Here is a 56,511-nt window from a genome sequence, read left to right on the forward strand (position 1 = left end):
GGCGAGCACGGTCCGCGCGACCGCGTCGCCGGAGAGGGCGGCCTGGGCGAGCACCGCGTACGCGTCCGCGACCTCCTCGGCCGACACCTCGACGGAGCCGAACCTGGACGGGTCGCCGTTCGGCACCGACCAGCTCACCCCGGTGCGCTCGCGGAGGTCGTCGAGGATGACGCGCGGGCCGACGGCCAGCCACAGGTTGAGCGTGTCGGCGTTGGAGGAGATGACGACGGCGGGCTCGGCGTGGCGCCGCCACCGGTCGGAGTCGGGGATGCGGGCGGCGCTGACCCAGGCGTAGAGAGGCTTGAGAAGGGAGGCGCAGCGCAGCCGGGTCAGGCCCGCGCGCACGCTCACCGTGCGGGCGGGCGGCCCGCCGTAACCGCGCCTGATGCCCGCGGCCTGGACGCTGGCACCGGGGTCGAGATCGTCGATCAGCTCATAGAAGCCCACGTCACCACCGTAGACCTACGGCGGAGTGCCCCAGCGTCCTTGGTACCACTCCATGGTCGGCGGCTCGCCGGGCAGCGCCGTGGCGCCCGGGGCGCGCAGCCCGTCGAGCGCGATGACCAGCAGGCGCTGTTTGACGTGCTCGTGCTGCGGGGCGGGCGGCCCGGGGGCCGGGCGGCTGAACTGCTCGATGAGCAGGGAGACGTCGAGCGTGGTGACGTCGCTCCTGAGCACGCCGGCCTCGTGCGCCCTGGCCACGAGCCGCTCGGCCGCCTCGTCGGCCCGCCGCGCGGTGCCCCACATCTCGGCGGTCACCTCGATGGTGCCCGCGACCGGCGCCAGCGCGCCCGACCGGTTGCCCACGCAGGTGCGGATGTAGAGGGCCAGGCCCTCCCACGGGTCAGGCTCGGCGAGCCCGGCCTCGGCCGCCTCCACCCCCCGCTCCATGGCGATCAGGCACAGCCGCTGAAGCAGCTCCTCCTTGGTGCGGTAGCGGCGGTAGAGGCTGCCCATGCCCACGCCCGCCTGCTTGGCGATGGCCGACACCGGCGCGTCGAAGCCCTGCGTGGTGAACACCTCGTGCGCCGCCCGCAGCAGGCGCAGGTCGTTGCGTGCCGCTTCGGCCTGCCGGCCGCGTGTGGTCATGGCGTACAGGATACTGTCGGAGCGAATTGCTCCGATAAAGATGAGGTGTGGCATGCGCGCGGTGGTCCTGAGGCGGTACGGCGGGCCGGAAGAGCTGGTCGTGGAGGAGGTGCCGGACCCGGTTCCCGGGCCCGGCCAGGTGGTCGTCGAGGTCGAGGTGGCCGGCATCACGTTCGTGGAGACGCAGGTCCGGGCGGACCGGGGGCCATGGCGGCCCGAGCTGCCCCTGGTGCTCGGCAACGGCGTGGCCGGGAGGGTGACGTCCGTGGGCGAGGGCGTGGCCGCCGCGCTCGAGGGCACGCGCGTGGTCAGCGCGCTGGGCGGGCGCGGCGGGTACGCCGAGCTGGCCGTGGCCTCCGCCGGCGACCTCATCCCGATCCCCGCCGGCCTGCCGGACGAGGTCGCGGTGGCGCTGCTGGCCGACGGGCGCACCGCCGTGGCGCTGACGCGCGCCGCCGCGCCGCGCCCCGGAGAGTGGGTGCTGGTCGAGGCCGCGGGCGGCGGCGTGGGCAGCCTGCTCGTGCAGCTCGCCCGTGAGGCGGGGGCCCGCGTGGTCGGCGCGGCCGGCAGCGCCGCCAAACGGGACCTGGCCGCGAGCCTCGGCGCCGAGCTGACCGTCGACTACACCGACCCCGGCTGGACCGACGTCGTACGCGCGGAGACCGGCGGCCTCGACGTGGTCTTCGACGGAGTGGGCGGCGAGATCGGCGCGGCGGCCCAGGGGTTGCTGAAGGACGGCGGGCGGCTGAGCGCGCACGGCATGGCGGGCGGCCCCATGACCACCCCCGATCCGCGGGTGACGGCGGTCGCCTGGCAGCCGCCGGACCTGCGCGAGGCGTCGGTGCGGGCGCTGGAGCTGGCCGTCGCCGGGCGCCTGCGCCCCACGATCGGCGCCAGGTTCCCGCTGGAGTCGGCCGCCGCGGCGCACGCCGCCATCGACGCGCGCGCGGTCACCGGCAAGACCCTGCTCACGCCAGTGCGGCGGCGAAGCGGTCCCGCAGCTCCGACAGGCGCTTGACGGGCTCGTTGCTGAAGACCAGGCGGACGTAGCGGCGCGCGACCGCCTCCCCCCACGCCGTCATCGGGGTGGCGGCGACGCGCCCGCGTTCGAGCAGACGGGCGGACAGGTCGGCGGCCGTCAGGCCCATGGCCTCGGCGTCCACCAGGCAGGACCAGCCGCCGCCCGCCCGCACCACCGGCAGGTCGCCGAGCTGCGTCACCACCGTGTCGTGCCGGGCCTGGTACTCCGCCACCGCCTCGGCCACGCCCGACGGCTCCCTGAGCGCGGCGGCGGCGCCCATCTGCTGGAAGCCGCCGGCCACCGTGGTGTTGTAGACGGTCGCCACCATGATCCGGCTCATGATGTCCGCCGGGCCCGCGACCCAGCCGATGCGCCAGCCGATCATGCGGTACTCCTTGGACATCGACCCGATGATGATCGTCCGCTCGGCGAGGCCGGGCACGCGGCACGGGTTGATCCGGGGGTGACCGTCGAAGACGATGCGCTCCATGGCCGCGTCATAGACCAGATACGCGTCCGCGCGCTCGCACACCCGGGCGACCTGCGCCCAGTCCTCCTCGTCCAGCACCACGCCGGAGGGCATCGACGGGCTCATCAGCAGCAGTGCCGCCGCCGAGCGCACCTGGGCGAGGGCCTCGCGGTCGAGCCGCCAGTGGCCGTCGCGCACGCGCAGCGGCACGAAATGGGGCCGGGCTCCGGACAGCCGTACGCGCTGGAGCAGGCCCGCGTACGTGGGGTCGGTGAGCACCACCCGATCGCCGGGCTCGGTGGTGGACAGCAGCACGGGCATGACGGCCGAGGTGCCGCCGGAGGTGATGACCACCTGCCGCAGCGGGTCGTAGTCGAGCCCCGTACGCGTGCGCAGGTCGGCCGCGACCGCCTCGCTCAGCGCCGGCAGCCCGGTGAACGGCAGCCAGCTGTTGCCCGTCCCTTCGGCCAGGGACCGCCGCGACGCGGCGACGGCGGCGGGCGGGGGCGGGACGTCGGTGTCGAGGTTCTCCAGGCGCAGCACGTCGGGGTCCTGGCCGGCGGCGGCCGCCACCTTGTCGATGTCGAACGGCCGCACCTGCGCGAACCGGGAGTTGGGCCGCATGACAGCACCTCCGCCGAGGGTTCCGTATACGGAACAGTCCCTTGTCGGGCCTCCCCCTGTCAAGGCCCTCGCACGGAACTCGTGACCTCACAACCCGAAGCGCACGTAGGAGACCACCAGCGCCACCGGCACGAGCGCGACCACCCCGACCCCGGTCAGCACCCGCCACCGCCGCGCCACCCGCCCCTCCGTCACGAACGCCGCCAGCGCCCCCGCCCCGGCGAACGCCAGCCCGGCCGTCACCGCGTGCGCCACCGGCGACGTCCACGACGGCAGCGCCTCCCCGACGGCCCTGAACACCACCAGCGCCCCGGCCGCCACCAGCGCCACCCGCCGCCCGGGCCGCACGTCCACCCGCTCCAGCACGAACACGGCCCCGACCAGCACGCCCACGCTCACCACGACCACCAGCCCGACGGCCGGCACCAGGCACCCCCAGTCCTCACACCCGACCCCGGCCCAGGCCAGCCGCACGGTCGCCCACCACAACACTCCCAGCACGGCCCCCACCAGCGCGGCCCGCCCGATTCGCCCCCTCATAACCCCAATGCTCCCACCGCCCCGGCGCCTACCCGGCCGAACGAACCAGCCCCCGGCCAGGGGAGGCGGTCAGGGGAGGTGGTCAGCGCGGTGTTCGTCGGCGGTGGCCTCGGTGTCGCGGCCCAGGGCCCGGAGGGCGACGGCGCGGTTGAGGTACAGGTCGGCCTGCGGTTGGAGGTCGATGGCGCGGGTCAGGTCCGCGATCGAGCCCTCCAGGTCGCCGATCGTGTAGCGGAGCACACCCCGGTTGCCCCAGGCGGCCGCGAGGCCGGGGGCCTGCTCGACGGCCGCGTTCAGGGCCGCCTCCGCCTCGGCGAGCCGGCCCGCCGTCGTCTCCAGTTGCCCCAGGATCGTCAGCAGGTGCGGGTTGCCGGCCGCCAGCGCGAGCCCGGCCGTCACCTCGGCCCTGGCCTCCTCGTCCCGCCCCAAGGCCGCCAGCAGCCCGGCCCGGTTGATGTAGGCGTCCAGGTAGGCGGGATCCAGCTCGATCACCAGTGCCAGATCGGCCAGCGCCTCCTCGACGTCCCCCCGCACGGTACGCAGCTCCGCCCTGTTGTAGTACCCCTCCGGCAGCGGTGGCCCGGCCCGGATGGCCCGCTCGAAGTCGGCCAGCGCCTCCTCGTGCCGTCCCAGCTTGAACAGCAGGTTCCCCCGCTCCAGGTGGTAGTCGGGGAAGCCGGGATCGATCGCGATGGCCGCCCCGTAGTCCTCCAGCGCCTCCTTGGTGTGCCCGAGCGCGGCCAGGAGCTGGGCCCGGTTGGCCAGCAGCACCATCCGGTGCAGAGGGTGGCGCTCCCCCAGCTCGCGCGCCAGCCCGATGGCCGACTCCACCAGGGCCAGCGCGACGTCGGGCCGGCCGTGCCGCAGCTCGATCAGGGCCAGCCCGTTGCGGTCGAAGCCGAGCTTGAACGCCCGCTCCCCGGGGTCGGGCAGCAGGGTGGAGATGGCGATCGCCTCGTTGATCCAGCCTCTGGCCCTGGTCAGGTCGCGGCGCGCGGGGTCGGGGTGGCGGGCGTCCAGCATGGCCGTCCCGTACGCGGCCGCCGCGTGCATCGCCGGATCCTGGCTGGCCAGGCGCACCTGGTCCCAGATCGCGCGGGCCTCGTCCGTACGTCCGAGCCCGCCGAGCGCGGTCGCCGTGCGCTGGGCGAAGCGCCACCAGCGCGTGCCGCCCGGCCCGGTCCGCGCCATGCCGCGCTCTCCCAGCTCGGCGACGGCGTGCAGGAACCCCTCCCGCATGCAGCGGTCCACGAGCCGCCACAGCTCGTCCGCGTCGCGGGTGTCCTGCGCGGGCTCGGGGCCGCCGGAGTAGATCCGGATCGTGAGGGTGCCGGGCGGGATCCGCCGCATCATGACGTCGAGCAGCTCGATGTCGGTCGGGTCGGCCTCCGCGCCGTTGCACACCGCGATGCTCCGCCCCGGTGGCACGGCGTCGCGGAAGAACTCCGCGAGCCCGTTGGCCAGCCGCAGCGTACGGCGGGGCGCGGGCACGAGGATGCGCTCCTCGTCGGACAGTCCCGCCTCGAGAGTGGCCCGCTCGCCCGGCACGAGCCCGGCCAGTTCGGGCGCCGCCGCCCTGATCTCGATGTCGTGTGCCGCCACCAGGCGGGGGGACCGCTCGAGAGCGGCCGGCACCAGGTGACGTAGCAGGGCGGCGGCAACGGTATAGGGGCCGTGCGGCCGACGATGCGCGTCGATCAACGGCGTCAGCAGCCGCACGGCCCCCCATCGGGCGGGTGGTTCACCCTGAACTCGGAGGTGGGACCCTTCCTCGGTCACCCCTTGTGAATGACGCTGGAGGTCCCGGCCAGCCTCGCGGTTCCAGGCTTGCGGACAATGATGCGCTTCATGACGTGCCTCTCCACTTGGGGTTAATCACCCATTATTGGGTCACCCCACCGAATATCAAGGTTCACAGTGAATAAGTGGGAGGCCAATGGATAAAAAGCACTTGCCTTTTGAATGGTAGGTCTAACCTATTCGGATCGAAACCAGCGGTGCAATGCCGTGGTATGCACCTCCCCGGATTGCTCCATCAGGTCGCACAGGCAGCGGCCGAGCAGCGTGACCGAGCGGCAGCAGCCGAGGCCGGGCAGGCTTTTCGCCTGCACGATGATGGTCGCGCGGGCGATCAGGCGCTCGAGGCTGGGCTCGCCGCCGCCCTTCAGCGAACGGGTGTGCCAGGGGCAGACGGCGGTGTTCGCACAGGCGCTCTTGGCGATGTACGGCGCGGGGCCGCCCTCGAGTCGCAGTGGATCCTCACGCTTGATCTTCAGGTCGGCCAGCACCATGCCGGCCCGGCCCCTGATCGCGAGAAGATCGCGGCGCCTGTGCTCTTTTCCCTGGGCGGCGTTCCCCGTCTGCAGGGCGAGCAGTGTCGCCCCGGCCATCATCGCGCCGCCCACGACCATGCTCCCGGTCAGCTCCTCGTGGAACCAGATCACCGCGATGGCGGCCACCCAGAGGGGCTGGGTGGACATGAGGATCTGGCTCGGCACGGCGGGGACGTGGGCCTGGCCGTACGCACGGGCCAGGAACCCCAGCGCGCACGACACGACCGACAGATGCGCCATGATCAGCCAGTCCGGGCCGCTCGCCGGCACCGAGATCCCGTCGCGCACCGCGACGGTCCCGGTGAGCAGCCCGATGGTGAGGAGTTGGAGCACGGTCAGCGGATACCACGGAAAGCCGCCGGCCTTCTTGGTCAGGTGCGCGAGCAGCAGCGTGTGCCCGGAGTAGAGGGCGGCGGCGGAGAGCGTGAGGCCGAGCGCGAGCAGCGAGACCTCGTGCTGCTCGACCCCGCGCAGCAGGGTGAGCACGGTCATGCCCGCCAGCGCGAGCACGACCCCCGCCCAGATCTGGCGCTGCACCTTCGTCCGGTGCAGGATGAGCGCCAGGATCGGCGTGATCACCACGCTGCAGCCCACGGCAAAACCGGAGACCGAAGACGGCAGGCTGTGCAGCGCGACCGCCTGGGCGGCCTGCCCGACCCCGAACATCACCCCGAGAATCGCCCCGTTGCGCCACGTGTGCCGCGCCAGCCCCCGCAGACACCCCGGCTTCAGGACGAGCAGCGTCACCCCCGCGAGAAGGTAGCGTTCGGCGAGCAGGTCTTCGACCGGTAAGCGGTGGATGAGATCTTTCATCAACGGGAACGCCGACCCCCAAGCGGCGCTGACGAACAACAGAAGCACGGCTCCCGTGAGGGGGCGGGGAGCGGCCACGACTGCCATGAGAAAAGCATGGCACTACTATTCGCAGCCGTAGATGTACAGGGAGCAGCCGGTGATGCTCCTCTACACCTCAGTGGTAAGAGCCTCACCCGCGGGGTTCGTACATCCTTATCCGTGGAAGCCGATAACGGCCAAAGTCCCACATATCCCACTTGCGTATTTCGCTATTGATTACCCGAATAGCGAGATCGGCGGCAGAGTCACGCCGGGGGCCCGGGAACGGTCACCGGGGAAGATCGAGATGCCGGCCCCAGGAGGGGGTGTGGGGCCGTACGGGGCGCGCGGGGGCCTAGAGTTCGAGGAGCGCGGGCGGGATCAGGTCCTTCTCGATGAAGACGACGACGTGGCCGCCCACCTGCTGCCTGGACAGCACCCGCCAGCCCTGGCGCTCGTACAACGCCAGCGCGGCCTCCTGGTTGACCGTGGTGTCACCTCTCACGCGGTTGAAGCCGAGCTCCACCGCCCGCTGCTCCAGAGCGTGGAGCATGGTGGCGCCGAAGCCGCGGCGCTGGAACTCCGGATGGACCCTGAGCCGGCAGATCTCCGCCGTGCTCGTGTCGACGGGCTTGATGCCGCCCATCGCGACGACCCGCGAGTCCACCTCGCCGACCAGGAAGTCGCCCCCGCAGGCCAGGTAGATCTCCTGGATACGGGGGAAGTCGTCGTCGTAGTAGACGCCGTCACCGGGCACCAGACCGACCTGCGCCAGGCCGATCCGGTGGAGCGCGAGGATGGTGTCGAGATCCGACCAGCGATAGCGCCTGATCGTCAGCTTCATGCACCGCCCCCCTTCGTTTGTGTCTGCTTGGGCCGCCGCAACACCGCCCGATAGCCCTCCAGGCCGGGAGCGTTCGGGTCTTTGGCCGTGATCGCCTGTTCGAGCGCGAGTGCGGGACGCACAATGAAGTCGGTGCGGTATTCGTCGCCGAGCAGGCTCAGCGCCTTGGTGCCGATGCTCACGGCCTCCTTGACATCGCCGTCGAGCAGCCGGCACTGGGCCTGGTCGAGCCTGATCAGCGTCTGGTCGAGGATGTGGTCCTCGTATTTGTCCAGCGCCTGGTCGAGCACCATCTCGGCCTCGAGCGTCTGGCCGAGCTTGGTGAGCACGTCGCCCTGGTAGAAGTAGAGCTGCTTCTCCGTGTAGCCGAAGGCGACGTCTTCCTGGTCTTCGGACTTCATGTGGGAGAAGGCGTTCCTGGCCCGTGCCAGCGCGCGCTTGGCCTGGTCGACGACCTCCTTCTTGCTCTCTCCCCCCGACAGCATGGCCAGCGCCCTGGCCTCGACGACCGGGGCCATCGCCTGCGCCGGGCACGGCGTGGAGCCGGCCAGGTCGCGGCTCTTCTTGGCCAGGTTGAGCGCCTCGCGGGCGTCGCCGAAGTAGAGGGGGACGAGCGACTCGCGGGCCGTGATCCACGCGCGCAGCGCGCGGTCGCCGGTCTCGTCGGCCGCGGTGCGCCCGGTGCGGAAGAACGAGCGGGCCAGCCGGTGGTCGCCCAGGTTGATCATGATCATGCCGCTCAGCCCGGCGAGCTGGGCGGCCATCCTGCACAGGCGTTCTTGCAGGTCGATGGGCTGGCGGCGGGACATGGCCGTGCGGACCGCGCTCAACTCGAGCAGCACGTCGCACAGCAGCCGCAGCGGGGCCGTCGTCGTGTATTGACGGCCGAAGCTGATCGTCGCCTCCTCCCACTGGTCGAGCATCGCGGCGGAGACGGTGGAGGAGACCAGGGTCTCGTCCATCCTGCGCCGGATGCCCTCACACGCCCCGAGCACCGGCCCGTCGAGCTGCTCCGACAGGTTGGAGTCGTTGTTGAGTAGATTTAACATCGTCCGGCGGAGGATGTTCTCGTCCTCCTCGGCGTCGGGCTCGGTCTCCATGGGCTGGATCAGCAGTTCGCGCTCGGTCGGCAGCAACGCCCGCTCTTTGGCCGACGTCTCCCCCGCGAGCACCCCCGGCATCCGGTGGCCGTGGCCGCAGATGCACGGGCCGTCGTAGCCGAGCGCCGCCGGTTCGACCCGGTAGACGGTGCACAGGTAGTGCAGGTATTCGGGCCCCGGGCGCTTGAGCCCGCTCTCGTAGGCGGAGAGCAGGGTCTCGCCGATGCCGGGCATCGGTTTCGAGTCGCGCTCGAACAGGGCGCGCACCTGCTCGATGACGTCGGCCAGCGCGATCCCGTAGGACAGGCGATGGGCCTTGATACGGGTCGTGCTGAACAGAGACGTGCACGCCTCGTGGATCTCATCGGCTATCTGAGCCGAGGTCCGACCGGCGGCCAGACCCTTGGCCCTGATCCGCCGGGCGATCTCCGTCTCCCTGTGCTGCCTGCCGGACATCCCGGCCCCTCTCACCCACATGTCTCGACCAGTCCGCAACTGGTGACTCAGCGTAGTGCTCAGATCGCTGTGCGCCTACCCTCGACTATGAAGCAATGACGACAGGTTGGAAACGCCCCCCACAAGCGTACGGTTGAGGATCGTCCTCCGTAGGTTTGTTTCTTACAACCCATGAGGGACAAGCAACTCCCTGTGAGCACGACCCCCTCGTTGCGCCCGGTCTTGACTTGAGACATCTTTGGCCCACCAGCAACGATTCCTGAGGGAGGAACGAACGGTGGGGGACGACACCTTCGAGCACCTGGAGCGCCTCGTAGCCGAACTCGGCGCTCGCGGGTTGCTCGCACGAGTGGTCCAGACCCAGAGCGGGCGCAGGTTCGTACGGGTCATCAACCCGAACGCGACCAGCCTGTCCGAGAACGTCACCTGTCGGCCGGCGACCGTCTCGGAACTGCCGGACTGGTGGTACTGCTGGTCCTGGGGTGAGCGGATGCACACGGCCGACGACCCGGCCGGTGCGGCGACGAAGGTCGCCCGCGTGCTTGCCGCCGTGGGGGAGTGACGACGTGGTGAACCGGGTGGAGCGCAGCCACCACGGCTCACCGCAACCCGCGGCGGCTTCCAGGAGCCGGCGGAGTGGCCGGTGCGGAGGGTCCCCTCTTCTGCCGGGACCCTGGTCACTCCGCCGGTTCCGGCCCGCATCCCGCCCCGGCCGTACGGCGCCGCGTGCCCCGTACCCGTCAAGCCACCCGCCCGGTCCGCCGGGCGGGTGTTCGGGGGATCCCTCCCGGAACCGGCACAGGACATGCTTCCGGGTGTGTGTCCTGTTCCGAGCCGTCCGTCATCGGAGCGCCCGCTCTCTCCCTCCGCGGCCCAGAGAGCAGGCGACCCCGTCTTCCCCGGCGTGATGTGACGGCGGGCGGTTTGGTCGGCGGTATTTTTGGATCGAATCGGTCCAAATCGTCGACCGAGCCGCTTCCGGAGGGGGATTCACTCAGTGCTACTGCCGGTGACACCGTCGCCATCGCCATCGCCATCCCCGTCTTCCAGTCTCTTGGACTTGACCAAGATGACCAATGACGTGACCAAGATGTGTCAGGGCGACACCGTCATTTGCTCTACGCTCGCGGGCATGTGGGACAACCCATGGGCGCCCTTGGTGGCCAGCGCCATCACCGTCGTCCTGATCCTTGTGCTGGCCTTCGTGATCCGCAACCTGGCGCACCGGGTGATCACGAGAGTGGTCACCCGCGCCGCGACCGGTGGATCGATCACCAGCCGGTTCCGCAAGGGCGCCGTGACGGACGGCATCGACGCCCTGCTGCACGAGCGTCGCAAGCAGCGCGCCGAGACCATGGGGTCGGTGCTCAAGCACGTCGCCTCGATCGTCATCCTGGGCACCGCGGTGCTGACCGTGCTCGAACGGCTGACGATCCCCATCGCGCCGCTGCTGACCAGCGTCGGCATCCTGGGCGTGGCCATCGGCTTCGGCGCCCAGGAACTCGTCAAGGACTTCATCGCGGGCATGTTCATGCTGCTCGAAGACCAGTACGGCGTGGGCGACGTGATCGACGCGGGCGCCGCCATCGGCACGGTCGAGGCGGTCACCCTGCGCGTCACCAGGCTGCGTGACACGGACGGCCGCGTCTGGTACGTCCGCAACGGCACCATCACCAGGATCGGCAACGAGTCGCAGGGCTGGTCGCGGTCCTACATGGACGTCCCCGTGGCCTACGACTCCGACATCGTCAGCGTGAAGGTCCTGCTCGAGCACGTGGCCGAGGAGATGTGGGCCGACTCCGAGCTGCGCGAGAGCAGGATCGTCGAGCAGCCTCAGGTGTTCGGCGTGGAGCAGCTCTCCGACAGCTCGCTGGTGTTCCGCATCTCGGCCAAGACGGTGCCGGGCACGCAGGCGGAGGTGTCGAGGGAGCTCAGGCTCCGGGTCAAGCAGGCGCTCGACTCCGCGGGCATCCCCATGGTGGCCGGAGCATAGGCTAGAGACGTGACAGAGACCTCCTTTTACGACGCCGTCGGAGGCGAGGAGACCTTCCGGCGCCTCGTGCACCGCTTCTACGAGGGGGTCGCGGAAGACCCGCTGCTGCGGCCGCTCTACCCGGAGCCCGATCTCGTGGGCGCCGAGGAGCGGCTGCGGGGCTTCCTGATCCAATACTGGGGCGGCCCCAAGACCTACAGCGAGCAGCGTGGCCATCCACGGCTGCGGATGCGCCACATGCCGTTCGTGATCGGCGAACCGGAGCGGGAGGCCTGGCTCAAGCACATGCGCGACGCGGTCGACTCGCTCGACCTGCCAGAGGAGCTGAAAACCCGTCTCTGGGACTATCTGGTCTACGCGGCGCACAGTCTGGTGAACTCACCCACATAAGCGGGCATGAGACGCCACATGGATATCCCCTGGTGGCGTGATGCCGTCGTATACGAGATCTACGTGCGCAGTTTCGCCGACGCCTCCGGAGACGGCGTCGGCGATCTGGCCGGGGTGCGCGAGCGCCTGCCCTACCTGCGGCGCCTTGGCGTGGACGCCATCTGGCTGACCCCGTTCTATCCCTCCCCCATGGCCGACGGCGGCTACGACGTGGCCGACTACCGCGGCGTCGACCCGCTGTTCGGCACGCTCGGCGACTTCGAGGCGCTGGTCGCCGACGCGCACGGGCACGGGCTGCGGGTGATCGTGGACATCGTGCCCAACCACAGCTCCTCCGAGCACCCCTGGTTCCAGGCGGCGCTGCGGGGCGAGGGGCGCGACCGCTATCTCTTCCGTGACACCACCAACAACTGGCAGTCCACGTTCAGCGGGCCGGCCTGGACGCAGGTCGAGGACGGCCAGTACTACCTGCACCTGTTCGCCCCCGGGCAGCCCGACTTCAACTGGCGCAACCCGGAGGTGCACGAGGAGTTCCTCGACGTCCTGCGGTTCTGGCTGGACCGCGGGGTCGACGGGTTCCGCATCGACGTGGCGATGGGCCTGTACAAGGCGGAGGGGCTGCCCGACGTGGGCGACCAGTCGTTCAAGGCGGTCTCGCCGGTGTGGGGGCAGCCGGAGGTGCACGACGTCTATCGCGCGTGGCGGCGGGTGCTGAACGACTATCCGGGCGATCGGATGGCCGTGGGCGAGGTGTGGACCGACAGCCCGGAGGACCTGGCGCTCTACGTACGGCCCGACGAGTTGCACCAGAGCTTCAACTTCGCCTGGCTGCAGGCGCCGTGGTCGCCGACGGCGTTCAAGAAGGTGATCGACGACACGCTGTCGACGGTGCCGTTCGCGACGTGGGTGCTGTCCAACCACGACGTCATACGCCACCGCACCCGCTACGGCACGGCCGACCCCGGCACGGGCGTGGCGCGGGCCAGGGCGGCGCTGCTGACGATGCTGGCCCTGCCCGGCTCGGCCTACCTCTATCAGGGCGAGGAGTTGGGGCTGCCCGAGGTGACCGACCTGCCCGACGAGGCCAGGCAGGATCCGGTCTTCTTCCAGTCGGAGGGCAAGCTGCCCGGCCGCGACGGGTGCCGGGTGCCGATCCCGTGGACGGTCGACCCGCCCTCCCACGGCTTCTCCCCCGGCGGCGCCGAGCCGTGGCTGCCGCAGCCGGATTCGTTCGCGGAGCTGAGCGTCGAGAAGCAGGAGGGCGACGACGACTCGACGCTGGAGTTCTACCGCCGGGCCCTGGCCTGCCGCCGTGACCTGGCCAGAGAGATTCCTTATACCTTGGAGTGGCTGAAGTCTCCCGAGGGTGCGCTTTTCTTCACCCGCGGCCCGCTGATCTGCGCCGTCAACTGCGGCACCCGGTCCGTACGCCTGCCGAAGCACGACGAGGTGCTGCTGTCGAGCGGATCCCTCAAGCGCGGCCTGCTGCCGCCCGACACGGCGGTGTGGCTGCGCCGCGCCTCATGACCGTTCCGGGCGCTCGCCGCGGAAGGGGATGACCGGCAGCGAGAGCAGCGCGCAGCCCAGCCCCGCGGCGAAGCCCGCCCAGTATCCGACCTGCTCGATCAGCACGCCGGCCAGCGGCGTGATGACCAGGGAGACGGAGTTCTGCAGGGTGTTGTGGGTGCCCAGCACCCTGCCCGCCCAGACGGGCCCGGCGAGCTCGCCCGCCGCGAGGTAGGCGAGCCCGTTGCCGGCCACGGTCATGACCGCGGCCAGGGCGAGCATCGCCGGGCCCAGGCCGGTGCGGGTGAAGGTGGCGACCGCCAGCAGCGCCATCACGGCCAGGTTGGCGAGGGTGAGCAGCATCAGGGGCCGCATGCGCAGCCCGGTCCTGTCGGACCAGCGGCCGGCCGCGATGCGGACCGCGGCCCCGCCGATGGCGGCCACCCCGAAGAGCTGACCGGCCTCGACCAGGTTCCAGCCGTAGAGCCGGACCAGGCAGTAGACCCCGTACGTGCTGACCACGACCTGGGGCACCACGTGCAGCGCGCTGGTGGCGTGCACCCGCCAGAGCGCGAGCTGCCGGTACGGCGAGCCCGCCGGCGCGCCGGCCGAGCCGGACAGGTCGTGCGGCGGCTCGGCCAGGAAGAGCGCGGCCAGCGCGGCGGCCAGCAGGCTCGCGGCGGCGCAGACGAGGAGCACCCCCGGCAGCCCGTACGCCCGCGCGACGGGCGGGAGCGCGAACGCCCCCACGGCCATCCCCAGCGTGAAGGAGACCTGGCGCAGGCCCATGGCGACGCCGCGCTCGGGCGGCCGGAACCAGCGCAGCACGATGCGCCCGCCGCCCACCATGGCGGCCGATCCCGCCGCACCCGCCAGAGCCAGCAGGACGACCACCGCCCAGGTCGCCTCGACGAAGGCCACGGCGGCGAACGACAAGGCCGCCAGGCCGACGCCCAGGCCCAGCACGAGCCGTTCGCCGCGCCGGTCGGCCAGCATGCCCCAGGGGACCAGAGCCACCAGAATCCCAAAAGCCGGGGCGTTAGCCACCATCCCGCCCACAGCCAGCGAGACGTTGAAATGTCGCAAAATTTCGGGCATGACGAGAGGCAGCCCGAACAGCCCCAGCGTGACACTGGCATGGGCGTTGACGCCCAGCGCGAGCATCAGCCAGCGCCTCATACGGAGAAGCGCTTGAGGTAGGCCAGCTCCCCCTCGTTGAGCCTGCGCGGGGCGGCCCGCTCGACATCGTAGGCCGCGAGGACCGAGGTGGCGGTGGCGTAGACCGCCTCGTCGTCGAGGATCTCGTAGCGCAGCGTGAACCGCACCGGGCGGATCTCGGTCACCCAGCTCTCGACCCGTACGGGTTCGGCGCGGAAGCCGAGGGGACGGCGGTAGTCGATCTCGTGGCGGGTCACGACCAGGCCCTTGAACGGCTCGTCGCCCGCGTTGTACGGATCGATGTGGAACATGCCGAAGCGGGCGTCTTCGAGGTAGTCGAGGAAGCGCACGTTGTTGACGTGCCCTTGGGAGTCGATGTCCGCGAACCTCACCGTGCGCGGATAGATGTGCCGTTCGGCCGGGGTGCTTTCAACCACGTCCGCCACCGTACCCGGCCCGGTCAGGTGCCCTTGCGCCGGGCCAGGCAGGCCAGCACGGTGAGGACCGAGATCGTGGCCATGGCGCCGAGCGCCCACTGGTAGCCGGTGACGAGCCGCTCGACCGCGCCGCCCTGGAGCTGGGCCAGCGTGCCGGCGAAGACCCGCTGGTGCAGCTCGGCCGGGAGCGGCGCGGTGATGAGCGACAGGACCAGGCCCGTTCCCACGACGTTGCCGGTGTTCTGCAGCATCAGCCGCATGGCGTTGACGATGCCGAGCCGGTTGGAGGGCAGGCCGTCGAGGATGGCGGTGGTGTTGGAGGGCAGGAAGACGCCCGAGCCGAGACCGATGAGCACGAGCCCGGCCGCCACGGCACCGTACGAGGTGGACGCGGACATCACGGCGAGCAGCACCACCAGGCCGCACGTGGTGGTCGCGGCCCCGGCCAGCGCCAGCGTGCGCGCGCTCGTCAGGCGCTGCAGGAATCCCGAGGAAACCGAGGCGATCATCGCCGCCACGGCCAGCGGCAGCACCTTCAGCCCGGCCTCCACGGGATCGTCGCCGCGCACGGCCTGGAAGTAGAGCGCGACGAGGAAGACCATGCCCATGCGGGCGACGGCGTTGAGGAACGACGCGAGCGTGCCGAAGGCGAAGGCCCGGTCGCGGAACAGGTCCAGGTCCACCACCGGATGGGCGGCTCGCGACTCCCTGACCAGGAACAACGGCAGGCCCACGGCGAACGCGGCCAGCCCCGCCAGCACCACCGGGTGCCCCCAGCCGAGCCGGGTGAACTCCGACAGCGCCAGCAGCAGCCCGCCCAGCGTGACCAGGACGAGCACGTTCCCCGGCGCGTCCAGGCCGCTGTCGCGCCCCTCCGGAGGCGTCCTGCGCAGCACGATCGCCCCCCATAAGAGGCAGATCAGGCCGAGTGGCACGTTGAACCAGAACACCCAGCGCCAGCCGAGGCTCTCGGCCAGCACCCCGCCCAGCGTCGGCCCGATCAGCCCGGCGATCGAGAACGAGGCCACGTACACGCCCATGCCCTCGCCCAGCCGCTCGCGCGGGAAGGCGTCGCTGACCAGGGCGGCGCTGTTGGTCAGCAGCATGGCGGCCCCGGCCGCCTGGACCACGCGCATGGCCACGATCACCCACGCGTTCGGCGCCAGCCCCGCCAGCAGGGCGGCCACCGTGTACGTGGCCAGCCCGACCAGGTACATCCGGCGCCTGCCGAACAAGTCGGCCAGCCGGCCGAATACCACCATGAGGACGGTCGTGGTCAACTGGAAGCCCAGGAGGATCCAGCCCGCGGCCGTGGCGTCGGCCCCGGTGCGCCTGGCGATCTCCGGCAGCGCGACGTTGATCGCACTGCCGCCGAGCCCGGTCAGCACGCTGGCCAGGCTCACGACCGACAGCGTGCGCCAGGCGTAACCGATCGGAGTGGACGTCACCGGCAAGGGCCTATCCTTTCTAGATTTTAATACTAGAATCTAGTTCGCATCGTCAGCCGGTCAAGGATCGAGGTGTCGGATGAGCGGGATAGTCGAGGGCCGTGTGGTCATCGTCACGGGGGCGGCCAGGGGCATCGGGCGGGGGCACGCGCTCGAGTTCGCCAGGCAGGGCGCGAAGGTGGTGGTCAACGACCTGGGCGCCGAGGTCGACGGCACCGGCTCGTCCGGGGCCGCGGCCGAGGTGGTGGCGGAGATCGAGGCCATGGGCGGCCAGGCCGTGGTCAACGGCGAGGACGTCTCCGACTTCGACGGCGCCGAGCGGCTGATCCAGGCCGCCGTCGACCGCTTCGGCGGCCTGGACGTGCTGGTCAACAACGCGGGCATCCTGCGTGACCGCATGCTCGTCAACATGACCGCCGACGAATGGGACGCCGTGATCAAGGTGCACCTGCGTGGCACGTTCGCGCCGCTGCGCCATGCCGCCGCCTACTGGCGGGCCAGGGCCAAGGCGGGCGAATCCGTGGACGCCCGGATCATCAACACGACCTCGTCCTCCGGCATCTACGGTAACCCGGGGCAGGGCAACTACGGCGCCGCCAAGGCGGGCATCGCGGGGCTGACGATCATCGCGGCCAAGGAGCTCGAGCGCTACGGCGTGACCGTCAACGCCATCGCCCCCGCCGCACTCACCCGGATGACCGAGGGCCTCCTGCCCGAGGGCGCGACCGGCGCCGACCCCGACGACATCGCGCCGCTGGTCGTCTGGCTGGCCGGCGCCGAGGCCCGCGCCGTCACCGGCCGGGTGTTCAACGTGCGGGCGGGCGTGATCAGCGTGGCCGAGGGCTGGCACGCGGGCCCCGGCGTCGACAAGGGCGGCCGCTGGGACCCGGCCGAGCTGGGCGCCGTCATCCCCGCCCTGGTCGACAAGGCCGCCCCCAACGCGATGACCAACGGCCGCATCCCCGGACGGGAGGACTGACATGTCACTCGACCACAGCCTGGTGGGCGTCGAGAGCCCGCCGTACGAACGCACGTGGACCTCGAAGGACACCATGCTGTACGCGCTCGGCGTCGGCGCCGGCCTGTCCGAGCTGGAGTTCGCGACGGAGAAGGGCCAGCGGGTGCTGCCCACGTTCGCCGTGCTGGCGGCGCAGGCTCCCGGGCGGCGGCTGGGCGACTTCGACCCGGCCCTGCTGGTCCACGCCGAGCAGGGCTTCGAGCTGCACCGGGAGCTGCCGGCCGCGGGCGGCGTGCGGACGACCTCGAAGGTGACCGGGATCTACGACAAGGGCTCGGGCGCGCTGGTGACCGTCGAGGCCACGGCGGTGGACCTGAGCACGGGCGAGCCGGTGATCGCCTCGCGCAGCTCGGTGTTCATCAGGGGCGAGGGCGGGTTCGGCGGCGATCGGGGGCCGCGCGAGGAGTGGACGCCGCCCGACCGCGCGCCCGACCACAAGGTGACCTACTCGACACGTCCGGAGCAGGCGCTGGTCTACCGGCTGTCCGGCGACTACAACCCGCTGCACAGCGATCCGGAGTTCGCCGCCAGGGCGGGGTTCGACCGGCCGATCCTGCACGGGCTGTGCACGTACGGGGTGACCGGGCGGGCGCTGCTGCACACGGTGGCGGGGTCGGACCCGGCGCGGTTCAGGGCGATGTCGGGGCGCTTCAGCAGCCCGGTGTTCCCCGGCGAGCCGCTCACGGTGTCGATCTGGGCGGACGGGACGGACGTGCTCTTCAGGACCGCCAAGGACGACGGGACCGTGGTCATCGACCGGGGCCGGGCGACCGTCGCCTGATCGGGCCTCGCCCGCCGGTCAGCCCTCTTCGAGGACCTTCAGCGGATCGAGGCGGTGGATGATCGTCATCGCCGCCTCGATGACCTCCCTGGCCTCCTCCTCGCTGTCGGAGGTGGCGACCTCGCGGGCGGCCTCGCCGATGATGCTGGTCAGCACGGCCACGGTGAAGCGGTCGAGCGGGTCGCCACCGGCGCCGAGGAGCACGGCGTTCTGGCGGACCCACTCCCTGCCGCGCGTGCGGCGGATCAGCTCGAAGCCGGGCGGCCCGTCGCCGTCCATGAACAGCCTGACCAGGTCGCGGCGCTCCCACGCGCCGTCGAGGTAGGCGCGGGCGCCGGCGATCAGCAGCTCGACCGGGTCGGCCACGCCCTCCTTCCTGGCCTTGGCCACGCTGGAGGCCGACGCCTGCTCGTGGGCGGCCTGGTGGTCTTCGTAGAGGGCGAGGAACAGCTCGGTCTTGCCGCCGAAGTGGTGGTAGAGGCTGCCGACGCTGGAGCCGGCGCGGGCGACCACCTCGGAGACGTTGGCCTCGGCGAAGCCGTGCTCACCGAAGACCTCGCGGGCCGCCTGCAGCATGCTTTTCCGGGTCTGGGCCGTACGGCTCCACTCCCACGAGGACTTGCGCGCCATGCGCCCATCGTAGCGCGATCAATTCTAGAATCAGATTCTTGACAGGAGCGAAGAACGCTTAGAGTGTCTTCCTAGAGAGAGATTCTAGAAATTTCCAGGAGGCGGCTGTGGACTTCTCGCTCACCCCCGAGGAACGGCAGATCCGCGACACCGTCCGGTCCTTCATCGAGAAGGAGGTCATGCCGCTGGAGCCCGAGGTGCTGCGCAACGAGCGCGCAGGCCGTCCCGGCCTGGCCCCGGACGTCCTGCGCGATCTGCGCGCCAAGGCCAGGAAGTCGGGCTTCTGGGGCATCAACACCCCCGAGCAGTACGGCGGCGCGGCCCTCGGCCCCATCATGTCCGCGATCATCGCCATGGAGATCGGCCGGACCTTCGTGCCGTTCTCGTTCGGCGGCAGCGCCGACAACATCCTCTACGCGGGCACCGAGGAGCAGAAGCGACGCTACCTGCTGCCCACGATCGAGGGCGAGCGCCGCTCCTGCTTCGCGATCACCGAGCCGGGCGCGGGCTCCGACGCCCGCAACATCCGCACCCGCGCCACCCGCGACGGCGCCGAATGGGTGATCAACGGCGAGAAGACGTTCATCACGGGCGGCAGCGAGGCGGACTTCGTCATGGTCTTCGCCGTGACCGAGCCGTACGGGGTGACCTGCTTCCTGGTGGACCGGGACATGGGGTGGACGTCCGAGCCGATCCCGACCATGGGCGAGTGGGGCCCGGCCTCGCTGGTGTTCCAGGACGTACGCGTGCCCGAGGAGAACATCCTGGGCGAACTGGGCAAGGGCTTCGAGCTGGCCATGCAGTGGATCGGGCAGGGCCGCTACATGATCCCCGCGCGGGCCATCGGATCGGCCGAGCGCATGCTGGGCATGGCCATCGACTACGCCAAGATCCGCAAGTCCATGGGCCAGACGATCTCCGAGTACCAGGCCATCCAGTGGATGATCGCCGACTCCCAGGTGGAGATCGAGGCGGCGAAGTGGCTGACGCTGTACGCGGCGTGGCGGGTGGGCCAGGGCATGGACGCCCGGCACGCCTCCTCCATCGCCAAGCTCAACGGGGCCGTGATGGCGAACCAGGTGGTGGACCGGGTGCTGCAGATCCACGGGGGCATGGGCTACACGAAGGAGCTGCCGATCGAGCGGTGGTATCGCGAGCTGCGCCTGTTGCGGATCTTCGAGGGGACCGACGAGATCCAGCGGCGCACGATCGCCCGCAACCTCATCAAGGGCCACGCCCGCCTCGGGCTCATCGGGGAGTGAACCGCATGCCGGTCGGGGACCTGTTCAATCCGCGCTCGATCGCCCTCGTCGGGGCCACGGACAAGTCGGGGTGGTCGCTCAGCACGCTGGCCAACCTGCGTACGCACGGCTTCGCCGGATCCGTGCACCTGGTCAACCCCCGGGGCGGGGTCGTGCACGGCTCGCCCGCCCACCGGAGCCTGACGGAGATCCCGGAGCCGGTGGACCTGGCGTACGTGATGGTGCCGACCGGGGCCGTGCTCGGCGTGCTGAAGGAAGGGGCCAAGCTGGGGATCCGGAGCTACGTGGTCCTCACCGCCGGGTTCGGGGAGTCCGGGGAGGAAGGGGCGCGGCTGGAGGCGGAGGTCACGGCCTTCGCCGCCGAGCACGGGCTGACGATTCTCGGGCCGAACGGCAACGGGTACATCAACGCCGCCGCCGGCGTGACCCCGTACGGGCTGCCCATCCCCCAGCCGCTGCTGCGCGGCTCGGTCGGCGTGGTGCTGCAGAGCGGCGCGCTGGCCAGCTCGGTCCTGGCCTTCGCGCAGGCCCGCAACGTCGGCGTCAGCCTGCTCACCTCGATGGGCAACGAGTCGGTCGTCACCGTCACCGACGTGATCGACTATCTGGTCGACGACCCGGCCACCAAGGTCGTCGCGCTCTTTCTGGAGAGCATCAGGAACCCGGCCGAGTTCTCCCGTGTCGCGCGGCGGGCGCTGGCGGCGGGCAAGCCGATCGTGGCGCTCAAGATCGGGCGCAGCCGGCTCGCCTCGCACACCGCGCAGGCTCACACGGGGGCGCTGGTGGGCGACGACGACGTCATCGACGCCGCGCTGCGCGGGCTCGGCGTGATCAGGGTGCGCTCGCTGGAGGACCTCATCATCACGGCGGGGCTGCTGGCGTCGTCGGGGCCGCTGCCCGGGCGGCGCGTCGGGGTGGTGACCCCGTCCGGCGGGGCCTCGGAGATCATCGCGGACCGGGCCGAGGACGAGGGGCTGGAGCTGCCGGCGTTCGCACCCGGGACGGTGGCGCGGCTGGCGGAGATCGTCCCGTCCTTCGGCACCGTGCAGAACCCGCTCGACGTCACCGGCTACGTGCTCATCGACCGCACGCTGCTCGGGCGCGCGCTGGAGGTGGTGACCGCCGACCCCGGGATCGACCTGGTCCTGCTGCTGTCGGAGCCGCCCAGGGTCGCGCCGCCCGACCCCGCGCCGGCCTTCGCGCTCTACTCGGCCAGCGCCCAGCGGATCGCCGCCTCGCCGGTGCCGGTCGTGGTGGTGAGCAACGTGCTGACCGACGTGACGGAGTTCGGGCGGCGGGTGCAGCAGGAGACCGGCTTTCCGCACGTGGTGGGCGGGATCGAGCACGGGCTGCAGGCCATCGGCGCGGCGGTGCGCTGGTCGGAGGCGCGCGCCCGGCCGCCCGTCCCGCCCCGCGAGGTCCGGGCCGCTCCGCCGCCGGGGGCGTCCGGCGTGTGGGCCGAGCACCGCGCCGCCGCGCTGCTGGCCTCGGCGGGGCTGCCGGTGGTGCCGTCGGACCTGGCGGACGACGAGGAGGCGGCCGTGGCGGCGGCCGAGCGGTTCGGGTATCCGGTGGTGCTCAAGGTGGCCGCCGAGGGGCTCGGGCACAAGAGCGACATCGGCGGCGTGCGGCTCGGGCTGGGCTCGGCGGAGGCGGTGCGGCAGGCGTACCGGGGGTTGGCCGGGGTGGTGCCGTCGCTCGCGGGCGTGCTGGTCCAGCCGCAGCGGAGCGGCGGGATCGAGCTGCTGGTGGGCATCGTGCGGGATCCCGGCTGGGGGCTCACGCTGGCCGTGGGTCTGGGCGGGGTCTGGGTGGAGGCGCTGCGCGACACGGCGCTGCGGGTGCTGCCGGTGGACGCCGCCGAGGTGCGTACGGCGCTCTCGGAGCTGCGGGGCGCGGCCCTGCTGAACGGGGCCAGGGGCGCCGAGCCCGCCGACCTGGACGCGGTGGCCGGCGTCGTGGCGCGCATCGCGGCCTTCGCCGAGACGCTGGGCGACGGCCTGGAGTCCCTGGAGATCAACCCGCTGCTCGTCACCGGGTCCCGCGTCGAGGCCCTGGACGCGCTGGTGACCTGGCGATAGCGGGTCCCGTACCGAGATGTGAGAGCCTTCCCCCGCGCAGGTATGCCGGTAAGGGTGAGTATGGGCATGCAGGCATGACACGTCCCATGAGCACTACAGCGGATTGCGGGGTAAGGGTGACGGACGGACACGGTACACGCGCGAGGGGGCTGCGTCCCTACGGGTGGATGCTCGTGCTGGGCGCGGTGATCTTGCTCGCCGACCAGGCCTCCAAGTTCTGGGCGCTCTCGGCACTCTCCGACGGGGAGCGCATCACGGTGATCCCGGGGCTGATCCAGTTGCGGCTGCTGTTCAACGCCGGCGCGGCGTTCTCGATCGGCGCGGGGGCGACGTGGGTGTTCACGCTGGCGGCCGCCGCCGCGGTGGCCGGCATCCTGTACGCGGGGCGGCGGCTGCGCTCGTCCGCCTGGACCGTCGTGCTGGGCGCCCTGCTCGGCGGCGCCACCTCTCACCTGCTCGACCGGCTCTTCCGGCCGCCGGCGTTCGCCCAGGGGCACGTGGTCGACTTCATCGACTACGGCGGCCTGTTCGTCGGGAACATCGCCGACATCGCCCTCACCGGGAGCTGCGCCCTGCTCGTGCTGCTCAGCCTGCGCGGCATCCCCTTCGGCGAACCCCTCGAGTCCGGCGAAGGCCGGCAGCAGCCGTCCACCTGACGTGCCGGTCTCGCTGCCGCTCGTTGAAAATGTGGGGTGGGCGGTCACCGACCGCCCACCCCCTCCCCGATGCGGCCGCTAGTCCACCTCGACCGGCAGCTCGTAGATCTCCGTCGTGGGGTGCCCGGCCTTCTCGTGCACGCGCAGCACCGCCTCCTTCGAAGGCCCCGACGACAGGCAGAAGACCTTGCCCGACTCGGGGTCGAGCCAGGCACGCTCGAAGTGCACGCCCTCCGCCTCCTCGATCGCCAGGTCGCGCTCATGGGCCGCGCGGAGCTGCTCCTCGGTGGCCCCCACGAATCCGCTGTGCACATCCATGAACTTCGGCATCGCGAATCCCTCCTCCTGCGTCGAGTGTGCCCTTGTCAGGAAAGGCGTTCCATTCCGTGCCATCCCCGTGCCATCCCCGTGCCATCGTCAAGGCAGCCGGTTGGCCAGGACAAGTGTCGCCGCGGAGGCGAACATGCCACCATTGCCGAGCACCACGCTCACCTCCACGTCCGGCACCTGGGCCGCCGCCTCCCCGCGGAGCTGGCGTACCGACTCCTGGATGGCGAACATGCCGTACATGCCGGTGTGCGTGTACGACAGGCCGCCGCCGTTGGTGTTCATGGGCAGCCTGCCGCCCGGTGAGGTGTGGCCCTCGGCGACGAACGCCCCGGCCTCTCCTCTGCCGACGAAGCCCAGGTCCTCCAGGCCGTAGAGAGGCACGTGGGCGAAGGCGTCGTATACCATGAGGTGGTCCACGTCCGCGTGGCCGATCTTGGCCTCGGCGAACGCGGACTCCCCCGACAGCCGGAACGCCTTCGAGGTGGTGAAGTCCTCCATCTGCGAGATGATCGGCGACTCGGCCGACTCGCCCGAGCCCAGCAGATAGACCGGGGAGCGCCGCGCCGACTCCGCGGAGGTGACGACGAGCGCGCCGCCGCCGTCGGTCACCAGGCAGCACTCCAGCAGGTGGAAGGGGTAGGCGACCATGCGCGAGGCCAGGACGTCGTCCACCGTGATGAGATCCTGGTACATGGCCCTCGGGTTGCGGTGGGCCCAGCGCCGCTGCGCCACCGCGACCTCCGCGAGCTGCTCGTGGGTGAGGCCGGTCTCCTTCATGTAGCGCAGCGCCGTGAGCGTGAACGACGTCGCCGGCCCCACCACCCCGTACGGCAGCTCGAACTGCCCCAGCAGCGAGTCCGGCCCCATGCCGAAGCGGCCGGCCCCGACGCGCGACCTGCCCGACTCCCCGTGGGTGATCAGCACCGTGCGGCACATCCCGGCGCGGATGGCCGCGGCGGCGTGGCGTACGTGGAAGAGGAACGACGAGCCGCCCACGCCCGTGCCGTCCAGCCAGGCGGGCGTGATGCCCAGGGCGTGGGCGATCTGGATCGGGCCGGGGGTCCCGACCGTGGCGACGCCGTCGATGTCGTGCTTGGTCATGCCCGCGTCGGCCAGCGCGTTCCTGGCGGCCTCCAGGTGCAACTGCAGGGTGGAGCGGTCGGGGAGGCGGCCCACCTCGTCGGTCTCGGCGGCGCCCGCGATCACGATCGTCATCGGGCGCCCCCGGCCGGCTCGAAGAGGGGCACGCAGACGTCGCCGCGTCGCTCGAACACCACCCGTAGCTCCAGGTCCAGCGGCAGGTTCTCGGGGACGTTCTCGACCCCGACGATGTTGGTCATCATGCGCACGCCCTCCTCCAGCTCCACGACGGCGATCGCGTACGGGGCCTCGTCCTCGAAGCCGGGGGCGGGGCGGTGGTTGATCACGTAGGAGTACAGGGTCGCGCGGCCGCTGGCCCGGACCCATTCGACCTGGTCGCCGCCGCAGTGGGGGCAGTGCGGCCGGGGGTAGAAGTAGTGCCGCGCGCACGTCTGGCAGCGCTGGATCCTGAGCTCTCCCGCGGCCGTGCCGTCCCAGAACGGCTGGGTCTCGGGCGTGGGCCTAGGTGCCGGCTTCATCGGCCTCCCCAATCTGGTTCTAGAATTCCACTCTAGATCTAGGCGCCACGCTCGCTCAAGAGCCCGACCAGATGGCTCGCCTGAAGACCGGGGCCGTTCAGGGGCTGGGCACTCCGTTGCCGTTTCTTCCCCGGCCGGCCAGCACCTCCTCCAGAGCCGGGCGGCGCTCGCCGGGGTCGCGCGAGCCCGGCTGGGCGAGCTGGATCAGCACGCCGTGGGCCTCCTTCGGGTGCAGGAACACCTCCCGCCAGCGCGAGTCGGCCTGGTTGAGGCCGTGCAGGCGGTAGCCCCGGGCGGTCAGCCTGCTCACGACCGCCTTCAGGTCGTTGACGTGGAAGTTCAGATGGTGGACGCCGCCCCTCCCCCGGGTCAGCTCGAAGAAGCTGTCGAAGAAGGTCGATCCGGCCAGCGGCTCCATGAGCTCGACCTTGCCGCCGTTGGCATAGGTGAGCTGGAGCGTGCGGTAGCCGGCGATCCGGTTGTCACCGCCGCCACCCAGGTGCCGGCCGCCGAGCAGGTCGCGGTAGACGGGCAGCAGGTCCCTGATCCGGGGAGCGGCCACGGCCGTGTGGTCGAAGGACACCTCGAGGCCGTCCAGTTCCAGATCCATGGGGGGCTCCTCACGTCAGGAAATCCTAGAATTTCATTCTAGCCACACCTGATCCGTTCACTCTTGACGTCTTCAACTGTGAGGAGCAGCATCCAAGAAAGCGATTCTAGAGCAAGCTTCTAGAACGAAGGACCGCAGGAGGCCGCCCATGGGGCTGTCCTATGTCCGCGAGCTCGACGAATATCCGACCGGCGCCCGTCGCATGAAGATCCTCACGATGGCCGTGCTGGCCATCCTCATCGGCTCGTACGAGGGGCAGATCGCTCCCGTCGTACCGCTGCTGCTCAAGGACCTGAACATGACGCTGGCCACGTACGGCGCCGTGTCGGGCGTGGCGGCGGTGGCCGGGGCGATCGCCTCCATCCTCGGCGGCCGGCTCACCGACCGGCTCGGCCGCGTCCGCCTCCTCGTCCCGCTCATGGCACTGACGGCCGTGTGCTGCTTCGCCATGACGCTCGTGCACAGCCCCCGGGACCTGCTGATCGCCAGGATCGTGCTGGCGTTCGTGGACGGGGTCGCCATGGCCAGCACGGCGCCGCTGATCCGCGACTTCTCGCCGCGGCTGGGGCGGGCTCAGGCGTTCGGCTTCTGGACCTGGGGACCCGTCGGCGCGAACTTCCTGGCGGCCGCCATCGCGGGCTGGACCCTGCCGATCTTCGACGACTCGTGGCGCTCGCAGTTCGTCATCATGGGCTGCTTCTCGCTGGTCATCTCGGCCGTCATCGCCTTCAACATCGCGGACCTGTCCCCCGAACTGCGCGCCCGGATCCAACACACCGAACAGGCCGCCACCCAGGTCGTGGACCTCACCCGGCCGCCACGCCTCCGCTCGCTCTTCAGCCGGCGCAACATCTGGGCACACGTCGTCGGGATCTCGCTGTGGCTCGTGCTCTACATCACGCTCTCGCTCTTCGGGCCGACGATGCTGGTCGAGTCCCTCGGCGTGACCAGCGCGGAGGCGTCCACGATCATGGCGGCGTTCTGGAGCCTCAACCTGATCACGCTGATCGTGACGGGGCGGCTGTCCGACCGCACACAACTGCGCAAACCGTTCTCCCTCGGCGGCACCATCGCGGCCGTGCTCGTCACCGCCTACCTCGCCGTCTCGCTCGGCCAGGAGGGGGTCTCCACCGGCACGCTGATGGTGGTCGGCGCACTGCTCGGCGGCTCACTCGGAGTCGCGTACGCCCCCTGGATGGCCAACTACTCCGAGGACGCCGAAGACGCCGACCCGCGACTGCAGGGCACGGCGTGGGGGCTGTTCGGGTTCCTCACCAAGAGCATCGCGGTGGTCGGACTGCTGGTCATCCCGCACGTGGTGGAGGCCACGAACTGGCAGACGTGGCTGTTCGTGGCGCTGGGGTGCCTGGTGCTGTTCATCCCGGCGATCGTGCTGTTCAACGGGCCGTGGCGCCACACCGCCCGCACCCCCGCCACAGTCGCACTCGAAGAGGCGGAAAACTAACCAAGCCATCGCCCCCGTAGCCCACTCCGGCCCGCCACAGTCCCACACCCCAGCCGACCCCGACCCACCAGACCCCCCACGGACACCAAACCCACAACCACCCACCCGGGCCCATGAGGTCGGGCGGCCTGGGGGTGCCTAGGGCGTTGGCTGCTGGGGGCGTCATGACCACCCAGATGGCCCACTCGCCTGCCGTTACGGCGGCCGACCCGGTGCGGGTCAGCGAGCGTCACCCTGGAGGTGCTCAGCCATGTGCGGTGGGTGGGTGTCGGCGGCTTGCCGTAATGGATGGGTTTGTGGAAGGACGACGGCGCCGCACACGGGCTGAGAATTGTGCCCACGTGCGGCGCCGAACATCGACCTATCGCGAGTTGCCGATCAGTCGCGGTGGAGCTTCCGGTATGTCACCCGGTGCGGGCGGGCCGCGTCGGCGCCCAGCCGCTCGATCTTGTTCTTCTCGTAGTCGGCGAAGTTGCCCTCGAACCAGAACCAGTTCGACCCTTCCTCCCACGCCAGGATGTGGGTGGCGATGCGGTCGAGGAACCACCGGTCGTGCGAGGTGATCACCGCGCAGCCCGGGAAGTCGAGCAGCGCGTTCTCCAACGACGACAGCGTCTCCGTGTCGAGGTCGTTGGTGGGCTCGTCGAGCAGCAGCACGTTGCCGCCCTGCTTGAGCGTGAGCGCCAGGTTGAGCCGGTTGCGCTCGCCGCCCGACAGCACGCCGGCCTTCTTCTGCTGGTCGGGGCCCTTGAACCCGAACGCCGCGATGTACGCCCGCGACGGCATCTCCACGTTGCCGACCTTGATGTGGTCGAGCCCGTCGGAGACGACCTCCCAGACGTTCTTGTTCGGCTCGATGCCGCCACGGCTCTGATCCGCGTACGAGATCTTGACCGTGTCGCCGACCGTGACCGAGCCGGTGTCGGGCGTCTCGCTGCCGGTGATCATGCGGAACAGCGTGGTCTTGCCGACGCCGTTGGGGCCGATGATGCCGACGATGCCGTTACGCGGCAGGTCGAACGTCATGTCCTCCATCAGCAGGCGGTCGCCGAACCCCTTGGACAGCGCCTCGGCCCTGATGATCGTGGTGCCCAGGCGCGGGCCGGGCGGGATCTGGATCTCGTCGAAGTCCAGCTTGCGGAACTTGTCGGCCTCGGCCGCCATCTCCTCGTAGCGCTGGAGGCGGGCCTTGCTCTTGGTCTGGCGGGCCTTCGGGTTGGAGCGGACCCACTCCAGCTCGTCCTCGAGGCGCTTCTTCCGCTTGACGTCCTTCTGCCCCTCGACCTTGAGCCGCTGCGTCTTGGCCTCCAGGTAGGTGGAGTAGTTGCCTTCGTAGGCGTAGGCGCGGCCGCGGTCGAGCTCCAGGATCCAGCCGGCGACGTTGTCGAGGAAGTAGCGGTCGTGGGTGACGGCCAGGACGGTGCCGGCGTACTTCTCCAGGTGCTGCTCCAGCCACTGCACGCTCTCGGCGTCGAGGTGGTTGGTGGGCTCGTCGAGCAGCAGCAGGTCGGGGGCCTCGAGGAGCAGCTTGCACAGCGCGACGCGGCGGCGCTCACCACCGGACAGCTTGCTGACCTCGGCGTCGGGTGGCGGGCAGCGCAGGGCGTCCATCGCCTGCTCAAGCTGGCTGTCGAGCTCCCAAGCATTGCGGTGCTCGAGCTGGTCCTGCAGCTTGCCCATCTCTTCCAGCAACTCGTCGCTGTAGTCGGTGGCCATCTGCTCGGCGATGTCGTTGTAGCGCTGGAGCATCGCCATCGTCTCGGCGACGCCTTCCTGCACGTTGCCGAGGACGGTCTTCTCCTCGTTGAGCGGGGGCTCCTGCTGGAGCATGCCGACCGTGAAGCCCGGCATCAGCTTGGCATCACCATTGGACGGCTGCTCCAGGCCGGCCATCATCCGGAGCAGCGTCGACTTCCCGGTGCCGTTCGGCCCCAGAACACCGATCTTGGCTCCGGGCAGGAACGACAGGGTCACGTTGTCGAGGACAACCTTGTCACCGTGCGCCTTGCGCACGCGCTGCAGGGTGTAGATGTACTCCGGCATGCCCTCTAGCTTAGGGGCTCCCAACCCAGGCTTCCGCCGCTCCACCTGAGTAGCGCTTCAGGGGCAGGCCGAGCAACACCCGAAGACGTCCCCCGGCCGACCGAGGAAACCGGGGTCAGGAGGTGGGTCGCCCTTGAACAGGCAACTCATGCCGGAGCGGGCGGAACAGCGGGTATCGGGACTGTGCCGTCCTGTACCACCAAGGCGGACACCTTGTGGGGAGGTGCAGGAGCAGGGCGAAGGTCCGGATCACCAAGGCGCGGTTGTGGCGGGGCGGACGGCTCGCCGCAGGGGGCCTGCGAGAAATGAGCGCCGAGATCACGGCACCGGTCTCACCAAGGCGGGCGCCTCATGGGGCGAACAGGATAAAAGGCGAGGCGAGATGGTCGGCGTGAGGTTGTAATCGGACAGGCAGCCCGGTGGGCAATTCGGCGGGCAGACGAGCAGCCCGGCACCCAGCCCGGCGCGCAACCCGGTGCACAGGTCAGTGCGCAGCCCGATGCGCAGGTCAGTACGCAGGTCAGTACGCAGTCCGGTGTACATGGGCGCGAGGCACGGGGACGCGCCGGAATCACCCGAGAGAGGCCGTAGACGGGCGGGCAACCCGCAGGCAGGCGAGCAGATCAGTGGGCATGGGCGCGAAGAACGGCGACGCACCGAAATCACCGGAAGAGGCCGAAGCCGGGCGGGCAACCCGCGGCCAAGCGGGCAGATCAATGCACATGAGCGCGATGAACAGCGAAGCGCCCGAATCACCGGAAGGAGGCCCTAGCCGGCGGGCAGCGCGCGACCAGGCGAGCAGCCCACAGGCGTAGGCACGATGAGGCGTAAATGCGATGAGGCGTAGACGCCACGAACAGCGGCGCCACGAACGGCCGCGCCACGAACGGCCGGGCGATGAACGGCCGCGCGCCGGGAGGATCCGGGGAGGGTCCTGTTTCGACCCGGACGGCTGGTGAGCGTAGGCGTGTTGAGGGGCGGGAGGGTGAAGGTCAAGGGGTGGGGTCGTTGGGGAGGGGGCGGGGTGGGGGTGGGACGGCGGGGATGCAGATGCGGTCGCGGCCCAGCTCCTTGGCTCGGTAGAGGGCCAGGTCGGCGGCTGCGAGCAGGTCGATCAGGTCGTCGCCGTGGACGCTCATGAGCGCGACTCCGGCCGAGATCGTGACTCTGATGAGGGTGTCGTCGACGGGGATGGCCATGTGGCCGATGCGGTTGCGCAGGCGTTCGGCGACCTGGCGGGCCTCGTGGATGTCGGCCCCCGGCAGGAGTACGACGAATTCCTCACCACCGAAGCGGCCCACCACGTCGTAGTCGCGTAGCTGGCTGCGTAGCGTCGAGGCCACCCCTACCAGGACCTGGTCGCCCACGAGGTGGCCGTGGGCGTCGTTGACGCGTTTGAAGTGGTCGATGTCGATGATCAGAAGCGCCAGGGTTTCGCCGCTGCGGCGGGCGCGGACTATTTCGGTGTCGGCCTCGCGCTGCCAGGCGGCGGCGTTCAGCAGGCCGGTCTTGGCGTCGGTGCGGGCCGCCGCCTGGAGTTGGGCGTGGAGGAGGCTGCGCTGCAGCAGCACCACGGGGGGCAGCGCAAGGATCAGCAGGGCCAGGTTGAGCCCGCAGCCGATCGAGACCGTGATGCCCAGGCACAGCTCGACGATGTCCAGCAGCACGCTCTCCCTGTCCCACAGGACCTCCCGCCAGGTGATGTCCGGGTCGGCCGTGTGGGCGGCGATGGCGATGAGGGCGATGTTGAGCAGGGAGAAGAGTACGGCCGCCGCCACCGCTATGAGAATCGGCGGGCCGCTGCCCTGCGACAGCACCCATGGGTCGTCGACGAACTGGTGGAACACGACGGAGGCCGTACACCCTGCCAGGCCGATGGCCGCCGAGCTGAACACCCTCCGATAGAGCACCGTCGCCCGCACTCGCACCTGGAGCAGGACCTGCAGCACGATCGGGGCGAAAAGGGCATAGACCGGAGGCAGGAGCAGCGCCACCGGCAACCACCAAGCGGACAGCAGGTCGCGTGAGACTCCGGCCGGCATGCCCAAGCGCCTGGTGGCCTCGATACAGACCGCGCCGCAGCCCATGAGAGCGCCGAATGTGAGCACGTCGCGCCACAAGAAATCGGTGGCCGACGTGAACACCATGATCGCGACGAGATCAAGAGCGACGATCGCGCACAAGTAGATCACGAGCGGTCGGCGTTGCCCTAGCAACGGCCAGCGGCCGGCCAGAGTTGACACACCGTCGCGAGACTTGATCGTGGCGTGACTGGTCACCGCCATCTCGTCTCCTCCCTGACTAACGATGTGTAACACAATAATTGCGGAGTGTGCGTTGTGCGATGGGAACCGCTACGTTGGCAGGGACTACACCTGCTCACTCCATGAGCGGGCCGTGCTGGAAAGCCGTGCTGGAAAGGAGCAGCCATGGTGCGGGGCGTGACCTGGACCTGACAGATGATGCTCTAGCCATCTGCCACGGGCGACACGCCATCGGCCGTCCCTCGGGGTGTTAACGGGACCCGGCCGGTGCCCCCTCCCCCCTCCAATCCAGCTCTCTCCTGCGCTTTGTTTTCCGATCACGCTTGTGGATGTGAATACGTCCGCGTTATCGGGACCGCCCTCGCCCCCTATTGGATCTGCCTCCATCGCTCCCTACATGACCTGCCTTCATTAGGGCCGACTGCACGGCTTGCGGGTCGACTGCATCTCCCTGTCCGGGGTTTGTTTTCAGTTTTGGATCACTGTCCTATCCCGATTGGACCGCTCAAGGGACCCGGTGCGGGTGGTCGCCCCATTCGGTGGCGTGTGCTTCGTCGCCCCTTCCAAGCTGTGAGTGTCGCCGTCCCGATCTGCAGGCGCGCCTATCCCCCTCCTGGGCTTGTTTCGGGTCGTCGTTCCGGGCTCACGTGTCGTTGGTCGTGCTTGCTGTTGGGGTTGGGCTTTGAGTGGTGCTCGCCTCTGCTGCGGGCACCTGACTGGGGTTGATGGCGTGGGGAGGGGCACCGGGTGGTGGGGCGGTGCCCCTCCGGAGGCGCTGTTACGCTGCCGCTCGCTCTTCCAGGGTCATCGGCTCATCGTCGGTGTCACCGGTGTTCGTGGGGAGAGGCGTGCCGGCGTCCTCGGCGCCCAGAATGCGTATCGTGTCGCCCTCGGCGGTCTTCGGCTTGCGTCGGGCGTTGTCCAGCGCGGACCTCGGTGCGCGGGACGTGCCGTCCTTCGTGCTCCTCGTGGTGGGCGATGAGCCTTCCTCCATGCTCCACGGTGTGGGCGTCGCGGTGTCTGCTGCGGTCTTCGGCGTGTGGGTCGCGGCGTCTTCCGGGCTCTGCAGCGTGCTTGCCGCGCCGTTCTCCATGTCCGAAGGTTGGGCGGTGCCGAGGACTTGGACCGTGTTGTCCTCTGTGCTGAGGTCGGGGCGGGCCAGGCCTCGGAGGTTGCGGGTGCCCATCGCCCAGTCGCGGGTCTCCTCGTCGAGGCGGTCGCGCATCTCCTTGCTCATCGAGCCCACTCCGCCGCCCCGCTCCGGCTTGCTGAAGACGCCGGTGCCCCAGCGCAGGTCGTGGCCGACCGCGCTGGCCTCAATCTCGGGCATGAAGCGGCGGTCGCCATCAGTGCCGAACTCGCGGATGCGCAGCTTGCCTGACACCACTACGGGATGGCCTGCTCGTACGGAGGAGGCGACGTTTTCTCCCAGGGCACGCCAGCAGCGGACGGTGAAGCAGACCTTTTCGCCGTCCGTCCACTGGCCCGTCTTGCGGTCGAAGTAGCGGTGTGAGGTGAGCACCTTGAGCGACGTGACCTTGGTGCCCTCGTCGAAGCTGTATTGCCTCGGCTCTGCCGCGACGTTGCCGGTGAGCGTGATGTAGATGTCGTTCATCCCGTGCCTCCCATATGGCGGGCCGGCTGCCCGCGGTCTGCGAACACAGTGCCGTGAGGGGGATGGACGGGGGACGGCCGAACGCGGTTCTGTGGATGAGGGGTTGGGGAGGGGGAAGCCTGTGGATGGAGGGTTGGTGAGGGCGGGGGTTGGTGAGGGCGGGGGTTGGTGAGGGCGGGGGTTGGTGAGGGCGGGGGTTGGTGAGGGCGGGGGTTGGTGAGGGCGGGGGTTGGTGAGGGTCCAGCCTTGGCGCGGACCCGGCCGTGCGCGCACCTGGGAGATCAGGTGGAGAGGGAGCGATGGCTTTCGGGTTCGAGTGAGGTCGGGGCTCGGGCAAGCGGATACTCGCGCGATCGGATGCTGGGTATTTCTGGGTGCCTGCGCGTTCGGGTGTCCGGGTGTGCGTAGACACAACCCGAGGAAGGTAGCCGGCGGCCGATGATCAGCGAGCGCGGCGCCCGGCCGATGGACGGGCGAGCGGGCAAGCGGGCGGAGGGTGAGTCGGTCGGTGGGATGTCGGGGATCGATGGTGACGGGGTGGAGACGTACGGAAAGCGGCTCGGCTGACGTCTGTCAGCCGAGCCGCTTCGCCGACGTGTGCCGGCCGCACCACCTTGCCGGCAGGTTCCGGCCGCACCGCATTGTCGGCAGGTGTCGGCAGGTGTCGGCAGGTGTCGGCCGGGTGTGGTGTGTGCCGGTTAGACCGACAAGTCTCGTAGAGCTGTGTAGAACGAGTGGTGTCGGCCCAGTTCGCGTTCTACCGGCTCGACCACCATCGTGGTCGACACCGCGGCGACCCTGCGCCTCATCTCGCGTTCCAGCCGCTCCCTCTCCCTCGACGCCCCGAGCTCGACGAAGTTGCGGGACGCGATGCCCGACAACGCCCCCAGCCCCAGCACCGAGGCCATCATCAACCCCACCCACGGCAGCGTCGCGCTGTCGCCCAGCAGTTCCAGCGCCGGCGGCAGTTGGCCGGGCATGAGCAGGCCCACGGCCAGCCACGCCACCCCGGCCGCGAACGCCGCCACCAGGAAGTACTGCCAGATCTTGAGCGCCCGCCACCATCCGGGGATCCGGTCGAGCTGCGGCGCCACCTCCGTCAGGTCCTCCGTCAGCGCCTGCGGGAGCTGGCTCGAGCGGGACCGGGCCGCCTGGTGCACCGCCGTGCGCCACACCGGGTGCATCCCGCCGGACAGCCCGTCGGTGAGCGCCTGTACGGCGTTGGCCACCTCGGCCGACTGCGCGCTGACCGAAGTGGTGGTGATGCCGCGGATCTCCTCGCTCACGTCCTCGAGCCGCAGGCTCTTCAGCGGGTCGGGGCGGAACTTGGCGAACCACCGCGGGTACGGCCACCCGACCCACCGGCTCGACCGCTCCGCGTAGACGTTCTCCATGGCCTCACCCACGGCCGGTACGCCCACCGCGTCGCAGAGCGCGTCCGTCAGCCCCATCCGCCGGGCCTCGTCGACCGTGGACGGCGCGGAGAGCGCCTCTCCCATCGGCATGGACTGGCTCAGCTTCTGCTCCAGCCGGTGCAGGTCGGCCTCGAGCTTCTGGATGGCCGCGCGCCGCCGGGACACCGCGGTCGCGATGACGCTCTTGAGGCTCTCGACGCCGCGCCCGGTGACCGCCGACGTCGGTACGACGCTGGGATGCTCCACGCCCTCCCTGCGCAGCAGGTCGTTGAGGTCGATGACCAGCTCGGCCAGCTCCTCGGTGGTCAGCCGGTCTGCCTGGTTGAGCGCGAACACGGTCACCGCCTCATGCCCCGCCAGCTCCGTCACGTAGCGCCGGTGCGTGGAGGCGTCGGCGTACTTCTGCGGGTCGAGCACCCACACCACCAGGTCGGCCAGGCCGATGAGCCGGTCGGCCTCGGTGTCGGTGAGCGCCCTGATCGAGTCGTGGTCGGGCAGGTCGAGCAGGATCAGCCCGTGGAGCTGGCTGTCGCCCTTGTCGAGCGCGCTCGCCCGGGAGAAGCGGTGCCGCCACTGGATCTGCAGCCAGTCGAGCAGCGGCCCGGCCCCCTCCAGCCCCCACACACAGGCGTGGGTACGGGCGGTGGTCGGCCTGCGTACGCCCGTGGGCGACAGCTCCAGCCCCGAGATGGCGTTGAACAGTGACGACTTGCCGCTGCCCGTGCCGCCCGCGAGGGCGACGACGGTGTGCTCCGAGGAGAGCTTGAGCCGGTCTCCGGCAAGCTGCAGCAGCCCGTTGGCCTCTTTGAGCAGTTTCTTGTCCAGCCGCCCCGGGCCCAGCTCCACCACCTTGGTGAGCGCGGACAGTCGCGGAGCGAGCCCCGGCCTGGTGGTCGTGGTGGTCATCGAGCGACCTCGAGGTTGTACGTTGCCTGATAGAGGCGGGTGGCGACCGACTCGTCGGGAATGCCCGCCGAGTCGAGCGCTTGGACGTAACGCATGGATTCCTGGTCGAACAGCATGCCGATCCTGGCCCGCAGATCACTGAGCGCCTTGGCTCCGATGCCGCGCAGCGACTCGGCGCCGAGCAGGGCGTTCACCAGCCGGTGCGGCACCCCTTCGCCGTTGCTTCCGCTGAACATGGCCACGGTGAAGATCAAGGAGAGCGAGTCGGGTTCGAACGACACCAGCTTCGACACCGACCGCTTGGCCACGCCTTCCGTACGCACCAGCTCGCTGAGATGCTCCTGCCAGGACGCGATGGCCCGGTTGGCCTGCCGTACGAGATCGTCGGAGGGCCGGTCGAGGTTCTCCCCCAGCTTGCCCCCCAGCTCCGAACGGTGCCGCCAGCGCGCCACCACCTCCTCGGAGGCCCGGTTGGCCGCGGCGACGATCACCGACTCGAGCCCGGCCCGGATCGCCGCCTTGAACGCCAGCACGCGCTCGGGCGCCTGCTTGGCCGACCGCCCGCGCCTGCGCACCTGCAACGAGCGCAGGAGGTCGCCGGATCCGGTGAAGTCCTGCCAGCGGGCCAGCACCTCGCCGTGGAGCAGCGAGCCGTTCTTCGACGCCTTGTCGATCTCACTCAGCGCGCTGAGGAAGGCCGCGTCCACGTCGCTGCGCAGCTCCGCCCTGAAGGCGACCTGCGTCTCCAGGTGCCGGGCCAGCGCGGGTACGCGGGTGCGGAAGCTGTTGAGCACGCCGTTCAGCGTCTCGCGTACGGCCTGGGCCCGCCGATCCTCGTCGACCGAGAGCTCGGCCAGCCAGAGCCGCAGGTCGGTGACCTCGTTGTCGGGCAGTCTGCCGTCGGCCACCTTCGCCTCGTGGATGACGAACCTGTCGATCTCGCCCAGCCCGTATTCGGTCAGCATGCGGACGAAGTGCTTCAACACCACGTCGGCGGACCTGGGCTGGACCCGCGACAGGACGATCGCCAGGCGGGCGCCGCGCTCCTTGGCCAGGCGCAGCAGGTTCCAGGCGGGGGCGTCGGCGTAGCGGGCGGCCGTGGTCACGAAGATCCACAGGTCGGCGGCGTCGAGCATGCGGTGGGCGATCTCGTGGTGCTCCTCGACGACCGAGTCGATGTCGGGGGTGTCGAGCAGCGCGACGCCCTGCGGGAGCTTCTCCGTCGCGACGATGACCAGGCCGCGCATCCCGGCCTCCGGCGATGCCTTCTCGAGCCGCTGCAGGCCGCCGAGTAGCTCGCCTTCCGCGAACCACTTGTGGTCGTCCGGGTGGCAGGCCAGGACGGGGGTGCCGGTGGTGGGGCGGCGGATGCCGGTGCGTGAGACGTTCCGTTCGGCGAGGGAGTTGACCAGGGTGGACTTTCCGGCGCCGGTCGAGCCCGCGATCACGATGAGCGCGGGCGCGGCGCTGGTCTTGACCCTGGGCAGCACGTAGTCCTGAAGCTGGGCCAGCAGCTCGGCCTGCGCCTGCCTGGCCTCCTCGGAGCCTGGCAGATCAAGGCCGAGGCGGAGTTCGGCGACGCTTTCGCGGAGGGCGTCGAGGGCCGCCATCAGCGACTCCAGGGTCTCGGCGGGAAGCTCCTTGCCCGCCTTCTCCTTCTGCTCCGCCTTGTCCGTCTTGTTCTTCTGCTCTGCCTTGTCGGCGGTGCCGTCGCGCTCGCCGTGCTGCTCGGCCCGGGGGGTCTCGTCCGGAGTGTTCTCGTCGTCGTCGAGGTCTCCGGGGTCTGTGAGCACTCCGGCTTCCGCGGGCGCATCCTGGTCGAGCGGTTCGTCCGCGTCGCTCGGCCACTGCTCGTCGCGGGGCTTCTGGTCGGCGCTCTCGTCTGCGGCGACCGGCTCGTCCTGCAGCGACGGCCACTCCTCGGCACGTGCCTTCCCGCTCTGCGGGGGCTCGTCCGCGAACCGGCGGGTGTCGGGGGCCTGCGCCGTCTTGGCGTCCTTGGCGGGCGACGCCTCCTTCTTCGCGGGAGGGGACTGGCGGGAGGCGGGCCGGGCGAAGAGGGAGGGGCGTTCGCCGGAGTCGTCCGGCTGGTCCGCGGGTTGTGGCGGGCGCAGGGCGGCGAGCATCTCCTCGGTCACCGGCCGCCGCAGGGCAGCGGGCTTCTCGAAGAGCGAGGGGCCACTGCTCGCGGGCTCGTCACGACCCGCGCCGGTGGCCGCGCGGGCCTCCCGAGCGCGGGCCTCCCAGACGGAGGCCTCCCGCGGGGCGCGCCCTCGTACGGGAAGCTCCGGCGCCTTCCCGGCAGCGGCGGCAGGCTCAGACCGTGCCTCAAACCGCGCCTCCGACCGAGGCTCCGGGCGAGGCTCCGGGTCGCCCGGCTCGTCATCGGCCTCCTCAGCGGCGGGCTCGTCGAAGGACTTCACGGTCGCGGACTGCTCGGCCGTGAAGTCCCACGCCGTGGAGCTCCCGACCGCCGCAGAGCCTCCAGCCGTGGATTCCTCGGCCGTGGAGCCCTCAGCCGTGGAGGCTCCGGCCGTAGGATCCTCGGCCGTGGAGTCCGTGGACTCGCCGGCCGCGGGCTCGCCGGCCGAGATCGGCTCGTCGCTGAACCACCCGCCCTCGGGCCCGTCAGCGCCGTCGCCGGCGACCGCCTCGTCACGGGACTCCCGTTCCACAGGCTCGTCACCGGATTCCCGAGCCGTCGGCTCATCGCTGCTGGATTCCCGCTCCGCAGGCTCCTCATCGGAGTCGCGGTCCGCGGGCTCTGGAGCCTCGTCGCGGGCAGGCGGGGCCTGACCGGGGTCGCGGCCGTCCGCCGCCCCACCCCGCACGGCCTGCGAGCCGTCCTGGGCATCATCGTGCTGGACCTCGTCGAGGTCCTCGTCCGTCACCGCGCGGAAGCTCAACGTCTGCTCCCCGGGTGACTCCTGTCGCCCGTCATCCATGGCCGTGTTCACGGCAAGCGCTCCGCTCGAACCATCTCGACCTCCTGGCCGACCCGCACGACGTCGCCGACGATGACGATCGCCGGCGGCCGTATCCCAGCCGCGGACACGCGGTCGGCCACGGTGGAAAGCGAAGCGATGACCGCCCGCTGGGTCGGAAGGGTACCGTCCTGTACCACCATTACGGGAGTCTCCGAGGCACGTCCGTCTCGAACGAGCGCCTCGGCCACCTTCGCCAGCCGCTCGACGGCCATCAGCAGCACCAGAGTGCCCTGGGAACGGGCCAGTGCGGGCCAGTCGACGGTGGATCTGGGGTCGTCGGGCGCGACGTGCACGGAGATCACGTGGAACTCCTGGCTGACCCCCCGATGCGTCACCGGCACACCGGCCGCGGCGGGCACCGCCACGGCGCTGGTGAGGCCGGGCACCACCGTCACGGGGATGCCGGCCTCGGCGCAGGCGATCATCTCCTCGCCGCCGCGCCCGAACACGAACGAGTCGCCGCCCTTGAGCCGGACCACGAACTTGCCCTGCCGCGCGCGGTCGACGAGCAGCTCGTTGATGGTCTCCTGGGACAGCGCGCGCCCGTAGGGGACCTTGGCGGCGTCGACGAGCTCGACGTCGGGGGCCAGCTCGTCGAGCAGGGCCCGGGGCGCGAGCCGGTCGGCGACGACCACGTCGGCCTGGGCGAGGAGCTGCCGCCCGCGCACCGTGATCAGGCCGGGGTCGCCGGGGCCGCCGCCCACGAGCGCCACGCCGACGGGCTTGGTGCGGTTGCGCCGGGCGTCGACCGTGCCGTCGCGCAGCGCCTCGACCACCGCGTCCCTGATGCCGGCGGCCCGGCGCGGGTCGCCTCCCGCGGTCACGGCCACGCCGATCTCGTCGACCCGGCCGGTGGCGGGTGTCCAGGCCGCCGAGGCGTCCTTGTCGTCGGCTCGCACGCACCACACGCGCTTGGCCTCCGCCTCGGCGGCGACCGCCGTGTTGACGGACCTCTCGTCGGTGCAGGCCTGCACGAGCCAGGCCCCGTCGCAGTCGCCGACCTCGTAGGGCCGCGCGTGCCAGGTGACCCGGCCGGCGGCAATCAGATCGTCGAGCGCCGGGGTGACGCTCGGCGACACGACGGTGACCTCCGCACCGGCCTCTAGCAGCGCGGGAACTCGTCGCTGGGCGACGCGGCCGCCGCCCACGACAAGGACCCGGCGGCCGGAAAGCCGCAGGCCGAGGAGGTAGGGACCCATGGGGGGAATCTCCCGTTCGCGAAGGTTGTGTTAAGAGGTAAACCTACCGGCTCTGAATGCGTCATTTGCTGCGCATGGGTTAACGCCCGTCAAGAAGCGGTTGCCGGGGATCCCAGCGTGGCCCGCCTCCATCGTCCTCACGGCGTCTGGCCATCGCTGACAAGGCCTCAAGGATAACGCGATTCCCGAGGTAGGCGGTGATGTCGGCGTGATCGTACGGCGGAGCCACCTCCACCACCTCCATCCCGGCCACCGGCAGTTCGTAGCAGATCCGGCGGACGGAATCGAGGAGTTGCCTGGCCGACAGCCCACCGGGCTCGGGTGTTCCGGTGCCGGGCGCGTGGGCGGGATCGCACACGTCGATGTCGACGGACAGGAAGACCTGGTCGCAGTCGTCGAGCGCGATCCGGAACGACTCCGTGAGGCATTCGTCAAGCCCGCGAGTCACAATTTCGGTCATTTCATAGGAACGCATATTTTGCGCAGCCATCCAGCCCAGCGTCTCGGGCTCCGGCCAATAGCCGCGCAGCCCGATCTGCAGGAACCGGTCACCGCGGATGGCGCCGGACTCGATGAGGCGCCGCATGGGCTGGCCGTGGCCGTACAGGTGGCCGAAGGCGATGTCGCCCGTGTCGGCGTGCGCGTCGAAGTGGATCATCGAGGTGCGCCCGGCCGCGTACGCCCTGGAGGTGCCGCGCGCGTCCGGCAGCGCCACCGTGTGGTCGCCCCCGAGCACCAGCGGGATGGCCCCCGAGGAGGCGATCCGGTGCACCGCCTCCTCGATGGCCGCGATCGAGCCCTCCACGTCACCCGAGTAGCACTCGACGTCACCGGCGTCGAGCACCCGCAGGTCGCGCAGGGCGTCCACGCGCAGCGCCAGGCTGGGCCTGGAGCCGTCGTGCGGCAGGTAGCAGGCCTGGCGCAGCGCCCGGGGGCCGAAGCGCGCGCCGGGCCGGTTGGTGGTGCCGCCGTCGAACGGGGCCCCGACGATCACCACGTCGGCGTCCGCGTAGCTCTCCGGCTCGTTCACGTCGCACCGGTCCACCCCGAGAAAGGTGAGGTCGGGGCCGTACATGGCGCCATAGCGAGACACTGTGCGCACCTCCAGTGCCTCCATCATCACACGGGCTTCTCGGTCACTCCCGCCGAGTCGAAGGTGGCCACGTCGTGCATCACGCGTACGGCCGCGCACACCATCGGATGCGCGAGCAGGCCGCCGGTGCCCTCGCCGAGCCGCAGCTCCAGATCCACCAGCGGGCGCAGCCCGAGGTGCTCCAGCGCGGCGGAGTGACCGGGCTCGGCCGAGCGGTGGCCGGCCACGCAGTGGTCGGTCGTGGCGGGGTCGAGCGCGGCGGCCACGAGGGCGGCGGCCCCCGAGATGACGCCGTCGAGGATCACCGGCACGCGCGCCGCGGCGCCGTACAGGATGAAGCCGGCGATGGCGGCGTGTTCGAAGCCGCCGACGGCGGCCAGGGCGCGCAGTGCCTCGCTGGGTGAGGAGGAGGCGTCCGACAGGGTGTTCGCGCGCAGGGCCTCGCGGACGACGGCGACCTTGCGCTCGTACATCTTGTCGTCGATGCCGGTGCCCCTGCCGGTCACCTCGGCGGGGTCCTTGCCGGTGAACACGGAGATCAGCGCGGCCGAGGCGGTGGTGTTGGCGATGCCCATGTCACCGGTGATGAGGCAGCGCGCGCCCCCGGCGACCAGGTCCTTGGCCACGACGATGCCCGCCTCCAGCGCCCTGACGGCCTGGTCGACGGTCATGGCGGGGCCCCTGGACAGGTCGGCGGTGCCGTACGCGACCTTGTGCGAGACCAGGTTGGGCGCGTCGGGCAGGTCGGCGGCGACGCCCACGTCGACCACGGTCACCGACGCCCCGGCCTGGGCGGCGAAGGCGTTGGCCACCGCGCCGCCGGCCAGGAAGTTGGCGACCATCTGCACCGTCACCTCCTGCGGCCACGGCGTGACGCCGCGGGCGTGCACGCCGTGGTCGGCGGCGAAGATGGCCAGCGCCGCCGGCTCGGGCATCGGCGGCGGGCAGGCGCCGGCCGCGCCCGACAGCCGGATCGCGACATCCTCCAGCACCCCGAGCGAACCGCGGGGCTTGGTGAGCCGGTCTTGGTGGTCTCGGGCGTCGGCGAGCGCCCGCGGGTCGGCCTCGCGGATCGCGGCGAGGGTCTCAGCGAGCACGGCGTACCTCCAGTGCGCACACACTTACGGGACGAGTTGGAGCGCTTCCTCGTATCGGTCGATCACGACGTCGGCCAGGATCTCGCAGTCGCCGATCACCTCGGCGCAGCGGATGTCGAGATCGGGATGCCCGGCCCCGTACGCCAGCGCCTGCGCCCACACCCGCTCGAGCAGACCGCCCGCGAACAGCAGGTAGGGCACCACGATCACCCGCTTGGCGCCCAGCCGGCGGCAGCGTTCGAGCCCGCCGGGCACCCCGGGAGGTGTGACGGACACGAAGGCGGTCTCGACGGTCATGAAGTCGTAGGCGTGCGTCTCCCAGAACAGCCGGGAGACGCGGTGGACCTCGGCGTTGGCGGCCGCGTCGGTGGAGCCCTCGCCGACCAGCACGACCGCGGTCTCGCCCGGCTCGACGTGCGGGTGGTAGTCCTCCGAGAGCGGCGCGTCCACGGCGCGCAGCCGGGGCCTGGCGCCCACGAGTTCGAGCGCGCGCGGCTTGGACAGCTCGGCGGCGGCCTCGTTGAGCCGCTCGGCCAGCAGCGACAGCACGCGCGGGTCGGGGCCGAGGGGGCGGCCGTAGTCGTACATCAGCGTCGGGTGCCGCTGCTGTTCGAGAGCCATCGCGGCGGGGAAGTCCTCGCCCATGCGGCTGAGGCTCAGCGGCAGCGCCACGAGCCGGTGGTGCCCCCTCGCGACCAGCGAGGCGACCGAGTCGCTCAGCCGGGGTGTGGCCCGCTCCAGGTAACCACCCGACACGTCGGCGCCCGTCTGGTCGAGGCGGCAGCGCAGGCGATGTACGAACCTGCCGAACTCTGCGGCGTAGGCGTCATCCTGTGAGCCCTGCCCGATCAGCAGGAGCGGCGGCTTCATCGTGAGGGATCTCCGGTGCAGTGGACAAAGTCACGCGAGGATAACCGATGCGCACCGGTAGGGAACAGGTCACGTTGTGTGCGCGGGCGTCGCATGCACGACGAACACGGGGTCAGAGGCGGTAAGACGGTGGGAGCCGTCGGGGTCGAGCGTCAGCTTGGAGACCTGGATCTGGGTGCCCTCGCCACGGTAGCCCTGCTCGCGCAGCCGGTCCAGCACGGCCGAGACCTGCTCGACCTTGCTGAGCGCGCAGACGAGCGTGCGCGGGCCGCGCGCGGCGCAGGCGACGACCACGTCGGGCCCGCCGCCGCCCACGAACACGGCGTCGGGGTTGGGCAGCGGCTCCAGCGCCGGCGGCGCCTGTCCCCTGGTCAGAGCCACTTTAACGCCGTACGCGAGCACGTTGGCGCGCAGCTTGGCGCACCGCGCCTCGTCGCGTTCGACGGCCATGACGGCCGCGCCCATCCGCGCGCACTCGACGGCGATCTCGCCGACGCGCGCGCCCACGTCCCAGACCAGGTCGCCGAGCCGGGGCCCCAGCTTGGCCAGAATGTACGCCCGCACCTCCGCCGGGATCCCGCTCTCGAACGGCAGCGCCCACTCGGCAGGACCGGGCTTGGCCCCCGCCACCCAGCTCGGCTCCTTGGCCTGGTGCAGCGGGTCGATGACGAGCACCACGTCGGGGTCCTTCCACGGCCTGGTGGTGGCCTCGCCCATGCGGCTGTGCGTGACCCGCTCGTCGGGGCCGCCGAGGTCCTCGCACACGATCAGGGCGCGCGGGGTGGTCGGGGCCAGCTCCCTGGCGATCTCGCCCGGGCCGACGCCGGGGGCGACGATGAGCGCCACCTTGGGGTGGGCGCGGCAGGCGTTGACGACCCGGTCGAGCTGGTCGTGGCCGGACGGGGCGACGACGAGCGCGTCCTCCCAGTTGAGCCCGGCGCAGGCGAAGGCGCGGGTGACCAGCGACATGGCCGGGAGCACGTCGGGTTTGAGCCCGTGGGCCCGCAGGGTGCGTACGACGCCGAAGAAGCCGGGATCGCCCTCCGTCAGCACGACGGCGGGACCTTCGCCATGTTCGAGGTGGCCGTCGAGGGCCTCCAGCAGCGAGCCGTCGGCCACGGCCGGCGACGTGAGCTTGAGCCGCCCGAGAATGGCGTCGGGCCCCACGACGAGCCGGGCCTCGTGGAGTTTGTCCACCGCCTTGGCCGAGAGCTCGGATCCGTCCCAGCCGACCACCGTGATCATTAAGCCTCACCGTCCTCACCACAAGGGTGACGTCTGCGGAGAGGTTTCACAAAGGGTACGGGGGTCAGTCCGGTGTCCCCTCAGGCCAGGTCGGACGGGATGAGGCTGTAGACGACCAGATCCTCTCCGGTGAGCGAGGCGCGGGCGACGCCCTCGCGGACGAAGCCCGTCTTCTCCGCCACGCGCTGGGAGGCGGTGTTGGTCGTGGCCGCGCGGAGCTGGATCCGTGCGAAGCCGTGCCGCTCGAACAGCCAGCGCGCGAGCGCCGTCACGGCCTCGCCCGCGTAGCCCTTGCCGCGGGCCCAGGGGGCGGTCATGTAGCCGACCTCGGCGGTGCGGTTGGTCCAGTCGAGGTCGCGCAGGTCCACGTTGGCCACGTAGAGGCCGGTGCCCAGCTCCTCGGCCGTCCAGACGGCCCCTGCCCCTCTCATCCGCATGCGCTCGGAATGGGCGATGTATCCCCACGCCTGCTCCTCGCTGTAGCCGCGCGGCACGCCCGTGTACCTCTGGGTCAGCGGGTCGGCGGCGGTGCGCGTCAGGGGCACGACGTCCTCGGGCCCCTGGGGCCGCAGGAGCAACCGCTCGGTGCGCAGCTCGGTCTTGGGCAGGGCGGCGGTGGGCGCGCGGCTGTCCTGGCCCAGCAGGCCGAAGATGACGAGGTCGTGGGTGCCCGTCTCGTCCACGACCGCGTCCCGGAGCACGCCCTCCCAGGTGAAGCCCGCTTTGGCGGCCACGCGGAGCGAGGCGACGTTGTCCAGGTTGGCGGTCAGGTCGATCCTGCGCAGCCCCACGGTGTCGAGCGCCCAGGCCGTCAGCCCGCGTACGGCCTCGGTGGCGAAGCCGCGGCCCCGGTAGAGCGGGTGGACGCCGTAGCCGACCTCGGTCGTGCCCGTGGTCCACGAGGTCTTGAACAGGCTGATGGCGCCCACGATGAGCCCTTCGGCGTCGGTCATGGCCAGGTGGAGGCCCTGCCCCGAGCGGCGCAGCTCGTGCACGCCGTGGGACAGCCACCGGGCGACGCCCGAGACCTTGACCGGGGCGCCGGGCGGCAGGAACCGGACACCGGACTTGACGATGGAGCGGATCCTTTCGGCGTCCTGGGGGCCGAAGGGCCGCAGCGTCAGCCGGGTGGTGGTGATGCTCACATCAGGGTCGAACACGCTCGGCAGGGTACACATCCGCGATGTTTGCCCACGAAAGCGGGGGTAGGGCGCATTTGAGGGGAGTGGGAACTATGGAACGTGGGAGCGACAAGCATAATCCGCGACTGGACGACCAGCAGAAGCACGAGACCGAGGGCATGATCCGCGGCGGCGGCCCCACGCACGTCGAAGAGTGGAAGGAGCCCGAGGCACTGCCGGCGTCCGGTGAGGAGTATCTGCGGTCGTACCCACCGGGACACGCGCCCGGCACCCCTGACGGCATCACGCCTCAGGGTGTCGCCGTTCGCAGCGACCTCGCCAAGTGGCTGAGCGACGCCCACTGGCCCGCGTCCAAGGACGACCTGGAGCGGCACGCCGAGCGGGCGGACGCGCCGGACGCGGTGGCCGACCTGGTCGCGTCCCTGCCCGACCGCCGCTTCAGGAACGTGGCGGAGGTGGCCAAGGCCCTCGGGCTCGGCATGGAGAAGGGGAGGTGGTGAACGGTGCGGCTCGACTTCATCCGGCCCCTGTACGAGCGGCATGGCCCGTACGCGTCGGTGTACGTGGGCGCCCTCACCGGGCCCGAACGTGAGACCCACTGGCACAGCATGCGCGACCGGCTCGCGGACCAGGCCGACAAGGCCACGCTGGACGCCCTGGACGAGGCGGCCCTGGCGCCGGCGGCCGGGCGGGCGCTGTTCGCCGCGCACGGCGACGTGGCCCTGGCCGAGTCGCTGGCCGAGGCGCCGCACGAGCTCGTCTCCTGGTCGCCGCTGCCGCATCTCACGCCCATGCTCATGGCCCGCGGAGAGAACGTCCCGCACATCCGGGTCATCGTCGACCACGCCGGGGCCGAGGTGACGGTGTTCGGCGGCGGGTCGCCGCGCAGGGCCATCGTGCACGCCGACACCTGGCCGCTGCAGAAGACCGCGCAGGGCGGCTGGTCGCAGAAACGCTACGAGCGCGCGGTCGAGGAGACCTGGGAGCAGAACGCGGTCGCCGTCGCCCACGAGATCGACGAACAGGTCCGCCGCATCGGCGCCGAGCTGGTCCTGGTGGCCGGTGAGCCGAAGTCGCGCTCGTACCTGCTGCATCATCTCGGCACCAAGTCCGCGGACCGGGTGCTGATGGTCGAGCACGGCAGCCGCTCCGACCACGGCCAGTTCGAGAAGGACGTGGAGAAGGCGCTCGACGACTGGATCGAGCGCCGGCGCGCCGAGCTGCGGGAGCGGCACGCGGAGACCGGCGGCCCCGTCGGGGTGGCCGCCGTCGCCCACGCCCTGCGCGAGGGCAGGGTGCACGCGGTGCTCACGCCCGGCGAGCTGCCACGCCGGATCTGGATCGGCGGCGGCGGCACCCAGCTCGCCACCGACGCGGGCGAGCTGCGCCGCTGGGGCGTGGACGAGCCGATCCAGGAGCGCGCCGACTCCGCCCTGGCCAGGGCCGCCGCGATGACGGACGCCGAGCTGTGGTTCAACGGCGACGTGCCCGACGTGGCGGCCGTGCTCAGGTACTGATGATCACCTCGAGGGTTCTGGGGCCGTGCACGCCCTCGACCCGGTTCAGCTCGATGTCGCTGGTGGCGGAGGGGCCGCTGATCCAGGTGAGCGGGCGGGCCGGGTCGAGCCTGGCGACGGCCTCGGGGACGCCGGCCACGATCTGGGCCGCCCGCACCACGCACAGGTGGTAGTCGGGGACCAGGGTCTGCGCCCTGGTGCCCTGGCCGGGGCCGTGGTCGAGGACGATCGTGCCGGTCTCCGCGATGCCCACGGCGCAGTACGTCACCACGCCGTCGGCCGTCCTCAGGTCGTCCCAGCCGCCCTCGCGGTCGAAGCCGTCGGGCACGATCACACGGCGCTCGCCCAGGCATTCGTCGATCTTGCCGGGGACCTCCGCCTCCGGGACCACGTGCACGATGGCCCGGTAGTCGTCGACCCGCTCGGCGAACAGGCCCACGAGGTCGTCGGCCGGCCGCCCCGCCCGGTAGTGCCGGGGGATCTCGACGTCCGCCACGCCGGCGACCGCCTTGCCGATCCTGGCGAGGATCTCCTCACGCGCGCTCATTCCGCTCCCACCAGTCTCTGAAGCTCTCTTCCGGAATGTCGGGCAGGTCCCGGGTGTCGGTCCAGGCCGACAGCGGACCGGGCAGCCGCCTCGGGACCAGCTTGCGGACGCGGGAGGCGGCGCGCTGGGCCTTGGCCAGCCGCTCGTGGTCGTTGAGTATCCAGCCCGCGACCTTCATGCCGGCCCGCTCGGCCGCCGCGTGCGGGGCCTTGGCCCGCAGGTCCACCAGGACCTCGGGGATGTCGATCGCCACCGGGCAGACCTCGTAGCAGGCGCCGCAGAGGCTGGAGGCGTACGGCAGCGAGGCGTCCAGCTCGGAGGACATGCCCCTGAGCTGCGGGGTCAGGATGGCGCCGATGGGGCCGGGGTAGACCGAGCCGTAGGCGTGGCCGCCCGTGCGCTCGTACACGGGGCAGACGTTCAGGCAGGCCGAGCAGCGGATGCAGCGCAGCGCCTGGCGGCCCACCTCGTCGGCGAGCACGTCGGTGCGGCCGTTGTCGAGCAGCACCAGGTGGAAGTCCTGGCCCTCGACGGCGCCCGTCCACATGCTCGTGTACGGATTCATCCGCTCGCCCGTGGAGCTTCTCGGCAGAAGCTGGAGGAACACCTCCAGATCCCGCCAGGAGGGCAGGAGCTTCTCGATCCCGACGACGCTGATGAGCGTCTGGGGCAGGGTCAGGCACATGCGGCCGTTGCCCTCCGACTCCAGCACCACCAGCGTACCGGTCTCGGCCACCATGAAGTTGGCGCCGGAGATCGCGACCTTGCTCCGCAGGAAGCGTTCGCGCAGGTGCAGCCGGGCCGCGTCGGCGAGCGCGGGTGGGTCGTCGGTCAGGCCCTCGGGCACCTTGGGCATCTTCTCGAGGAAGATCTCGCGGATCTCCGACCGGTTGCGGTGGATCGCGGGGACCAGGATGTGGCTCGGGAAGTCGTCGCCGAGCTGCACGATCAGCTCGGCCAGGTCGGTCTCGTACGCGGCGATGCCGTGCTCGGCCAGCGCCTGGTTGAGCTCGATCTCCTGGGTGGCCATCGACTTGACCTTGACCACCTCGGTCTCGCCGGTGGCCTGGACCAGCTCCGTGACGATGCGGTTGGCCTCCGCGGCGTCCCTGGCCCAGTGGACGGTGCCGCCCGCCCGCGTCACGGCCTCCTCGAGCTGGACCAGGTAGCGGTCGAGGTTGCGGAGGGTGTGGTCCTTGATCGCCTTCCCGGCCGCGCGGAGCTCCTGCCAGTCGGGCAGCTCGCCGACGACGCCCGCGCGCTTGCCGCGAATGGTGTGGGTGGCCTTGCGGAGGTTGTAGCGAAGCTGAGAGTTCTGTACGGCTTCCCGGGCGTTCTCTGGGAAATTTCCGGGCATGCCGAGGAATGTTCCGCTCATTGGGCCTCCTCCGTGGCCGCGAGGATCTCGGCCAGGTGCATCGTCCTGACCCCCGTACGCTGGCGGTTCAGTGTGCCGCCGATGTGCATCAGGCAGGAGTTGTCGGCCGCGCAGAGCACCTCGGCGCCGGTGTCCATGACGCTGCGGGTCTTGTCGGCGCCCATCGCCGCCGAGACCGCCGGGTTCTTGACCGCGAACGTGCCGCCGAAGCCGCAGCACTCCTCCGCCCCCGGCAGCGGCACCAGCTCCAGCCCGCGCACGTTCCGCAGCAGCCGGGTGGGCCGGTCGCCCAGGTGGAGGCCGCGCAGCGAGTGGCAGGTCGGGTGGTAGGTCACCTTGTGCGGGAAGTACGCCCCCACGTCCTCGACCTTCAGGACGTCGATGAGGAACTCCGACAGCTCGTGCACCCTCGGCGTGAGCTCGGCGATCGCCGCCGCTCCCTTGCTGCCCGGCTTGGCCAGCCTCGGGTACTGCTCGCGCACCATGGCCGCGCACGACCCCGACGGCGCGACGACCGCGTCGTAGCCGGCGAACACCTCGGTGAAGTGCCTGGCCAGCCGGGTGCCCTCGGCCTTGTAGCCGGTGTTGACGTGCATCTGGCCGCAGCACGTCTGGGCGGCCGGGAAGTCCACGTCGCAGCCGAGCCTGCGCAGGAGCGACACCACGGCCTTGCCGGTGCCGGGGAAGAGCGTGTCGTTCACGCAGGTGATGAACAGGGCGACTCGCACGGCACTCCCTTCGCTATATGGTCTGACCACAGTATGGTCAGACCATAGCGGACCACAAGGAGGCCTCGTTGGACGGCACCGGCTGGCGTCCCGTCAAGCGGACGCGGACGTTCGAGGACGTGCTCGCCCAGATCGAGCGGCGCATCGCCGAGGACGGCCTGACCGTGGGCGACCGGCTGCCCGCCGAACGCCAGCTCGCCGAGCAGCTCGGCGTCAGCCGCTCGTCGGTGCGCGAGGCCATGCGCGTACTGGAGACGCTCGGCGTGGTCTCCTCGCAGGTGGGCCGGGGCCCCGACGCGGGCGCGGTGCTCACCTCGCGCCCCGACAGCGCGCTGACCGACCTGCTCAGGCTGCACCTCGGCCTGGCCAGCCTGGAGATGCGCGAGGTCATCGACACCCGGCACATGATCGAGCAGTGGGCCGCCGCGACCGCCGCCTCGGCGCGCGCCGACACCGCCGACCTCGCCGCCGCGCTCGCCGGGATGGACGCGGCGGGCTCGGCCGAGGAGTTCGTGGAGCACGACACGGCCTTTCACTGCGCGCTCGCGGAGGCCTCGGGCAACCGGCTCATCGCCGCGATCATGAGGTCACTGCGCGACTCGATGCGGCGCTACTCGGTCGAGGCCGTGCAGCGCCTGGGCGACACCTCGGTGCTGCGCGCGGACCACGTGCGCATCCTCGCGGCCGTCGACGCCGGTGACCCCGGAGCGGCGGCCACGGCGGTCTCGGAGCATCTGGCGCACGCGTACCCGTCGCTGTTCGGTCACTGACGGGCGTCGGCCTCCCGGCAGGTCGCGCCCGAGCAGGCCACCATCGCCGCCAGGCGCCCGTCGAGGCTCGCCAGCAGCGCGGGGTCGGCGCTCCCGGCCAGGTTGCGCAACTGGTAGGGGTCGGCGAGCAGGTCGTAGAGCTGCCGCTCCCCCGTCTCGTAACGCACGTAGGTGTACTGCTCGGTGCGCAGCGCCTGGTAGGCGGGCACGGGTGTCTGGGCGGCCGAGGCCCTGTTGGCCGGCCTGGTGAACTCGACCAGCGCATTCCTGCGCCACTGCGCCGGTAGGGTGCCCTTCAGCAGCGGCGCCAGCGACCGGCCCTCCGCGAACGGCGGCGCCGTGGCCCCGCCCAGCGCGGCGAACGTGGTGGCCAGGTCGACGGTGGCGCCCATATGGGTGATCGTGGAGCCGGCCTTGACCCCGGGACCGCGCACGACGAGGGGCACCTTGATCGCCTCCTCGAACGGCGTGGTCTTGCCCTGCTTGAGCCGGTGGGTGCCGAGATGGAAGCCGTTGTCCGAGGTGAAGAAGATGTAGGTGTTGTCGAGCTCGCCCGCCTCCGACAGGGCCGCCACCACGGCCCCGACCAGGTCGTCCACGCCGAGCGCGGCCCGCAGCCTGGCGCGGTGGCGCTCGTCGATCTCGTCGATGTCCGGCGGTGACAGCGGCGGCCTCATGCGCAGCCAGAGCGGCTCCGCGCTGACGTCGGGCTGGTCGAACGACGGGGTGCGCGGCGCAGTGACGTCCTGGAAGGCGCCGGCGTGCCGGTAGGCGGGGTTGGCCGGGTTGTGCGGGCCGACCGGGGCCAGATAGAGGAAGAACGGCTCCTGGGAACCGGCGATGAAGTCGCGGGCCTTGCCGGCCAGCACGTCGGACAGGTAGTCGGGCTCGGCCCAGCCATAGTCGCGCAGGCCGCCGTTCTCGTTGAGGCGGTAGCCGTACTCCTCGTAGAGGCCGCGTACGGGCACGTCCCACTCGTTCCAGCCGGGCGGCACGAAGGTCTCCTCGGCCGTCTCGCCCGGATAGTGGTTGAGGAACTTGCCCATCAGCCCCGTGCGGTAGCCGGCCGTCTGCATCCAGGTGCCGATCGTGGAACGTTCCAGAGCGAGGGAGTGAAAGCGATCGAATCCGCCTTCGGGGGCGGTGTTGGTCATCACGCCATGGCTGTGGACGTACTGGGAGCGCAGGATCGACGCCCTGGACGGGCAGCACCAGGAGTTCGTCACGAAGAACCGGTCGAACGAGGCGCCCTGCCGCACGAGGTGCTGTGTGATGTTCGGGAAATACGGCAGCACCCCCGCCTCGAGGTCGTCGGCCATGATGAGCACGATGTTCGGCCGGGCGTCACCCTCGGCCATCGTGGGTTCGGCCGCCGGCAGGAGAAGCAGCAGGCAGGCGAGACGACAGAGACCTTTGAGCACAGAGTCCCAGTACCCCGAAAAGGGGCCTCCATTGACACTTGCGGCAATCACCAGGAGTAATAGAACTTAATTCCGGAGGTGTTTCATGAAGCTCGGCTTGAATCTCGGCTACTGGCAGCGCAACGCGGACGACGCGACCGAATCGGTGCTGGCGGCCGAGCGGCTCGGCTATGACTCGGTGTGGACGGCGGAGGCGTACGGGAGCGACGTCTTCACCCCCCTGGCCTGGTACGGCGCCCGCACCACCCGCATCAAGCTGGGCACCTCGATCGCCCAGATCTCCGCCAGACCGCCGGTCACGACGGCGATGACCGCCATGACCCTCGACCACCTCACCGGCGGCCGGCTGCTGCTCGGCGTGGGCGCCTCGGGCCCACAGGTCGTCGAGGGCTGGTACGGCCAGCCGTTCGCCAGACCGCTGGCCAGGACCCGCGAGTACGTCGACATCATGCGCAAGGTGTGGCGCCGCGAGGAGCCGGTCACCGGCGAGGGCCCGCACTACCCGCTCCCCCTGGCGGGCGGCCTGGGCAAACCGCTCAAGCTCATCACACATCCGCTCCGCCCGGACATCCCCGTCTATCTCGGCGCGGAGGGCCCCAAGAACGTCGCCCTGGCCGCCGAGATCGGCCAGGGCTGGCTGCCGCTGTTCGCGTTCCCCTCCAAGATCGAGGAGATGTACGGCGAGTCGCTCGCGGACGCCCCCGCGGGCTTCGACGTGGCCGCCATGGTGATGGTGGTGATCTCCGACGACGTCCGGGCCGCGCTGGACGGCGTGAAGATGATGCTCACCCTCTACATCGGCGGCATGGGCGCCAAGCAGCGCAACTTCCACGCCGACATCATCGGCAGGATGGGCTTCGCCGACGCCGCCGAGCACATCCAGGCGCTCTACCTGGCCGGGCGCAAGGACGAGGCGTTCCGGGCGATCCCGGACGAGCTGGCCGACGGCATCTCGCTCGTCGGCCCGCCCGGCCGGATCAAGGAACGCCTCGAGCCGTGGCACAAGAGCCCGGTCACGAGCCTGCTGGTCATGGGGCCGCGCGACGAGCCGTCACTCAAGCTCGTGCGCGACCTCGTCCTCGGTTAGCCACGGCTGGCCCCAGTTGGTCACGGCTGGTCACCGCGCTCCGGGTCAGTCGGGGCGCGGCGCCGGGTCGGCGGTGACCGACCGCAGCAGCGGGCGGCTGAGCGCGCCGGCCCCGATCACCCCGGCGAAGCCCGCGACCACGCAGCCCGCCAGGGTGAAGGCGCCGACCGCGTTCATGCCGCCGATCATGAACGGCACCGCGCAGAACACGCCCACCAGGATCGCCCCGCCGCCCATCACGGCCAGCGGGATGAGCGTCTCCGCCCGGCGGGCCCGGTCGAGCACCTCCAGCGGCGTGCCCGCCAGGCGCAGCAGCCCGTAGGTCTGCCGCCGGTCCAGGATCGACGACGTCGCGGTGATGCCCGAGCTGGCGATGGCCACCAGGAACGACACCGACAGCACGACGAGCGTGCCCACCCGCACGTCGGCGAGGAGCTGGTCGCCGAAGCGGCGGTCGTCGGTCTCCGTCGTCGGCGTACGGCCCGGGACGAGCCCCGCGAGCGCGGTGCGGGCCCGGTCGAGGGTGGCCTCGCCGGCGTCGCTGCCCAAGGCCGCGACCACGACGTTCTTCGCGGGCTTCACGGTGGCCGTCACCCCCGCCTCCCGCAGCCGTGCGCGGGCCTGCTCCGCCACCGCCGCCACCTGCCCGGCGGGCGCGGTGACGCGCAGTTGCGGCGGCCCGGCGGCCCCCTCGTCGAACGCGGCCGGGCTGAGCAGCCCGAGGAAGCCCGCCACGAAGCCGGTCAGCGCCACGCCGCTCACCGTGCGCCAGGCCGAGCGCGGGTCGTCGACCAGCCTGCGGCCCGCGAGCAGCCGGGCGGGGCCGCGCGCGGTGCCCGCGGTGATCCGGCCGATCAGGCCGACCACCCAGGGGCCCGCCAGGTTGACGCAGAGGAAGGCCAGGGCCAGCGCCACCGCGATGATCGCGACGCTGGTGCCCCTGGTCAGCATGGGGAACGCGGCCAGCACCGCCAGCAGGGCGATCACGCGGACGAACCGCATGGCGGGCGGCGTCTCCCGCTTGGCCACGCCGAGCGGGCTCACCACGACCCGCCGCAGCCCGGCCACCGCCGACAGCCCCACCAGCACCGGCACCGCGAGCAGCACCGCCACCAGCGCCGGCGGGCCGGGGAACAGGTCGGCGGTGAACCACGGGCCGCCCTGCATCTCGATCCCGGCCAGCAGCGGCACGGCCAGGGCGTAGGCGGCGGCCCCCGTGAGCGCTCCGGCGAACGCCACGATCACCGCCTCCGCCACCGTCATGCCCACCACCTGGCCCGGCGTCGCCCCGATCAGCCGCAGCGCGGCCAGCCGCTGGTCGCGCCTGGCCACCGTGAGCCTGGCCGCCGCGCCGCCGAAGACCAGCAGCGGCACCACCATGAGCACGCTCGCGATGAGCGTGAGCACCCGGTACGCCTCCGCGTCCTCGTTCGGCGTGCCCGCCAGGCTCGAGACCTTGGTGGGCGGCTTGGCGATGACCCAGTCGTCGCCGCGGGCGGCGGTCATCGCCGGGGAGCCCGGCTCGTGGCCGACGACCGCGACCAGCTCGTCAGGGTGGACGAGCGCCTCGTCGCCGAGCACGCCCCGCCGGTTCGGGTAGCGGTCGGCGAGCTGCCCTGCGGGCAGTTCCTCGGCCAGCGCGGCCAGCGCGGGTGACAGCCACACCTCGCCCGGCGCGGGGAACCTGGGCATGCCGGGCGGCGCGGGCGCCTTGCCCAGCGCCGCCAGGTCGACGACGGTGATGGCCTGGCCGCGTACGTAGTCGTAGCGGGACGCCTCGACCGCCACCGCCCCGGACGTCGCCGCGACCGGGTTGCGCCAGGCCCCTCGCTCGGCCCTGGCCTGGAAGGCCGAGTTCGCGGCCACGGCGAACAGCAGCAGCGCCGTGGACACCGCCACGGCGCCCAGCGTGAGCCAGGTGCCGAGCATCCCCCTGCGACCGCCGCCCTTGAGCAGCCGCCAGGTCAGGTCCAGGTTCACGCCCGCACCCCGCTCTCGATGAGCCGGCCGTCGCGGACCTCGACCGTGCGGTCGCACCAGGCGGCCACGTTCGGGTCGTGGGTGACCACGATCAGGGACGCGTCGTTGTGCTTGGTCGCCTCGACCAGCAGCCGCATCGTGTCCTGCCCGGTCTGCTGGTCGAGCGCCCCCGTGGGCTCGTCGGCGAAGACCACGGCCGGCCGGCTCACCAGCGCCCTGGCGATGGCCACCCGCTGCGCCTGGCCGCCGGACAGCTCCCCCGGCCGCCGGGATTCCATGGAGTGCAGGCCGAGGGGCGCGAACCACTCGCGCGCCTGGCGTACGGCCTGGATCCTCGGCACGCCGCCCAGCATCAGCGGGAGCGCCACGTTCTCCTCCGCGGGCAGCTCGGGCAGGAGCTGGCCGAACTGGAAGACGAAGCCGAAGCGGGTGCGGCGCAGGGCGCTGCGCTGCCGCTCGCCCATCGCGTCGATGCGCTGACCGAGCAGGTGCACCTCACCGCCGTCCGGCTTCATGATCCCGGCCAGGCAGTGCAGCAGGGTCGACTTGCCGGAACCGCTCGGCCCCATGATCGCCACGGCTTCGCCGGCTCGTACCGTGATGTCCACGCCGCCGAGGGCGACCGTCTGCCCGAACCTCTTGACCAGGGCCCGTCCAACAAGCACGTCGTTCATGCGTCTCAGCCTGGCCTGGGGCGGGTGTGCCGGGGATCGGCCGTGCGTCCATATCCGCCTCGGCCGAACGGCCGATCCCTAGAGTTGGGACCGTGACTATTCGGGTTCTCATCGCCGACGACCAGCATCTGGTACGTACCGGCTTCCAGATGATTTTGGACGCTCAACCGGACATGGAGGTCGTCGCCGCTGTCTCCGACGGGGCCGAGGCCGTGGCGGAGGCCAGGCGGCTGCGGCCCGACGTCTGCCTGCTCGACATCAGGATGCCCAAGCTCGACGGGCTGGAGGTGACCCGGGCGCTGGCCGGCCCCGGCGTGGACAACCCGCTGCGGGTGGTCATCGTCACCACGTTCGACCTGGACGAGTACGTCTACGGAGCCCTGCGCTCCGGCGCCACCGGGTTCCTGCTCAAGGACAGCGGCCCCACGCTGCTGATCGAGGCGGTCAGGGCCGCCTCGGTGGGCGACGCGCTGGTGTCGCCGTCGGTGACCGTACGGCTACTGCAGCACCTGACCCAGCCCCGGCGGGCCGCGCTCCCGGCGAACGACCCGCTGACCGACCGCGAGCTCGACGTCGTGCGCCTGGTGGCCAGGGGGCGGACGAACCAGGAGGTGGCCGCGGAGCTGTTCGTCTCGCTTTCCACCGTGAAGACGCATCTGGGCAGCATCATGGCCAAGCTCGGTGTCCGCAATCGAGTTGGAATCGCAGCTTGGGCGTGGGAATCCGGCGTGGTGAGCTGATTAACAGCGGGGCTCCCGGGATACAAGTGAAGCAGAACCTCAGCGCATGGCCCGGGGGGAGAACAACGTGCGCTACACCCAGGCATCGCCGGCGAGAGCCGCCTCTGCCGTTCAGCTGACGCTTGCCGCCCAGGTCCTCTCCCTCGGCGCCCTCGTGATCTTCGAAGAGCTCCGCGGCCGGCGGCTCGCCGCCCAGCTCGCCTCCTTCGGCGGCCGTCCTCAGGGCGCCGACGCGGAGGCGGTGGTGGGCGCGGTGACGACGTTCGCGGTGCTGATGATGCTGGTGGCGGGCACCTCGGTGGCCGCCGCGGCGGCCTACGTGACGTGGCTGGTGCGGGCCAGGCAGGCCAACGACCGCTCGGCCGCGACCGGTCCGGTGGCGGCCGCCTGGCTGATCCCCGTGGTCAACCTGGTGGCGCCCGTGGTGCTGGTCGACGAGGTGTGGCGCGGCACCCGGCCGCCTGCGGGGCGCCGGGCGCGGTGGCTGGCGCTGCTGACCGGGTGGTGGCTGAGCTGGCTGGCCACGCTCGCGCTGGTCACGGTCCGGCTGCCGCTCGACTCCTCGGCCAGCGAGCTGACCGGGGTGGGGACGTTGGAGCTGACCTGCGCGGCGGTGGCGGCGGTGCTGTGCGCGAGCACGGTGCGCGAGCTGACCCGCCTGCAGCGGGCCGCCCGGCCTGCCGAGATCGGCACCGTCCACACCTTCTCCCCGCAGTCGCCCCACCCGACGGCGCGGCCCGAGCACCAGTTCTGACCTGCTTTCTCGTCTCTAGGCCGCCGTCGGGCCCGAGCTGCCCGGGCTGGCGTGCCAGAGCCGGCGGGGCGGGTCGGCGATGGCGGGGGGCAGATCGGCGTAGGGCGACAGGCGGTAGCCGTTGGCGTACTCGATGGGGCGGCCGCCGACGCCGGCCGGCTCCTCCGCGGTGTGGCCGAGGACGGCGCGGACCGCCTCGATCCCCTGGGAGCGCCAGAGCGCGTCCAGGTCGGTCAGGTTCCAGCAGTCGACGGCCCGCATCGACACCGCCCGTGTCCCCGTGCGCCTGACCACCCCCCTGGCCAGCATGAGCCACGAGCCGAACACGATCGAGGCGCAGCGCCC

General features: G+C 71.2%; 51 protein-coding genes and 1 pseudogene (2 of these 52 running past the window's edge). 18 read left to right on the forward strand and 34 right to left on the reverse strand.

Features of this window, described 5'->3' with window-relative positions; genetic code table 11:
* A protein-coding gene (locus AB0I15_RS23915; protein WP_358099349.1) for a hypothetical protein crosses the window boundary here: on the reverse strand, positions 1-447 show its 5' portion. It extends 321 nt beyond the left edge of the window; only the first 447 of its 768 coding nucleotides appear in the window; the start codon lies at positions 445-447; its stop codon lies off the left edge, out of view.
* 15 nt (positions 448-462) lie between these two features.
* The gene (locus AB0I15_RS23920; protein WP_358099352.1) at positions 463-1,089 is read right to left on the reverse strand and encodes a helix-turn-helix domain-containing protein; all 627 of its coding nucleotides are present in this window, start codon (positions 1,087-1,089) and stop codon (positions 463-465) included.
* A 52-nt stretch (positions 1,090-1,141) separates the two neighbouring features.
* Between AB0I15_RS23920 and AB0I15_RS23925 the strand changes: the two genes are divergently transcribed.
* Positions 1,142-2,107, forward strand: coding sequence for a zinc-binding dehydrogenase (locus tag AB0I15_RS23925; RefSeq protein ID WP_358099355.1), 966 nt, complete (start codon positions 1,142-1,144; stop codon positions 2,105-2,107).
* Here the strand turns inward: AB0I15_RS23925 and AB0I15_RS23930 are convergent.
* The 6 genes from AB0I15_RS23930 to AB0I15_RS23955 form a co-directional block, all read right to left on the reverse strand.
* Entirely contained in the window at positions 2,058-3,203 is a 1,146-nt protein-coding gene (locus AB0I15_RS23930) for a pyridoxal phosphate-dependent aminotransferase (RefSeq protein WP_358099358.1), read from the reverse strand. The two genes, AB0I15_RS23925 and AB0I15_RS23930, sit on opposite strands and share 50 nt — an antisense overlap.
* Positions 3,204-3,290: 87 nt before the next feature.
* Positions 3,291-3,743 (reverse strand): hypothetical protein, encoded by a 453-nt coding sequence (locus AB0I15_RS23935; protein ID WP_358099361.1) that lies wholly within the window; start codon positions 3,741-3,743, stop codon positions 3,291-3,293.
* A gap of 69 nt (positions 3,744-3,812) precedes the next feature.
* Entirely contained in the window at positions 3,813-5,462 is a 1,650-nt protein-coding gene (locus tag AB0I15_RS23940; protein WP_358099364.1) for a tetratricopeptide repeat protein, read from the reverse strand.
* Positions 5,463-5,719: 257 nt separating this feature from the next.
* Complete coding sequence (locus AB0I15_RS23945) at positions 5,720-6,976, reverse strand: DMT family transporter (RefSeq protein WP_358099367.1); 1,257 nt, start codon at positions 6,974-6,976, stop codon at positions 5,720-5,722.
* Positions 6,977-7,265: 289 nt separating this feature from the next.
* Positions 7,266-7,754: a GNAT family N-acetyltransferase gene (locus AB0I15_RS23950; RefSeq protein WP_358099370.1), complete on the reverse strand. Its 489-nt coding sequence runs from the start codon at positions 7,752-7,754 to the stop codon at positions 7,266-7,268.
* Positions 7,751-9,310 (reverse strand): XRE family transcriptional regulator, encoded by a 1,560-nt coding sequence (locus tag AB0I15_RS23955; protein WP_358099373.1) that lies wholly within the window; start codon positions 9,308-9,310, stop codon positions 7,751-7,753. The genes AB0I15_RS23950 and AB0I15_RS23955 overlap by 4 nt, the downstream gene beginning before the upstream one ends.
* Positions 9,311-9,587: 277 nt before the next feature.
* On the opposite strand from AB0I15_RS23955, the gene AB0I15_RS23960 reads away from it, so the two are divergent.
* From AB0I15_RS23960 to AB0I15_RS23975, 4 genes and pseudogenes are all read left to right on the forward strand, one after another.
* The gene (locus tag AB0I15_RS23960) at positions 9,588-9,872 is read left to right on the forward strand and encodes a hypothetical protein (RefSeq protein WP_358099376.1); all 285 of its coding nucleotides are present in this window, start codon (positions 9,588-9,590) and stop codon (positions 9,870-9,872) included.
* Between the two features lie 570 nt (positions 9,873-10,442).
* Positions 10,443-11,303 carry a mechanosensitive ion channel family protein gene (locus AB0I15_RS23965; protein ID WP_358099379.1) on the forward strand — a complete coding sequence of 287 codons (861 nt, stop codon included), beginning with the start codon at positions 10,443-10,445 and terminating at the stop codon, positions 11,301-11,303.
* Positions 11,304-11,312: 9 nt separating this feature from the next.
* A pseudogene (locus AB0I15_RS23970) lies at positions 11,313-11,687 on the forward strand (globin); the annotation flags it as partial.
* Positions 11,688-11,711: 24 nt separating this feature from the next.
* Complete coding sequence (locus tag AB0I15_RS23975) at positions 11,712-13,220, forward strand: glycoside hydrolase family 13 protein (protein WP_358099382.1); 1,509 nt, start codon at positions 11,712-11,714, stop codon at positions 13,218-13,220.
* Here the strand turns inward: AB0I15_RS23975 and AB0I15_RS23980 are convergent.
* The 3 genes from AB0I15_RS23980 to AB0I15_RS23990 are packed head-to-tail and all read right to left on the reverse strand — an operon-like array spanning position 13,215 to position 16,242.
* Positions 13,215-14,378, reverse strand: a complete 1,164-nt coding sequence (locus AB0I15_RS23980) for an MFS transporter (protein ID WP_358099385.1) — start codon at positions 14,376-14,378, stop codon at positions 13,215-13,217. The genes AB0I15_RS23975 and AB0I15_RS23980 overlap by 6 nt on opposite strands.
* A complete protein-coding gene (locus AB0I15_RS23985) occupies positions 14,375-14,803 on the reverse strand; it encodes a thioesterase family protein (RefSeq protein ID WP_358099388.1) in 429 nt (142 codons plus the stop codon). Before AB0I15_RS23985 ends, AB0I15_RS23980 begins: the two co-directional genes overlap by 4 nt.
* A 14-nt stretch (positions 14,804-14,817) precedes the next feature.
* On the reverse strand, positions 14,818-16,242 hold the full coding sequence (locus AB0I15_RS23990) for an MFS transporter (protein ID WP_358099391.1): 1,425 nt from the start codon (positions 16,240-16,242) through the stop codon (positions 14,818-14,820).
* A gap of 79 nt (positions 16,243-16,321) precedes the next feature.
* Here AB0I15_RS23990 and AB0I15_RS23995 point away from each other — a divergent pair, with 79 nt between their 5' ends.
* Complete coding sequence (locus AB0I15_RS23995; protein ID WP_358099394.1) at positions 16,322-17,221, forward strand: SDR family oxidoreductase; 900 nt, start codon at positions 16,322-16,324, stop codon at positions 17,219-17,221.
* Between the two features lies 1 nt (position 17,222).
* Complete coding sequence (locus tag AB0I15_RS24000) at positions 17,223-18,041, forward strand: MaoC/PaaZ C-terminal domain-containing protein (RefSeq protein WP_358099397.1); 819 nt, start codon at positions 17,223-17,225, stop codon at positions 18,039-18,041.
* A gap of 18 nt (positions 18,042-18,059) precedes the next feature.
* Here AB0I15_RS24000 and AB0I15_RS24005 read toward each other — a convergent pair whose 3' ends face one another.
* On the reverse strand, positions 18,060-18,671 hold the full coding sequence (locus AB0I15_RS24005) for a TetR/AcrR family transcriptional regulator (protein WP_358099399.1): 612 nt from the start codon (positions 18,669-18,671) through the stop codon (positions 18,060-18,062).
* Between the two features lie 107 nt (positions 18,672-18,778).
* Between AB0I15_RS24005 and AB0I15_RS24010 the strand changes: the two genes are divergently transcribed.
* The 3 genes from AB0I15_RS24010 (at position 18,779) to AB0I15_RS24020 (ending at position 22,670) form a co-directional block, all read left to right on the forward strand.
* Entirely contained in the window at positions 18,779-19,933 is a 1,155-nt protein-coding gene (locus AB0I15_RS24010; protein ID WP_358099402.1) for an acyl-CoA dehydrogenase family protein, read from the forward strand.
* A gap of 5 nt (positions 19,934-19,938) precedes the next feature.
* Entirely contained in the window at positions 19,939-22,014 is a 2,076-nt protein-coding gene (locus AB0I15_RS24015; RefSeq protein ID WP_358099404.1) for an acetate--CoA ligase family protein, read from the forward strand.
* A gap of 167 nt (positions 22,015-22,181) precedes the next feature.
* Complete coding sequence (locus AB0I15_RS24020) at positions 22,182-22,670, forward strand: signal peptidase II (RefSeq protein WP_358099407.1); 489 nt, start codon at positions 22,182-22,184, stop codon at positions 22,668-22,670.
* Between the two features lie 78 nt (positions 22,671-22,748).
* Here the strand turns inward: AB0I15_RS24020 and AB0I15_RS24025 are convergent, their stop codons facing one another.
* The 4 genes from AB0I15_RS24025 to AB0I15_RS24040 form a co-directional block, all read right to left on the reverse strand.
* Positions 22,749-23,000: an SCO4226 family nickel-binding protein gene (locus AB0I15_RS24025; RefSeq protein WP_358099410.1), complete on the reverse strand. Its 252-nt coding sequence runs from the start codon at positions 22,998-23,000 to the stop codon at positions 22,749-22,751.
* 87 nt (positions 23,001-23,087) lie between these two features.
* Entirely contained in the window at positions 23,088-24,215 is a 1,128-nt protein-coding gene (locus AB0I15_RS24030; RefSeq protein ID WP_358099412.1) for a thiolase, read from the reverse strand.
* Entirely contained in the window at positions 24,212-24,619 is a 408-nt protein-coding gene (locus AB0I15_RS24035; RefSeq protein ID WP_358099414.1) for a Zn-ribbon domain-containing OB-fold protein, read from the reverse strand. Before AB0I15_RS24035 ends, AB0I15_RS24030 begins: the two co-directional genes overlap by 4 nt.
* A 97-nt stretch (positions 24,620-24,716) precedes the next feature.
* On the reverse strand, positions 24,717-25,229 hold the full coding sequence (locus AB0I15_RS24040; RefSeq protein ID WP_358099416.1) for a VOC family protein: 513 nt from the start codon (positions 25,227-25,229) through the stop codon (positions 24,717-24,719).
* A gap of 148 nt (positions 25,230-25,377) precedes the next feature.
* On the opposite strand from AB0I15_RS24040, the gene AB0I15_RS24045 reads away from it, so the two are divergent.
* Positions 25,378-26,694 carry an MFS transporter gene (locus AB0I15_RS24045; protein ID WP_358099418.1) on the forward strand — a complete coding sequence of 439 codons (1,317 nt, stop codon included), beginning with the start codon at positions 25,378-25,380 and terminating at the stop codon, positions 26,692-26,694.
* Between the two features lie 378 nt (positions 26,695-27,072).
* On the opposite strand, the gene ettA is transcribed toward AB0I15_RS24045, so the two are convergent.
* The 3 genes from ettA to AB0I15_RS24060 form a co-directional block, all read right to left on the reverse strand.
* Positions 27,073-28,737, reverse strand: coding sequence for an energy-dependent translational throttle protein EttA (gene ettA / locus AB0I15_RS24050; RefSeq protein ID WP_358099420.1), 1,665 nt, complete (start codon positions 28,735-28,737; stop codon positions 27,073-27,075).
* A 992-nt stretch (positions 28,738-29,729) separates the two neighbouring features.
* The gene (locus AB0I15_RS24055; RefSeq protein ID WP_358099423.1) at positions 29,730-30,884 is read right to left on the reverse strand and encodes a GGDEF domain-containing protein; all 1,155 of its coding nucleotides are present in this window, start codon (positions 30,882-30,884) and stop codon (positions 29,730-29,732) included.
* Positions 30,885-31,779: 895 nt separating this feature from the next.
* Positions 31,780-32,616: a single-stranded DNA-binding protein gene (locus AB0I15_RS24060; RefSeq protein ID WP_358099425.1), complete on the reverse strand. Its 837-nt coding sequence runs from the start codon at positions 32,614-32,616 to the stop codon at positions 31,780-31,782.
* A 438-nt stretch (positions 32,617-33,054) separates the two neighbouring features.
* Between AB0I15_RS24060 and AB0I15_RS24065 the strand changes: the two genes are divergently transcribed.
* Entirely contained in the window at positions 33,055-33,183 is a 129-nt protein-coding gene (locus AB0I15_RS24065; protein ID WP_358099427.1) for a hypothetical protein, read from the forward strand.
* Between the two features lie 131 nt (positions 33,184-33,314).
* On the opposite strand, the gene AB0I15_RS24070 is transcribed toward AB0I15_RS24065, so the two are convergent.
* The 8 genes from AB0I15_RS24070 to AB0I15_RS24105 all read right to left on the reverse strand — a co-directional run bounded on the left by AB0I15_RS24070 (position 33,315) and on the right by AB0I15_RS24105 (position 44,588).
* Positions 33,315-34,937: a GTP-binding protein gene (locus tag AB0I15_RS24070; RefSeq protein ID WP_358099429.1), complete on the reverse strand. Its 1,623-nt coding sequence runs from the start codon at positions 34,935-34,937 to the stop codon at positions 33,315-33,317.
* Positions 34,934-37,882: a dynamin family protein gene (locus AB0I15_RS24075; protein ID WP_358099431.1), complete on the reverse strand. Its 2,949-nt coding sequence runs from the start codon at positions 37,880-37,882 to the stop codon at positions 34,934-34,936. The genes AB0I15_RS24070 and AB0I15_RS24075 overlap by 4 nt, the downstream gene beginning before the upstream one ends.
* Before the next feature lie 8 nt (positions 37,883-37,890).
* The gene (gene cobA, locus AB0I15_RS24080) at positions 37,891-39,123 is read right to left on the reverse strand and encodes a uroporphyrinogen-III C-methyltransferase (RefSeq protein WP_358099433.1); all 1,233 of its coding nucleotides are present in this window, start codon (positions 39,121-39,123) and stop codon (positions 37,891-37,893) included.
* Between the two features lie 79 nt (positions 39,124-39,202).
* Positions 39,203-40,225 (reverse strand): agmatinase, encoded by a 1,023-nt coding sequence (gene speB, locus AB0I15_RS24085; RefSeq protein WP_358099435.1) that lies wholly within the window; start codon positions 40,223-40,225, stop codon positions 39,203-39,205.
* A 17-nt stretch (positions 40,226-40,242) separates the two neighbouring features.
* Positions 40,243-41,313 carry a nicotinate-nucleotide--dimethylbenzimidazole phosphoribosyltransferase gene (gene cobT, locus AB0I15_RS24090; RefSeq protein WP_358099436.1) on the reverse strand — a complete coding sequence of 357 codons (1,071 nt, stop codon included), beginning with the start codon at positions 41,311-41,313 and terminating at the stop codon, positions 40,243-40,245.
* 24 nt (positions 41,314-41,337) lie between these two features.
* Positions 41,338-42,183, reverse strand: a complete 846-nt coding sequence (locus AB0I15_RS24095; protein WP_358099437.1) for a sirohydrochlorin chelatase — start codon at positions 42,181-42,183, stop codon at positions 41,338-41,340.
* A gap of 69 nt (positions 42,184-42,252) precedes the next feature.
* A complete protein-coding gene (locus AB0I15_RS24100) occupies positions 42,253-43,428 on the reverse strand; it encodes an SAM-dependent methyltransferase (protein ID WP_358099440.1) in 1,176 nt (391 codons plus the stop codon).
* Between the two features lie 80 nt (positions 43,429-43,508).
* Positions 43,509-44,588 (reverse strand): GNAT family N-acetyltransferase, encoded by a 1,080-nt coding sequence (locus tag AB0I15_RS24105; protein ID WP_358099442.1) that lies wholly within the window; start codon positions 44,586-44,588, stop codon positions 43,509-43,511.
* Between the two features lie 74 nt (positions 44,589-44,662).
* Here AB0I15_RS24105 and AB0I15_RS24110 point away from each other — a divergent pair, with 74 nt between their 5' ends.
* Positions 44,663-45,070 (forward strand): DUF2795 domain-containing protein, encoded by a 408-nt coding sequence (locus tag AB0I15_RS24110; protein ID WP_358099445.1) that lies wholly within the window; start codon positions 44,663-44,665, stop codon positions 45,068-45,070.
* Between the two features lie 3 nt (positions 45,071-45,073).
* Positions 45,074-46,087 (forward strand): Vms1/Ankzf1 family peptidyl-tRNA hydrolase, encoded by a 1,014-nt coding sequence (locus AB0I15_RS24115; protein WP_358099447.1) that lies wholly within the window; start codon positions 45,074-45,076, stop codon positions 46,085-46,087.
* On the opposite strand, the gene AB0I15_RS24120 is transcribed toward AB0I15_RS24115, so the two are convergent.
* The 3 genes from AB0I15_RS24120 to AB0I15_RS24130 are packed head-to-tail and all read right to left on the reverse strand — an operon-like array spanning position 46,077 to position 48,740.
* The gene (locus AB0I15_RS24120; protein ID WP_358099450.1) at positions 46,077-46,634 is read right to left on the reverse strand and encodes a lactate utilization protein C; all 558 of its coding nucleotides are present in this window, start codon (positions 46,632-46,634) and stop codon (positions 46,077-46,079) included. The genes AB0I15_RS24115 and AB0I15_RS24120 overlap by 11 nt on opposite strands.
* On the reverse strand, positions 46,621-48,012 hold the full coding sequence (locus tag AB0I15_RS24125; protein WP_358099453.1) for a lactate utilization protein B: 1,392 nt from the start codon (positions 48,010-48,012) through the stop codon (positions 46,621-46,623). The genes AB0I15_RS24120 and AB0I15_RS24125 overlap by 14 nt, the downstream gene beginning before the upstream one ends.
* Entirely contained in the window at positions 48,009-48,740 is a 732-nt protein-coding gene (locus AB0I15_RS24130; protein WP_358099455.1) for a (Fe-S)-binding protein, read from the reverse strand. The genes AB0I15_RS24125 and AB0I15_RS24130 overlap by 4 nt, the downstream gene beginning before the upstream one ends.
* Before the next feature lie 68 nt (positions 48,741-48,808).
* On the opposite strand from AB0I15_RS24130, the gene AB0I15_RS24135 reads away from it, so the two are divergent.
* A complete protein-coding gene (locus AB0I15_RS24135) occupies positions 48,809-49,510 on the forward strand; it encodes an FCD domain-containing protein (protein WP_358099458.1) in 702 nt (233 codons plus the stop codon).
* Here the strand turns inward: AB0I15_RS24135 and AB0I15_RS24140 are convergent.
* Positions 49,504-50,931 (reverse strand): sulfatase, encoded by a 1,428-nt coding sequence (locus AB0I15_RS24140; RefSeq protein WP_358099461.1) that lies wholly within the window; start codon positions 50,929-50,931, stop codon positions 49,504-49,506. The genes AB0I15_RS24135 and AB0I15_RS24140 overlap by 7 nt on opposite strands.
* Before the next feature lie 85 nt (positions 50,932-51,016).
* Here AB0I15_RS24140 and AB0I15_RS24145 point away from each other — a divergent pair, with 85 nt between their 5' ends.
* A complete protein-coding gene (locus AB0I15_RS24145; protein ID WP_358099464.1) occupies positions 51,017-52,018 on the forward strand; it encodes an LLM class F420-dependent oxidoreductase in 1,002 nt (333 codons plus the stop codon).
* A gap of 45 nt (positions 52,019-52,063) precedes the next feature.
* On the opposite strand, the gene AB0I15_RS24150 is transcribed toward AB0I15_RS24145, so the two are convergent.
* Together AB0I15_RS24150 and AB0I15_RS24155 are read right to left on the reverse strand one after the other, a co-directional pair.
* Positions 52,064-53,998 carry an ABC transporter permease gene (locus tag AB0I15_RS24150; protein WP_358099467.1) on the reverse strand — a complete coding sequence of 645 codons (1,935 nt, stop codon included), beginning with the start codon at positions 53,996-53,998 and terminating at the stop codon, positions 52,064-52,066.
* Entirely contained in the window at positions 53,995-54,672 is a 678-nt protein-coding gene (locus tag AB0I15_RS24155; protein ID WP_358099470.1) for an ABC transporter ATP-binding protein, read from the reverse strand. Before AB0I15_RS24155 ends, AB0I15_RS24150 begins: the two co-directional genes overlap by 4 nt.
* A gap of 92 nt (positions 54,673-54,764) precedes the next feature.
* On the opposite strand from AB0I15_RS24155, the gene AB0I15_RS24160 reads away from it, so the two are divergent.
* Both AB0I15_RS24160 and AB0I15_RS24165 read left to right on the forward strand, forming a co-directional pair.
* Positions 54,765-55,412, forward strand: coding sequence for a response regulator transcription factor (locus AB0I15_RS24160; RefSeq protein WP_358099473.1), 648 nt, complete (start codon positions 54,765-54,767; stop codon positions 55,410-55,412).
* Positions 55,413-55,458: 46 nt separating this feature from the next.
* A complete protein-coding gene (locus AB0I15_RS24165; RefSeq protein ID WP_358099475.1) occupies positions 55,459-56,166 on the forward strand; it encodes a DUF4328 domain-containing protein in 708 nt (235 codons plus the stop codon).
* A gap of 15 nt (positions 56,167-56,181) precedes the next feature.
* Here AB0I15_RS24165 and dnaE read toward each other — a convergent pair whose 3' ends face one another.
* A protein-coding gene (gene dnaE, locus AB0I15_RS24170; RefSeq protein ID WP_358099736.1) for a DNA polymerase III subunit alpha crosses the window boundary here: on the reverse strand, positions 56,182-56,511 show its end. It continues 3,315 nt past the right edge of the window; the window shows 330 of its 3,645 coding nt (coding positions 3,316-3,645); its start codon lies beyond the right edge, outside the window — the gene reads right to left on this strand; the stop codon is at positions 56,182-56,184.

Source organism: Nonomuraea sp. NPDC050643 (assembly GCF_040654715.1).
Lineage (GTDB): Bacteria > Actinomycetota > Actinomycetes > Streptosporangiales > Streptosporangiaceae > Nonomuraea.

Excerpts from the sequence above, each read along its gene's own strand:
- AB0I15_RS24040 (WP_358099416.1), bottom strand. The coding sequence starts at position 25,229 with ATGGATCTGGAACTGGACGGCCTCGAGGTGTCCTTCGACCACACGGCC.
- AB0I15_RS24110 (WP_358099445.1), top strand. The coding sequence starts at position 44,663 with ATGGAACGTGGGAGCGACAAGCATAATCCGCGACTGGACGACCAGCAG.
- AB0I15_RS24005 (WP_358099399.1), bottom strand. The coding sequence starts at position 18,671 with ATGGCGCGCAAGTCCTCGTGGGAGTGGAGCCGTACGGCCCAGACCCGG.
- AB0I15_RS24165 (WP_358099475.1), top strand. The coding sequence starts at position 55,459 with ATGGCCCGGGGGGAGAACAACGTGCGCTACACCCAGGCATCGCCGGCG.
- AB0I15_RS23935 (WP_358099361.1), bottom strand. The coding sequence starts at position 3,743 with ATGAGGGGGCGAATCGGGCGGGCCGCGCTGGTGGGGGCCGTGCTGGGA.
- AB0I15_RS24070 (WP_358099429.1), bottom strand. The coding sequence starts at position 34,937 with ATGACCACCACGACCACCAGGCCGGGGCTCGCTCCGCGACTGTCCGCG.
- AB0I15_RS24025 (WP_358099410.1), bottom strand. The coding sequence starts at position 23,000 with ATGCCGAAGTTCATGGATGTGCACAGCGGATTCGTGGGGGCCACCGAG.
- AB0I15_RS24030 (WP_358099412.1), bottom strand. The coding sequence starts at position 24,215 with ATGACGATCGTGATCGCGGGCGCCGCCGAGACCGACGAGGTGGGCCGC.
- AB0I15_RS24060 (WP_358099425.1), bottom strand. The coding sequence starts at position 32,616 with ATGAACGACATCTACATCACGCTCACCGGCAACGTCGCGGCAGAGCCG.
- AB0I15_RS23920 (WP_358099352.1), bottom strand. The coding sequence starts at position 1,089 with ATGACCACACGCGGCCGGCAGGCCGAAGCGGCACGCAACGACCTGCGC.
- AB0I15_RS23950 (WP_358099370.1), bottom strand. The coding sequence starts at position 7,754 with ATGAAGCTGACGATCAGGCGCTATCGCTGGTCGGATCTCGACACCATC.
- AB0I15_RS24145 (WP_358099464.1), top strand. The coding sequence starts at position 51,017 with ATGAAGCTCGGCTTGAATCTCGGCTACTGGCAGCGCAACGCGGACGAC.
- cobA (WP_358099433.1), bottom strand. The coding sequence starts at position 39,123 with ATGGGTCCCTACCTCCTCGGCCTGCGGCTTTCCGGCCGCCGGGTCCTT.
- AB0I15_RS23965 (WP_358099379.1), top strand. The coding sequence starts at position 10,443 with ATGTGGGACAACCCATGGGCGCCCTTGGTGGCCAGCGCCATCACCGTC.
- AB0I15_RS24095 (WP_358099437.1), bottom strand. The coding sequence starts at position 42,183 with ATGAAGCCGCCGCTCCTGCTGATCGGGCAGGGCTCACAGGATGACGCC.
- AB0I15_RS23930 (WP_358099358.1), bottom strand. The coding sequence starts at position 3,203 with ATGCGGCCCAACTCCCGGTTCGCGCAGGTGCGGCCGTTCGACATCGAC.
- AB0I15_RS23975 (WP_358099382.1), top strand. The coding sequence starts at position 11,712 with ATGGATATCCCCTGGTGGCGTGATGCCGTCGTATACGAGATCTACGTG.
- AB0I15_RS24045 (WP_358099418.1), top strand. The coding sequence starts at position 25,378 with ATGGGGCTGTCCTATGTCCGCGAGCTCGACGAATATCCGACCGGCGCC.
- AB0I15_RS23995 (WP_358099394.1), top strand. The coding sequence starts at position 16,322 with ATGAGCGGGATAGTCGAGGGCCGTGTGGTCATCGTCACGGGGGCGGCC.
- AB0I15_RS24125 (WP_358099453.1), bottom strand. The coding sequence starts at position 48,012 with ATGAGCGGAACATTCCTCGGCATGCCCGGAAATTTCCCAGAGAACGCC.
- AB0I15_RS24020 (WP_358099407.1), top strand. The coding sequence starts at position 22,182 with ATGCTCGTGCTGGGCGCGGTGATCTTGCTCGCCGACCAGGCCTCCAAG.
- ettA (WP_358099420.1), bottom strand. The coding sequence starts at position 28,737 with ATGCCGGAGTACATCTACACCCTGCAGCGCGTGCGCAAGGCGCACGGT.
- AB0I15_RS24120 (WP_358099450.1), bottom strand. The coding sequence starts at position 46,634 with ATGAGCGCGCGTGAGGAGATCCTCGCCAGGATCGGCAAGGCGGTCGCC.
- AB0I15_RS23980 (WP_358099385.1), bottom strand. The coding sequence starts at position 14,378 with ATGAGGCGCTGGCTGATGCTCGCGCTGGGCGTCAACGCCCATGCCAGT.
- AB0I15_RS23945 (WP_358099367.1), bottom strand. The coding sequence starts at position 6,976 with ATGGCAGTCGTGGCCGCTCCCCGCCCCCTCACGGGAGCCGTGCTTCTG.
- AB0I15_RS24000 (WP_358099397.1), top strand. The coding sequence starts at position 17,223 with ATGTCACTCGACCACAGCCTGGTGGGCGTCGAGAGCCCGCCGTACGAA.
- AB0I15_RS24065 (WP_358099427.1), top strand. The coding sequence starts at position 33,055 with ATGATCAGCGAGCGCGGCGCCCGGCCGATGGACGGGCGAGCGGGCAAG.
- AB0I15_RS24155 (WP_358099470.1), bottom strand. The coding sequence starts at position 54,672 with ATGAACGACGTGCTTGTTGGACGGGCCCTGGTCAAGAGGTTCGGGCAG.
- AB0I15_RS24035 (WP_358099414.1), bottom strand. The coding sequence starts at position 24,619 with ATGAAGCCGGCACCTAGGCCCACGCCCGAGACCCAGCCGTTCTGGGAC.
- AB0I15_RS24100 (WP_358099440.1), bottom strand. The coding sequence starts at position 43,428 with ATGATCACGGTGGTCGGCTGGGACGGATCCGAGCTCTCGGCCAAGGCG.
- AB0I15_RS23925 (WP_358099355.1), top strand. The coding sequence starts at position 1,142 with ATGCGCGCGGTGGTCCTGAGGCGGTACGGCGGGCCGGAAGAGCTGGTC.
- AB0I15_RS24055 (WP_358099423.1), bottom strand. The coding sequence starts at position 30,884 with ATGGTGTTCACGTCGGCCACCGATTTCTTGTGGCGCGACGTGCTCACA.
- AB0I15_RS23955 (WP_358099373.1), bottom strand. The coding sequence starts at position 9,310 with ATGTCCGGCAGGCAGCACAGGGAGACGGAGATCGCCCGGCGGATCAGG.
- AB0I15_RS24015 (WP_358099404.1), top strand. The coding sequence starts at position 19,939 with ATGCCGGTCGGGGACCTGTTCAATCCGCGCTCGATCGCCCTCGTCGGG.
- AB0I15_RS24075 (WP_358099431.1), bottom strand. The coding sequence starts at position 37,882 with ATGGATGACGGGCGACAGGAGTCACCCGGGGAGCAGACGTTGAGCTTC.